Source organism: Lujinxingia sediminis, from assembly GCF_004005565.1.
Taxonomy (GTDB): Bacteria; Myxococcota_A; Bradymonadia; order Bradymonadales; family Bradymonadaceae; genus Lujinxingia; species Lujinxingia sediminis.
Map to the genome: position 1 here is coordinate 1,095,760 of NZ_SADD01000001.1, position 56,932 is coordinate 1,152,691.

Genomic DNA, 56,932 nt, shown 5'->3' on the forward strand with positions numbered 1-56,932 from the left:
CTCGGCAAAGGGAGCGCGGACTACCAGTCGATCCGCTGGCCCCTCACCCTCTCTCCCGATGAGACGGTGCTCTGAGCATGAGCGAACTCTTCGATATCAAGGGGAGCGTGGCGCTGGTCACCGGCGCCAGCCGGGGCATCGGACGCGCGTGTGTGCGTCTGCTCGCGGAGGCCGGTGCCATCGTCTACGCCTGCGCTCGCAGCGAAGAGGCGCTCCACGAACTCGCCGCCGAGACGGAAGGCGTGCGCGTCTGCGTACTCGACCTTCGCGATGAGGTGATGGTTGAGGAGCTTGCCTCCGAGATCATGGAGGCTCACGGGCGGCTGGATCTGCTGGTGAATAACGCCGGCGTACTCGGCCCGCGTGCCTCTCTCGACCAGACCAGCGCCGAGGCGTTGCGCGAGGTGCTGGAGGTTAATGTGGTCGGGGCGTTTAACGTGCTCAGCGCGAGCTATCCGGCGCTGCGCGCTGCGAGTTCGCCCAGGGTGATCAATCTCTCCTCAAGCGTCGGGCGAAAGGGGCGTGCGCAGTGGGGAGCCTATTCCATCTCGAAGTTCGGGGTGGAAGGGCTCAGCGAGATCGCTGCCGATGAGCTCGGCGAGGACGCGGTGGTGGTCACGTTGAACCCGGGAGGCACGGCAACTGACATGCGCGCAGAAGCCTACCCCGACGAAGACCCCGAGACGTTGCCCTCCGCCACCGACGTGGCGCAGACGATTGTGCTGCTCACCCGGCAGCTTCGCGCCGAGCATAGCGGAGGGCGCTTCAGCAGCCGCGCGCTCTTTGAGCTGGCGAAGACATCGCCCCGGGGCGCGGTGGAGCTTCCAGCCGATTGACGTTGAATGCGCTGCCGATGCGAACCATGAAGGCTCATCCGAGAGGGTGGGCCTTTTGTTTTGGGTTCGCGAAAGGTTCGTGAGGCTCTGGCGGGGGGGCATTGAATGCCAGCGCTAGCCCCCTTGAGGCTCTGACGAGGGGCATCCCATGCCAGCTTTAGCCCCCTTGAGGCCCCGGCGAGGGGCATCCCATGCCAGCTTTAGCCCCCTTGAGGCTCTGGCGAGGGGCATCCAATGCCAGCGCTAGCCCCCTTGAGGCTCTGGCGGGGGGCATTGAATGCCAGCGCTAGCCCCCTTGAGGCTCTGGCGGGGGGCATCCAATGCCAGCGCCAGGCCTCTTGAGGCTCTGGCGAGGGGCATCCCATGCCAGCTTTAGCCCCCTTGAGGCTCTGGCGAGGGGCATCCAATGCCAGCGCTAGCCCTCTTGAGGCCCCGGCGGGTGGCATCCAGTGCCAGCGCTAGCCCCCTTGAGGCTCTGGCGAGGGGCATTCAATGCCAGCGCCAGGCCCCTTGAGGCCCCGGCGGGTGGCATTCAATGCCAGCGCTAGCCCCCTTGAGGCTCTGACGAGGGGCATCCCATGCCACCCTTGTCCCTTCTTGATGCCTCGTTTGGGGTATGCAGGTGTGTCGAGCGCGCCCCGACACCCCGCAGGTCCTGGCGTTCCTGCTGGCGAGTCGAATGGAGACTCAGCCCACACCCGGTGGAATCAGGCGGCTACGGCGCGCACGGCGGCTCTGAATGAGCCCCTCGGTGGTGAAGACGACAAGCCCCAGCCAGATGAAGATGAATCCGACCAGACGGGTCAGGGTCAGGGGTTCGTGGAAGATAAAGACGCCGATGAGAAACTGGATGGTGGGCCCCAGGTACTGCATCACGCCGATCACCGTCAGGGAGAGGCGCCGCACCGCCGCAGCGAAGAAGAGCAGCGGCATCATCGTGGCGGCGCCGCCGCCGATGAGGAGAAGCTGCGTGCTCAACGAGCCGCTTAAGAGATGCCCCTCACCCTTCCACTCCCAGAAGAGCATAAAGCCCAGCGCGGGTAAGAAGAGCAGGGCGCTCTCCAGCGCCACCCCTTCAATCGCCCCCTGCCGGGCCTTTTTCTTGATCAGGCCATAGATCGCAAAGGACGAGGCCAGGCTCAGCGCGATGAGCGGGAGCTGGCCGTAAACCACCGTCAGGTAGACCACGCCAAAGGCGGCCAGGCCGATGGCCATCCACTGGCCGCGGCGCGGGCGCTCGCCAAGGATGAGTGCGCCGAGCACGACGTTAAAAAGCGGGTTGATGAAGTAGCCCAGGGCCGTCTCGACGATGTAGCCGGCGTTGACCCCCCAGATGTACATCCCCCAGTTAAAGGCCAGAAAGAGCGAGGCGGCCAGGTAGGTCAGGAGTGTGCGGGGCGTCAACTCCCGTAGCCAGGCCCAGCGCCCGCGCACGCCGAGGATGATTGCGACGAAGCCCAGCGACCACACCATGCGATGCGTGAGGATCTGCATGGCCGGGACGTGCTCAAGGTACTTCCAGTAGATGGGGAAGAACCCCCACATCAGATAGGCGCCCAGGGCAAAGCCCAGGCCGCTGCGAAACGTGCGTTCTTCGTTGGACATGGTCGTCGAGGGGGGAAGCGGGAGGGGAGCACAGGAGGTGCCCGAGGACGGCGCCGGGGATGGCTGCCAGGGGAGGGAGGGGGCGAATGCCCGTGGGCAACGCTTAGATGCGCAAGCCATGAGTTGGCAACAAAAAAATGCCCCGGCGACAGAGCTGTCGCCGGGGCATCGAGAGGTCAGAGGGTGAGCGCCTTAGCTCACGTTGCAGAAGACCTCGTAGTCGATGAAGCCGTTCCACTCGGCGTTTTCACCGCAGAGCGCGCACTCCGGGTCGCGGCGAAGTTTGAGCTCGCGGAACTGCGTCTTAAGCCCGTCGAAGGTCAAAAGGCGTCCGGCCAGCGGCTCGCCGATGCCCACGATGAGCTTAATGACTTCGATGGCCTGGAGCATGCCGATGACGCCCGGGATCACGCCGAGCACGCCGGCCTCCTGGCAGCTCGGGGCGAGCTCAGGGGGCGGGGGCTCCGGGTAGAGGCAGCGGTAGCAGGGGCCCTGGTGGGGAACAAATGAGGTGGCCTGGCCTTCAAAGCGGTAGACCGAACCGTGCACGTTGGGGATGCCCAGGCGCACGCAGGCATCGTTGACCAGGTAGCGGGTCGCGAAGTTATCGCCGCCGTCGACGACCACGTCGTAGCCCTCAAAGATGTCGAGGACGTTCTCGCTGCTCAGCCAGGTCTGGTGGGTGTGAATCTCGACGTCGGGGTTAAGCGCTTTCATGCGAGCTTTGGCCGACTCGACCTTGGGAGTGCCCACGGCCTCATCGGTATGCAGGATCTGGCGCTGGAGGTTGGAGCGATCGACGACGTCGCTGTCGATGATGCCGATGGTGCCCACGCCGGCTGCCGTCAGGTACATGGCCACCGGGCTGCCCAGCGCGCCCGCTCCGAGCAGGAGTACTTTCGCGTCGATGAGTTTGCGCTGCCCCTTCTCACCGATCTCGGGGATGACGAGGTGGCGGCTGTAGCGGGTGAGCTGCTCGGAGGTCATCGCTCTGGGGATATGCACCGGGTAGCCCGAGCGCTTCCAGGCGGTGAAGCCGCCGGCCATCGACTTGACGTCGGTGTAACCCAGCTCTTCAAGGGAGCGGGCGGCCAGAGCGGAGCGGTTGCCCCCGGCGCAGTAGAGCACGATCGGGGTATCGCGTTTGGGGACGGCCGTCTCGATCTTCAGGTCGAGCTGACCGCGGGGGATGAATTCGGCACCTTCGATATGTCCGTCGACAAACTCTTCGCGCTCGCGCACGTCGATGATGACGGTGGGGGCGTCGGAGGTTTGCAGGGCGCGAACCGCGTCGGTGTCGGTCTCGGTGATCGTTGCTTTTACGCGCTCAATGAGCTCGTTAATTGTAGCCACAATGAACTCCTGAAATGGCATGGGTCGTGGGGCGAGGCATCAATTTCCGGGAGATGAACACCGGGGCTCGCCAGGTTATTCATACTTCGTGGGTGTGGATTGTTCAACGCGTGGATTCTTCGTCGGAACCCCGGCGTTCCTCGCGTTCATCGAGGGCGTCGCGGAACTCCTCGATGTCATCTCGGGCGTCGTCGATGGCCACGCGCCCCTGGATTTGCGTCAGGGTATCGCGCAGCTGAGGGCGAAGGGGGCGAGGCAGGGTGGTCGCAAGGGCCTGCAGCTCTTCGACCAGCGCGGGATCTGCAAAGAATGCCAGCGCCTGCAAGGCTGCAATGCGCAGATCTTCGGGGGCGTCGTCATCGGCAACGAAGGCCAGGATGTTGGCTCGGGCCGCAGGCGTACGACGCGTCCCCATGGCGTTGAGCGCCTGCCTGCGAAGCTCGCCGGCCAGGGAGGGATCTTCGGTGAAGGTTGCCGCGACGGTGGGGTGCGTGCCACGGGCGATCGTGAGCAATTCGGCGTCGACATCGGGGTCATCGTGCATTCCGAGCATGCTCACCAGCTGACGCAGCACCGAGGCGCGCAGGCCGGGGATGGCCAGGGTCTGATCGATGGCCGCACGGGAGACGGGGCGGCGGTGGTGACGAAGCGCGCGCAGCGCCACCGGAACCCGCTCGCCATTGGGGTGCTCGACGAGCAGGCGCTCCAGGTAGGGGAGGGCGTCGGGGTGGGCGGAGGCGGCCAGGATATCAAGCCCGCGATGAAGGCCGGTATGCCAGCGCTCGCGCTCCACATAGTCGATGACCGAGGGGGTGGCGGGCTCGGCATCGTCTCGGGATCCGATGGCACCAACTGCCGCGATGCGCACGTCGGGGGAGGCGTCGTTGAGCGCACGCTCCAGGGCCTGACGGGCGTCCTCACCCGGGTAGAGCGTGAGCGCGCCGGCGGCCGCCGCGCGAATGAGGGGATCGGGATCATCGCTCAGAAGGCCGCCAAGGTGCTTCACCCCCTGTGGATGCAAAAAGGAGCCGAGGGCTTCAATGGCCCGGAGGCGGTGACGCCGCACCTGGCTTGTCTGGACCAGGTGCCACAGCGCGTCGACGTCATCGAGTTGGCCTGGCTCATCGCTCATATCGCGTCGGGCGATGAGGCCGATGGCGCTGAGGGCGTCTTCGGTCCTCGGGCTGTCGGGTGCGGTCTCGGCCGCCGCGACCAGGAGGGGGAGCATCACCACGCCGCCATTTGCGACGGCTCGTACGCGCTCATTGCGCAAGCGGTCGGGGCCCTGACCGAAGGCGCTGATGAGGCGCTCAAGTTGGCTCGGAGTGCCGAGCCTTCCGATCAGGCGCACCGCGTCGACGTATTTGCGTTCGGTGGGGTTGAGTTCGTCGAGAAGATCGAGCAGCGGATCGGCGGCGCGGCCGCCGTGGGAGGCGATCGCGCGCTGCGTGGATCGGTAGTCGGCGGCGTCGGTGCGTACCCGGCTAAGATGCGCCATCAACGTGGGGACGGCATCTTCGGCGGGCAGGGTGGCCAACATCGGCACGGCGCGGTCGCGCGCGGTGGCGTCATCGCTGCGCAGCACAGTGTCGACCGCGCTGACCGTTGCCGCCGGGATGCGAGAGGTCATCCGCGAGAGTTGGTCGCGGCGCGGGGCCTGGGGCTCGCGGACCACCTCCTCCACGATAAGGCGGGCCGTTTCATCTTCTGTGGGGGCGTCGACCGTCGAGGTCAGCGAGAGCTCGGAGATGGCAACCGAGTTCCCCAGGCGGCGGCGCTCTGCCTCCGGGGCGCGGGCCATCGCGCCAGGCTCGGAGGCCAGGATCATGGCTGAGAGGCAGCTTGTGTAGACGGGTTCGGGGAAGGTCACGCTCAGCCCGCCGGCTTCAAAGAGCGCGCTCTGTGAGACGTCGGGGAGCGTGACACGAAAGCGAAGACCGTCGCTCAGGCCGACGAGCAGCTCGGTGGGGCGCGCGTAGCTCTCGTAATGCTCGGCGGATCGGCCATGGCCGGGAAAGATGCGCAGGCCACGAATGGGCACGGCGGTGGTCACGGTGGCGCTGACATATTCGCCCTCTCCACCATCGCCACTGCCCTCGATCCAGGCCGTCTGGAGGTCGGTGTCTCCCAGAGAGATGGGGCGAGCGGGCAGCCCTCCGATCGGCGCCCCGCGAACGTCGCTGCTGGCCAGCGCCCAGCTGAAGATGTTGGTCGTCAAGGGGGCGTGGAAGGCCTGCTCGGGCAGTGATGCCTGAAGAACGATGGCTTCCTGAAGTTGAAGATCGATGCGATCGCCGGCGACAAAGCGGCCCTGGCCCGGGTCGAAGATCTCAAAGCCGCGGTCCTCTTCCTTTTGCAGGCCACAGAATTTCGTGCCGCGTGTGCCGTCCGCGCGCACCAGCGCCGTGGTGGTTGCGGAGGTGTCTGGGGCGACCTCCCTGAACCCCAGGGAGGCGCCGCCGTCGAGGCGCGTGAACTCGCCACGGCCGACCACCCCGCAGCTCCATCCCGTCGAGCTGTTGGCGCGGTCGATCCACATCGCGATCTGATAGACCGGAGGATCGAGCGGTCCGCTCTGATGGTCCGCGCGCGCCTCAAGAAGCAGCGCGTAGCCATGTTCGGTGAGTTTTCGGGTCTGGATTTGGAAGGTGTAAAAGTTCTGCCCGACCTCTTCGGGGAGGGTTGTGCGGCAGATGGCGGAGGTGCGTGCCGGGCCGCCGGCGAGCTCGACGTTCCAGATGCGCTCGTCGGCATCGGCACGTTTGTAGATGTTGAGCTGAAGTTCGGGGCGACGCCGCTCCAACGTCACCGTCTCACTGAAGTGCTCGATACGCTCCGGGGCGCTGAGCTGGGCGCTGACAGGCGACGCCGTCATCAGGAGCGATGCGGCGGCAAGAAGCCCGGAGGTGACCGGGATCCCACGCGACTTCAACAGGGAGTGGACGGGGGAGGGCGCGCCAGGGGGCGACATGAACATGAACGATCCAGGGCTTTGGGACGCGCGTTGGGGGCTGGCGATTTTTTGACACCCCGGCGGGGCGCTCTTACCGTCGGGACGGAGTTTGAATCACGCGTAATCAGGACGTCGAATGGACATCATCACCAAGAGTTCCCCCCGGGTCGTGCTTGCCAGCGGCTCACCGCGTCGCCTCGAGCTGATGCAGCGCCTGGGGTTTGAGCCGCTCGTCTATAAGAGCGACATCGAGGAGATACCCCGCGCCGGGGAGTCGCCGGAAGCATATACTCTGCGGCTCGCCAGGGAAAAGGGCGAGGCCGTGGCAGATGCGTTGGCCGACACCCCCGAGCTGCCCGGGTGGGTGCTCTCCGCAGACACGATCGTCACGCTCGACGGCGATGTACTGGAGAAGCCTGGCGATGAGGCCGACGCCTGCGCGATGCTCGCCCGACTTTCCGGTACCCGGCACGAGGTTATCACCGCCTACTGCTGGACCTGGCGGGCGCCGGGCCAGCCGGTCGAAGCGCGCATCTCAAAAGCGGTGGCGGTACGCGCCGACGTGTGGATGCGCGAGCTGAGCGAGGAGAACATCCGACGCTACGTCGCCAGTGGCGAGCCGATGGATAAGGCCGGAAGCTACGGCATTCAGGACCTCGGCAGCACCTTTGTGCGTCGGATTGAGGGCTCTTACTTCTGTGTGGTGGGACTGCCGGTCTGCGAGGTCGTGGAGACGCTCGAGGAACTCGGTGGACTGAAGGGGTTTCCGCTATGAGCGCATCATCTGGCATCGATCGTCACCGGTTGAAGTCGTGTCTGGATGAGGTGGAGGCACGCATTCAGGCTGCCTGCGCCCGCGCCGGACGCGAACGCGATGAGGTCACGCTGATCGCGGTCAGCAAGACCCACCCGATCGAGGCGATTGAGGCGTTGGCAGATCTCGGCGTGAGCGATTTTGGCGAATCGTATGTCCAGGAGTGGCAGGAGAAGGCCCGAGAACTCGAAGACAGCGTGCGCTGGCACTTCATCGGCGGGCTGCAGTCCAACAAGGCGCGCTTTGTTGCAGGCGACGTTGCGCTGATTCATTCGGTGGATCGCAAGAGCCTGGTTAACGCGCTCGCGCGTCGATCGGAGGCGCCTGTGAATGTGCTTCTGCAGGTCAACATCAGTGGCGAGCGGAGCAAAGGCGGGGTGGAGCCCGAGGAACTCAATGCCTTTTACGCCAGCGTGGTGGCCAGCCCGGAGCTACGGGTCTGCGGCGTGATGGGGATGGCCCCTTACGCCGATGACCCCGAAGACGCTCGCCAGTACTTTCGACGGCTTCGCGAGCTTTTTGATGGGCTCGTGGCCTACGCGCGAGAGCATGCCCCGCAGCGTGCTGACGAGATTCGTGAGATCTCGATGGGAATGTCGGGAGATTTTGAAGTGGCGATTGAGGAAGGCGCGACGCTGATTCGCGTGGGGAGCGCGCTCTTTGGAGAGAGACATTATGATGCATGAATCCGATGACACGCCTGAAATTACGCCATCTGCCGACACCGAGACGCGTGTGGTGCCCGCCCTTGCCGATGAGACGCCGAGCTTTGATGCGCGCCTGGATGACTACCTGGTGATCCTGCTGGGGTGCGGGAAGATGGGGCGCGCGCTGGCCGAGGGCTGGATCGACAGCGGCGCGCTCGACCCGCGGCGGCTTGTCTGCCTGGATGCCCATGAGAAGACAGCGCAGGATCTGGCCGATGATTTAGACGCGCGTGAGGCTATCCCGGAGATCGAACTCGATGAGAACGATCAACCCACGCGGCGTCCGCGCCTGTATGTCGTGGCCGTCAAACCCGGCGATGTGCGCGCGGTGCTGGAGTCGCGCCACGAGGAGTTTACCGACGAGGACACGATCATCTCGATCGCTGCCGGCGTAAAGATCGCGTCGATGCGCCGCTACGCCGGGCCACTTGCCGGGATGGCGCGCGCGATGCCCAACACCCCTGCGCTGGTCGGCGCCGGGGTGACCGGCGTGATGGGAGACGGCACTGTCGATATGGCGGCGGTGGGCGCGCTCTTTGAGGCGGTCGGGAAAGTCGTGCGCATCAAAGACGAAGATCATTTTCACGCACTCACGGCCATCAGCGGCAGCGGCCCGGCCTATATCTTTACCGCGGTGGAGGCGCTGGCCGACGGAGGCGTCTTTATGGGCCTGGACCGCAAGACCGCCATTGAGCTCGCCAGCGGGGTGATGGAGGGGGCCGCTCGCCTGGCCCAGGAGCGCAGCTACGTGCACACCGCGGAGCTCAAAGATCAGGTGGCCAGCCCGGGAGGTACGACCATCGCGGCGCTGGTCGCGTTGGAGGAGCATGGGTTTCGCCATGCTTTGATTCGCGCTGTGGAGGCCGCAGCCCGGCGAAGTGCCGAGTTGAGCGAAGAGGTCTCCGAACGCCGGATCGAAGAAGAAGGACCCATCGGGTAGAGCGTTTCGCTTGCAACACCCCACGGGAGCAGGGAAGCACCCACGTCAATGCCATGGATGAGGTAGAAGATGTTCAAGTTCAGCGCCGATGATATCGCCAATCAATCCTTTCAGTCGAAGTTTCGGGGCTACGATCCGGACCAGGTCCATGAGTTTCTGGAGGGTCTGGCCCGCGAATGGCGTCAGGTGCAAGATGCCGTGCGTCGGATGCAGGACGAACTCGACGAGCAGACCCGGGAGCTGCGCGACTACCGTCGACGTGAGCGCAGTCTGGTCGAGGCGCTGGAGATGGCCCGGCAGGTCGCCGAAGAGATTCGCCATCAGGCCGATCGCGACGCGGAACTGGTGCTGGCCGAGACCGAATTGAAGGCCGAGCGCATGCTCACCCGTGCCGAGCAGAAGGTGGGCCAGCTGCGCTCGGAGATGCTGGAGTTGCATCAGCATCGGGTGCGCTTTCAGAGCGAACTCAAACATATGGTCGAGAGCTATGGCGCGATGATCGCGCATTTTGAGCAGCGCGCCGAAGGCGTGGAGGTGCTCCCGCCGATTCCCGGCCACGCGCCCAGCCCGATCTCACCACGTGTCGAAGAGAGCGCTCAGGCAGCCGAGAGCGATGATGGCGAGGAGGTCGAAGACGACGCGCTTCTCGACGAGCGTCCGCGCCGCCACACCTCGCCAGGGATGATAGCTGGTTCCAGCACGTCGCATTGAGGGAAGAGGGGGGCGATAAGAGATCGTTTGGTGGTTGGGCTGATGTGCGTACCTCTTTGTGCGGCGCATCGTGCAATGATTGCGTGATGCGCGCCCACCCCCTGTGATCTTCGAGGTCGATGTGAAGTTGTTGCGCGCCACCCTTGTTGCGATCGTCGTTGTTGCATGCACGATCTTCAGTACGTCGGCCTGGTCGGAGGTGATGCCCGGGTTGGTCACACGGCCCGGCGCTGAGGTTGCGCTGACCTACTACTATCCCGAGCCCTTTGAGCCCGCCATCTCGCAGCTCGACGCGGAGGCCACCGCGGTGGTTGAGGCGCTGGAGCGTCGTCTGGGGCTTGATGCGCTTGAGGACGTCGAGGTCTACCTTTTGCGCGACATGAACACCTACTTTGAGTGGCAGGGGGTTGAGTACCGCCCCTCCAGCTGGGCGGTGGGGCTCTCGTTGAGCGACCGCTCCACCGTGCTGGTCAAGCACGGGGTGGGCTCGGCGGCGGAGCCGGTGGACATTCGCAAAACCTTTATCCATGAGCTTGCGCATGTGGCGGTGGACCGCGCCCGCGCCGGGCATCATGTGCCGCGGTGGTTCAACGAGGGCTTTGCGGTGCTGCACGCCGAGGAGTGGACGCCGGAGCGCAGCGACACGTTGACGCGGGCGGCATCGACCGGAAGCGTCATGGCCTTCTCGGCCCTGGATCGTTATTTCCCGCCGCATCATCAGTCAGTGTCGCTGGCCTACGCGCAGAGCTTCCACTTTGTACGCCACCTGGAGCAGCGCTTCGGGGAGAACTTCTTTGCCGAAGTGATGGCCCTGGTGCGCCAGGGAACGTCCTTTGACGAGGCGGTGCATGCGAGCAGCGGGAGCACGCTCAGCGCGCTGGAGACGCAGTGGAGGCAGGAGCTGGAGGAGGGTGCGTCGTTCTGGGCGATCTTGAGTGACGTCAACGCGCTATTTTTTGGCGCCTCCTTTCTTTTCCTTGTAGCGTTCGCGTTGCGCGTGATGCGAAAGCGCCGCCAGGCGCAAGCAATGGTCGACGATGACGACCCCGGGCCGTGGGATTACGACCCGTCGCTTTACCCCTTGCCTGGCCAGGATCGCTGAGATCGCGTCGCGCCGGCTGCCACGGATGGCAGCACACGCAGGCTTCGACACGAACGACGATTGTAGCCAGGAGCTAAGGATGGCTCAGAGCATCTCCGACGTATTCTCTCGCGCCCATGACAGCGACCGAACGCAGCGCCGGACCGCGCGTTTTGTCGCGCCGAAGTCCGACGAGGCGCCGCCGAGCGCGGCGCAAACCCCCACGCTGAACTTGAGCGCTGGCGAGGCCGAGGAGGCGCGCCGCGCCGCGTTTCGCCCGCGCGAGAGCGTGGCGCTTCGCCGCGATGTGCTCGAAGCGTTTGTGGCGGCCTCGCTGGCCGACCGCGCCCACGTTGAGGGGGATGACGTTGCGGTGGCGCGCCGCCACATCGAGGTGGCCCGTGCCTGTGAGGCGCTGGGCGATTTTGAGCGCGCGCTCCAGATGTTGCGCTGCGCGGGCCTCGACGCGGTGATGAGCTGGGAGGTCAGCCATCTGGTGCGCCGCCTGCGGCGCGCGCTGGGCGATGATGAGGCTGTGGTCCACGCGCTGGAGCGAGCACTCTCGCTTCGCGACCAACCCTCCTGGGCCCCCGTCTATATCGAACTGGAGCTCGCGACGACCCGCTGGATGCGCGGCGCAAGCCCCGACGATGTGCTGGCCGGATGCGAGCGTGCCGCAGACGAGCGCGAAGGTCGTGCCTGCCTCGACATCTTTACGGCGCTCTGGGCGCTCCATCTTCGCTGCGACGCGCTGCTGGAGCGTGGCGAGTACGAGGAGGCGCTCGCAGCACTGGAGAAGGCTGCGCGCCTGCCCGATCTCTCGGTGGACATCCGCCAGGCTCTGGAGGCTCGCCGGGCGGTGTGGCTGCATGTGTTTGGTCGCCACGATGAAGCCCGCGATCTGCTTAACGATCTGGCCAACCAGGGCCAACTTCCCGGCGATCTCGATGATCTGCTGGTCAGCCTGTGTTTTGAATCGGGTGAGGTCGGTCGGGCCTTCGGCGTGCTGCGCCGTTCGGCACGTCAGGAGCTGCGCCAGGGCGTGCACGCCGTGCCGCTGGCGATGTTGCACCTGACCGCCTCCGACCATCCTGCCGCCGCCCGCGACGTCCTGCGTCAGGGGACTGAGCGTGAGGACGACTGGACGCTCCTGCGCCTGCGTGAGCATCTTCTCGAAAGCGAGCCCGAAGCGCAGGGGGGCGGGGGCTCCGAACTGATTGACGTGCTCAACCGCCGTCTGGAGGGCCCGCTCTCGGCGAGTGAACGCGTTGGCACGCTGACGCGGCTGGGGCGCCTCTATGAGGTGGAGGCCGGGCTGGCCGAGGCGGCCGCCGAGGTCTACCGCGAAGCGCTGAGCTACGATCCTCGCCACGTGCCCGCGTTGCGCGCGCTGGGGCGCCTCTATACCCGGCGTGAGAACTGGCGCGGACTGGCCGACCTTTATGAGCGCGAGATCGCGTCGCTGGATGCCACCTCCACCGCCGGCGCCTGGCGACGGCACTTCCAACTTGCCGAAGTCTACGAGCATCGCCTGGAGCGCGATGAGCGCGCCCTGGAGCACTACCTTCTGGTGCTTGAGGTTCGCCCGAACTATCTGCCCGCGCTCAAGAGCGCCGCGCGCATTCTGAGTCGTCTGGAGCGATGGACGCAGCTCGCCGACCTTTTTCTGGGGTTGGTGGAGGTTGCGCCTTCGCGCCGCCAGAAGCTCTACCTGCTCGATAAGGTCGCCGAGGTGGCCGAGCAGCAGCTCAAAAACTATGAGGTCGCCATCGGTGCCTGGCTGGAGATTCTGGCACTCGATGAGAGCAATCCTCGCTGCTTTGCGGCGCTGGGGCGTCTCTACGCGCGCACCCATCGGTGGGAGGAGCTCATCGCGCTCAATGAGCGCGAAATTGCGCTGATCGATGACGCTGAAGAGGTCGCCGCAACCTGGCTTCGTAACGCCGAGGTGGCCGAGCAGCAGCTTGATGATGTGGTGCGCGCCGAGCGCTACTACCGCCGGGCTCTGGAGGTGCTTCCCGACTTTTTGCCCGCCCTCGAAGCGCTGGGGCGCATTTATATGCGGGGATCGCGCTGGGACGAGATCGTGCAGATGACCGGGCGAGAGCTTCATACCATCACTGATCCTCGCGCGGCGGCCCGTCAGCTGGGCGCGCTGGCCGAACTGCTTGAGACTCGCCTGGAGCGTCGCGATGAGGCTGTGGCCATCTATGAGCAGCTGCTGGCGATGCATCCGGCCGACAGTCACGTGTTCAATGCGCTGAGCCGGCTTTACCGCCAGAGCGGGGCGTGGACCTCGCTGGAAGCGCTTCTGCTCAACCGTCTGGCGTACTTCACCGGAGCGGCTGAGCTTGCTGCGGCCTGGGGCGAGCTGGCGATGATCGCGGAGTGGCGCCTCAACAGTGCGCAGGATGCCTGCGCGCGCTACCTGGAAGCCTTGCAGGTTGAGCCCACCAACACCCATTGGTTGGGCGGGGTGGCGCGCACCTGGAAGCGCGCCGGACATGCGCCGGAGGTGATTGCCGATCAGCTCGAAGACCTTCTGATGCACGCCACGGAGGCTACGCTTCGCGATCGCTACTTTATGGTGATCGCGCGTCTTCGTGAGCGCGCCGAAGTCTCACCCGATGCCAGCCGTGCCTACCGTGCGCATGGCGCGGCCGAGAGCCTGGAGAATCAGATCGTGCTGCGCGTCGCCATGGCCTGCGCCGCGGAGCGTGTCGAGCTGGCCCAGGCGCGGGTACGCCTGCCGCATCACCCGTTGCAGGCGCTGGTTGCGATGGGGCGCCACAATCTCAATGCCTGGGAGCGCGACGCGCTGGCCAGCGACGAGTTTGAACTCTTGCCTTCTGCGGCGCGCGCCTTTCTCAGCCAGGAGATTGAGCTGACGAGCGCGGCGACCTCTGCGGAACTCTCAGGGCTGAGCGCCGATCTTGTCGCGGTGCTCCAGGGCCAGGAAATCTTTGCACAGAGCCCCGCCGAGGACATGTCGCCGGCGGAGCAGCGTCTGCGCGCACTTCAGGCTCGACGACTTCAGGAGCACGCTCGCTACTTGAGTTGGACAACCCTGGAGGCCGACTCCCACACCAATCCCCTGGTGCGTGCCTCGCGCCGTCTGGAGATGGCCCGATACGCCTCGCGTCACGGGTTGGCCGGTGCTGCGGAGCTCTACACGTTGGCCTGTGAGGCGACGTTCCCGGAGCTGGTCGATACCGTAGGCGAAACTGATCTTCTGCTTGATGAGAGCGTTGATAGCTCGGAGGAGGGCGGGGCAAACATCGCTCTGCCGGCGGACTGCGCGCATGTCGAGGCGCTTTACACCGCGCTTCGAGAGACCTCGCGGTGGGACCTGCTGCGCCGCTGCCTGCAGGCCCATGTCGGACGCGAAGGATTGAGCCAGCCCCGTCGATTGGAGCTCTTTGAGGCGCTCGCCAGCCTCTGCGCCGATGAACTTGCGGATTACCCGGGCGCGCAGCGTGCGCTGACGACCTGCTGGCAGATCTCCGAGGATGCGACTTACCTGCGCTCTCTGGTCGAGCTGGCCCGGCGTTTTGAGAAGATCGACGACGCCATTGAGTTTCAACGCCGCCACTTTGAGTGCATCACCATGGATGACGAGCACGTCGTCGAGGAGCGCATTCAATCGGGCTATTGGCTGGGGCGTTTGCTGATGAGCGTCGGCGATGAGGCGCATCTGGAGCAGGCCATCGACTGTCTTGAAGACCTCGTGCACGACTACGAGGGGCTGGAGGCCTTGCATCGCGCCGAGCGCCTGCTGGCGCGTGCTCATCGTCAGGCGGGAAGTGGCCGCCGCGCCGCCGAACTCTACGAGCGCGTGCTCAAGTTCCAGGTCATCGGCGAGGAGCTGGATGACTGGCGCGCGTTGGTCGATGTGCGTCATCGTCTGCTCCAGGATGTGGTCGGTGCCTACACCTTGCAGTGGCAGATCGTACGGGCCTTCCCCGATTCACGCGCTGACCTCGACCTGCTCATCGACCTGGCGGCCGAAGCCGGGGAGGTCGCCGATTGTGTGGAGCAGCTCGCGCAACTCTCTCATGCGACAAGCTCGGCGGCGAAGATCGACCTTCTGGCCCGCGCGGCCGAAGCCGCCGATGAAGAGCTCGGGCACGTCGAAGAAGCCGCGCGCTACTTCGAGCGTCTCATCACACTGTGCGAGGCCGACGCCGAACGTTCGGCCTACTTCCGTCGCCGTCGTGCCTTCTGTCTGGCGCGTATGGCCGGCCGCGAAGCCCTGGCGATGAAGGCCTTCCGCGAACTTCTGGCGGAGGAGCCTTTTGAGCCGACCAACTACCGCGGTCTGGAGACGCTCTTTGAGCGCGCGCAGGCCCATGATCGACTGCGCCTGACCCGCCAGACGCTGCGAGCACTGGGCGCAAAGGTGGAGTTGAGTGAAGCGCGCACCAAGACCACCCCTTCGCGAGCGGTGGATGCCGAACTCGTGGAGCGCCATCTGATCGACGACGCGCTTCGGGGCGGTGTCTTCCAGGCGCTGCAGACGGCGGTGCCCCTGGCGGAGCGGGTGTTCTCGGAGACGTTGCCCCAGAAGAAAGCACTCGATGGCCAGCGTCTGCGTGCAGGCGATCACCCGGTCTATGACGCCATTGCCGACGGGTTTGCCGCTATCGGTGTGGTGAAGTTCCGCCTCATCGTGGGCGATAGCGGTCCGGAGCATCCGGTGGTCTTTGCCGAGAGCACCCCCACCGTGTGGCTCAATGAGACGTTGATTGATGGTCTCAGCGATGCGGGCCTGCGCTTTGTGGGGGGTTACTGCGCCGCGCTTGTCGTCAGCGACCTTGCCCCCCTGATGAGCCTTGATGGCCGCCAGGTATGGCATCTGATGGAGGGCGTCACCCTGCGTCAGCTCGGTCGTGGCTTCACCGATCGGGTGGATCTGCAGAGCCAGGAGCTGGGTGAGCAGGTCAGCGGTCCTTTCCACAGTCCGGCGCGCCGTCGCCTTGCTCAGGCGATCGAGGCGCATGAAGGGCTCGTCGAGCGGCTGGCCAGCGCTCATTGTGAGGCGTGGGGTCGCAATGTCGATGCCTTTGCCGCGCGCTTTGGTCTCTTGATCTGCGGGGATGTGGCCGCCGCCGTCGAGGCGATGCTTCGCCTGGAAGGTTGGGGCATGCCGCTCGAAGAGGTCGCCACCCAGAAGCGTATCCGTCACCACGACGGCGTCGGCGCGCTGGTTGCCTTTGCGCATGATGACGCCTTTTTGGAACTGCGCTACCGCCTGGGCCTTGCCGGTCGCCCCAGCACGCTGGAGGTCTGAGCGCGCGCGGAAGGTCCTACAGCTTCAACTCACTCGCCCCGGATTGCTCCGGGGCGTTTTTTTGTGAGAGGTTGGGTTGAAGTTTAGCCTTGCCTAAATCTTTTATGGGGTTAGATTAACTTCATAGGTGGGGGCAGCTAAATTTCGCCCCGGCGCACATGGTGTGCGCTTTCATGACCTGTGAGGCTTTTTATGATGACGTTGAACTCTCATGTTTTGCGCATGCTCCTCGCGTCGATTGTGGCTCTTGCTCTTCAAAGCGGTTGCGAGCGCGACACCGCGCCTCTCGACGAGCGCCCCCTGGTCGTGGCAACCACCACGATGCTCGAAGACCTCACGCGAGAACTCGCCGGTGAGGACGTTCGTGTGGTCGGACTGCTCTCTGCGGGGGCGGATCCGCATATCTACCAACCCCGTCCGGCCGACGCTCGCCAGATCGCCGGGAGTGATCTGGTGGTCATGAACGGACTCTTGCTCGAAGGCTGGATGGAGGGGCTGGTGCGACACGCCGGTGGCGAGCGTCCGATTCTCGTCGTCGGTGAGAGTCTTGAGACAGAGCGGCTGATGTCGGTAGACGGTGCGGTGGATCCGCACTTCTGGTTCGATGTGGCGCTGTGGCGAGAGGGGGGCGAAGACGTCGCTCAGGCGCTGCAAGAACTCTTTGAGGAGGGCGACGCGCGTCGCGCGGCCATTGCCTCACGTCACGCCGACTACGACGCGGAACTCGAAGCGCTCGATGCGTGGGTTCGCACTCAACTGGCGACTGTCCCCCGAGAGCAGCGGGTGCTCATCACCAGCCACGATGCTTTCGGCTATTTCGGGCGAGCGTACGAGCTGGACGTCGAAGCCATTCAGGGACTGAGCACCGAGCAGGAGGCCAGTCAGCGCGACGTCATTAATATGATCGAGGTGGTGCGCAAACGAAACGCCCCGGCGGTCTTTATGGAGTCTTCGGTGGCGCCCGGGCTTATTGAGCAGGTTGCTCGCGAGACGGGAGCTCGCATCAGCGGCCCGCTCTACTCCGACAGTCTCGGGCCAGAGCAGAGCGGGGCGCATACCTATGTCAAGATGGTGGAGTCGAACGTGCGGCTGATCACCGGGGCACTGGGCGGAAACCCGGAAGCCTTTAAACGTCGGGCGAAACGGACCTCCTCGAAGGATGCCCGGGAGGATGGCGCATGAGTTCTGAGGACGCGTTACGCATTCAAAATCTCAATCTTTCGTATGGCACCGAACGGGTCGTTGAGAACGTCAATTTAAGGCTGAAGCCCGGGAGCCTGGTCGGCATCGTCGGGCCCAATGGTGCAGGAAAGTCGACACTCATCAAGGCGATTGCCGGAGCCAAAGAGCCCGACAGTGGCACGATCGTCATCTGCGGTGAAAAGGGACGTCTCGGGAGAAAGAGCCTGACGTATGTGCCCCAGCGTGGCGAGGTCGACTGGGACTTTCCCATCACCGCCGAGGAGGTGGTGCGTCAGGGGCGTTTTGCGCATGTGGGCCTGCTTCGGCGCTTCGGCGGCGAGGACAACGCGGCTGTCGCCAACGCCCTGAATGCGGTGGCGATGACAGAGTTGAGGCATCGCCAGATTGGTGAACTCTCAGGCGGGCAGCAGCAGCGCGTCTTTCTCGCTAGAGCCCTGGCTCAGGGCGGAGAGGTGTTTCTGATGGATGAGCCTTTTGCCGGCGTCGATGCAGCCACAGAGAAAGCTATCGTGGAAGTGTTGCGGGCGTTACGTGATGCGGGAAAGACCGTGGTTGTCGTGCATCACGATCTGGTCACGGTGAGTGACTACTTCGACGATCTGGTGTTGCTAAACCGCACGATCATTGCCCAGGGACCGACTGCCGAGGTCTTCACTCCTGAGAACATGCGAGAGACCTATGGCGGCAACCTCGCGATCTTTGAGCGTCGCGATGTGATCGCAGCGGTGGAGTAGGGCGATGGAACCGGGCAGTACCGAGATCTTCTGGAGTCGCGCCACCGAGTTCTTTTCGTTGCAGTACGACTTCGCGCTCTATGCGTTGCTTGCGGCGGTGCTCGTCGGGGTGATCTGCGGGTTGGTGGGCACCTTTATGGTGCTGCGGGGCATGTCGCTTGTGGGTGATGCCGCCGGACACGCCACGCTGCCCGGGGTCGCCATCGCCTTTCTGCTCACGGGCACTAAGAGCGCGCCAGCGTTACTTCTGGGGGCGCTGATAAGCGCGGTGCTCGGCGCGATGACGATTACCTGGATAAGCCGGGGGCCGCGCGTGCGCGCCGATGCGGCAATCGGCATTGTGCTCTCGACGTTTTTTGGCCTGGGCATTGTGCTGCTCTCCTACATTCAGACCTCACCCACCGGGCAACAGGCCGGGCTCTCGGAGTATCTCTTTGGCAACGCTGCGGCAGTTACTCCGGCGCAGATCGGGGTGGTCGCCCTGGCTGGCGCACTGCTCGTCGTGCTTGTGGGGGTGTTCTATCGACCGCTCTCGCTGATGGTCTTTGATGAGCGCTTTGCTCAATCGCTGGGGTTGCCGACCCACTGGCTGGAGTTGGGGTTGATGTCCGCTCTGGCTATGGCTGTGGTCCTCTCCATTCAGGCGGTCGGGGTGATTCTGGTGGCGGCGATGTTGATCATCCCTCCCTCTGCGGCGCGCTTTCTCTCAAAGAAGCTCTCCGGGGTGATGATGGCTTCCGTGGCTATGGGGGGCGTCAGCGGAGCTCTGGGGGCGATGTTCTCCTACGTGTATGAGGGCGTGGCGACAGGCCCTGCGATGGTGCTGGTGGCGGTCTTTTTCTTCTCGCTGGCGCTGGTCTTCGGCCCGGTTGGAGGGGCCGTGCCCCGGGCGCTTCGCCGACGACATGCTCGCCGGAGTGCGTTGCTACGAGGTTCGCGATGAGCTTCTTTATGGAGCCCTGGCAGTGGGGCGACTGGATGTGGCGGGGCATGCTCACGCTGAATCTGGTGGCGATCACCTGCGCGGTGTTGGGCGTCTTTTTGTATCTCCGCCGTATGAGCCTTATTGCCGATGCGCTGGCCCACGTGGCGCTCCCGGGCATTGTGATGGCCTTTCTGGTCACGGGTTCTCTCGATGGAGCGTTGATGCTGGGAGGCGCTGCGCTGGTGGGGTTGTTTACGGCGGTGGCCATCGAGTGGATCAGTCGCCAGCCCTCGGTGCGCAGCGACGCGGCGATTGGCGTGGTCTTTACCGCGCTCTTCGCATTGGGCGTGATTTTGCTATCCACCCGGGTGCGCGACGCGCATATCGATACCCATTGCTTGCTCTACGGAGACGTGCTCGGTGTCAGTGATCGCGCGCTGAGCCTGGTGGCCTGGAGTACGCCGGTGGTTCTGGGACTGGTGGCGATCTTCTATCGCTGGCTGGCCGTGAGTAGCTTCGATGCGCGCTTTGCACTGGCGATGGGCGTGCCGGTAGCCGCCCTGAACTACGGTTTGATGAGTGCGGTGACGGTCACGGCCGTGGCGGGATTTGAAGCGGTCGGTGCGGTTCTGGTCATCGCGCTGATCATTGTTCCGGCTGCCACGGCACACCTGCTGGCTCGCAGCCTTAAGGCGATGCTGGCGATCAGCATCGGCCACGGGATCCTGGCCAGCTGGGCCGGTATGTACCTGGCCATCGGCCTCAATATCTCGGCAGCCGGAGCGGTGGTCGTCGCCGGAGGGGCACTCTACGCGCTGGCCTTTCTCTTCGCCCCGGAGCATGGTCGCTTCTGGCGCTGGCGGCGGCGCTCGCTGGCAACCGCCGGGCAGCGCCAGCCCTTGTCGCCATCGGGGTGATCTGTTAGACCCCGCTGGAAGTCAAACCCTCGCTCTGGATGATGCGTCGATGCCCACGATATCGGTCGAAAACTACCTCAAGGCCGTTTTTCATCTTCAGGGGGACACCGATGAGCGGGTCAAGACGAAGGCGCTGGCCGAACACCTGGACATCTCGCTGCCCTCGGTTACCGGGATGCTCAAGTCGCTGGCGGATGAAGGCCTGGTCGACTACGTGCCGTACCGCGGTGCATTGCTCTCCGAGGCCGGACGTCGGATGGCCCTGCGCGTGATCCGCAACCACCGTCTTATCGAGGTCTTTTTGATGAAGACGCTCGACTACAGCTGGGACGAGGTTCACGCGGAGGCGGAGCGCCTTGAGCATGCTGTCAGCGACACGCTTGTGGCGCGTATCGAACAGGCGCTGGGCTTTCCGCGCTTCGATCCGCACGGCGACCCCATTCCCAGCGCTGACGGGGAGATCCTGCGGCGCGATGTCATGCCGCTGAGTGCCGCGACCGCCGGCATGAGGGTGCGGGTGGAGCGCGTGCTCGATCAGACGCCGGAGGTCCTGCGTTATCTCGATCGTATCGGTCTACGCCCCGGGGGGCTTGTATACGTTAGAGAGGTGCTCAGTTTCGATGGCCAGATGTTTCTGACGCTCAATAACGAAGACGTCTCCGTCAGTGAGAGTCTCGCTGCGAAGATGCTGGTGACTGAAGTGAGTCCCACGTGAGTGAGGCGTATGCCCTGAGCGTTCGGGTCGAAGACGCGCCCGAGAAAGCGACGTTGCTCTACGACGCAGAGTGTGGTTTCTGCACGTACTGGGCGCGACGCTGGGCGATGAAGATCGGCGACGCGCTCCAGATTGTCGCGTTGCAGAGACGCGGCGGTCGTTTTGAGGCCATCGCTCAGCGTGATTTGCTCGAGGCGATTCACTTTGTTGATGTCGAAGGCCGCATCTGGCGTGGAGCTGCCGCGGTTTATAAGGCGGCGGCGTTGCGACCACGTTATCGTCTGCCCTGGTGGATGTACCGCTACGTGCCGGGCTTTCGACCGCTGAGTGAGTGGGGATACAGGCTGGTTGCGAATAACCGTTTAACGGTCTCCCGGTTGACGCGCTGGATGCGTCGCGAGCTTCCCGACGACGCCCCGAAGTAGTGCTCGACGGGGGTTGCAGTTGTAGACAGGCATGGGGGCGGTTTCTATAGTGCGCCGGGGGTTGGTACCACGGAAGGAACGGGGTCAATGTTTATGGTGTTTGAGATCGCGACACAGCCGCTTCGCGAGGCGGCACAGGGCGGAGCACCGGGGGTGCTCGATGGTAAGGCGGTGGCCGCAGCGCTGCTTGCTCAGGTCGAAGAAGCCACGGCTGCTCTGTCAGGTCGAGACATCGTTCCGACGCTCGCAGTCGTGCGCGTCGGCAATGATCTCGCCAGTGACATCTACGTGCGCCACAAGGAGCGCGCCTGCGCGAAGGTGGGCATCGCCTTTCGCCACGAGCATCTTCCGGCTACGGCGACACAGGCCGAGGTGCTGGCGTCGCTGCGTCGTCTCAACGCTGACGAGCGCGTGCACGGTATTTTGCTACAGCTGCCACTTCCCGGGGATATGAATGGTGCCGATCTGCTCACGGCGATCGACCCGCAGAAAGACGTCGACGGCTTTCATCCGTTAAACCTTGGCGGATTGATGAGCGGCCACGCCGTGCTGGAGCCTTGCACTCCGCGCGGGGTCATGACGCTTCTGGCAGCTTCCGGCGTGGAGCTTACCGGAAAGCGGGCTGTGGTGATTGGCCGCAGCGTGATCGTCGGTCGGCCGATGTCGTTGATGTTGGCTCGTGCCAACGCGACCGTCACCCTCTGCCATCGTCATACCCGTGATCTTGCTGAGATTGTCTCGCAGGCTGAGGTGCTGGTTGTGGCCACCGGCGTGGCCGGGCTGGTTCACGGTGAGTGGGTGCGACCCGGGGCGGTCGTGATCGATGTGGGGATCAGCCGCGTAGATGGCAAACTTCGCGGCGATGTCGATTTTGAAGGCGCGCGTCAGCGCGCGGCCGCCATCACTCCTGTTCCCCGCGGTGTGGGGCCGATGACTGTCGCTACCTTGATGGAAAACGTGGTGCGCGCGGTCTGTGTGCGCCACGGCTTGCTCTTTCGAAACGGTGAGCTCATTGATGCTGCCTCGGCAGGCGTTCGCTTCGACTCCGGCGAGGGGCTTGCTCCCTGGCGGGCTCGCCCCATCGCGCCACGCTGAACGTCTGCAACCTCACGAGACTCGTACAACGCCAACCCTCACCGGGGTGAGTGGTGTGCCCCGATACGGATGCACATGATGTCTGATTCGCTACACCGAGTCCCTCTTCACGACCGTCATAGTACGCTCGGAGGGCGCATGGTGCCTTTTGCTGGCTTTGAGATGCCCGTGCAATACAAGGGCATCAAAGACGAGCACCTGGCAGTGCGCTCGGCCGCCGGTCTCTTCGACGTCAGCCATATGGGCGAGGTCGAGGTTCGCGGCCCGGATGCCATCGAGGCGGTTGATGCGCTGGTGACCAACGACGTCCGCGGCCTCGTCGATGGCCAGGCGCTCTATACGGTGATGTGCGCTCCAGACGGCGGCATTGTCGATGACCTGATCGTCTACAGGATTGCCGAAGATCATGTGTTCATCTGCGTAAACGCCGCAAATCGCGCTAAAGATGTTGCGTTTATGCGGGAGTATCTCCCGAAACTCAACGCGACGCTGGAGGACACCTCCGAGAACTACATCCAACTCGCACTCCAGGGCCCGAAAGCCGAGGCTTTACTCAAGCCCCTGGTCGAAGATGCGGATCTCGCTGAGCTGAAGTTCTTTCGTTGTGCCTGGATGCGCGTGGCCGGTGTCAGCGCACTGGTAGCACGCACAGGCTACACGGGCGAAGATGGCTTTGAACTCTACATCCCCGACGAGGGTGGGGCGAAGGTCTTCGACGCGCTCGTGGAGAGCTATCTCCCCGATGAACTCGCCATGTGTGGACTCGGCGCACGCGATACACTTCGCCTGGAGGCTCGCCTTCCTCTCTACGGTCAGGACCTCAGCGAAGAGATCAACCCGCTGGAAGCGGGGTTGAGCTGGGTCGTGAAGCTCAATTCCGGCTACGACTTCGTCGGGAAGGCCGCGCTGGAGGCGATTAAGGCGCAGGGAGTGAAACGACGCCTTCGGGGCTTTCAACTGGAGGGACGAGGGGTGCTGAGACCGGGGTATGCGATCCTGGTCGATGGCAGGCCTGTGGGGGAACTTACCAGCGGCGGATATGCACCGACGCTTGATGCCAGCATAGGGCTGGGATACATCGACGTGGAGCACACCGACGTTGAGCGCGCCGAGGTTGAGATTCGCGGTCGTCGCCTTCCGGTCCAGGTCTCCAAAAAGCCATTTTACAGCCGTCCGCGCTAAGCCCACCCCACATTCGCGAGAGATGCTCGCGTTGAGGAGCCGTCATGCAACTTCCCGATTCCTACCGCTACTCCAAAGACCACGAATGGGTCAGCGACCAGGGCGATGGCACTGTGTTGGTGGGCATTACCCACTATGCGCAGGACGCGCTGGGCGACATCGTCTTTGTCGAACTGCCCGAAGTCGGTGCTGCCCTCAACGCCGACGATGATTTTGGCGTGGTTGAGAGCGTCAAGACCGTCTCCGACGTCTATGCGCCCGTCTCCGGCGAGGTGGTCGCCATTAACGACGCACTCGAAGACGCCCCGGAGTTGGTAAATGAGAGCCCCTATCAAGAGGGCTGGATCGTGCGCATAAAGCTGAGCGATCCGGCTGAGGTCAACGCGCTGATGGATGCCGCAGGTTATGAGGCGTTCCTTAATGATGGCGAGTCCTGATCATGCGCTACATTCCGCATACCGAAGATGATATCGCCCGGATGCTTGAGGCCATCGGTGTTGAGAGCATCGATGCACTCTTTGAGCGCATTCCTCAAGAGCTGCGCGACCGCGCGCGCGAGCTGAGCTTGCCAGCGCCGATGAGTGAGATCGCGCTCAACCAGCACCTGGGTGCGCTGGCCGCTCGCAATCAGAGCTCGGACCCGTCGACGATCTCGTTGTTAGGGGCAGGGTGTTACGATCACGTGGTGCCGCAGGCGATCAATCAGCTTCTGTTGCGTGCTGAGTTTCTGACCTCGTACACGCCATACCAGCCTGAGATCAGTCAGGGCACGACCAAGACCATCTTTGAATTTCAGTCGATGGTCTCCGAAGTGCTCGACATGCCGATTGCCAACGCCTCGATGTACGATGGCGCGCATGCCACTGCAGAAGCCGCGCTGATGGCCCAGCGGATCAGCCGTCGTGAGCATGTCTTCGTAGCCCGTAATGTCCACCCGGAGTACCGGGAGGTCATCGAGACGTACCTGCGCTATCAAGACGGGGTCTACCACGAGTTTGATGTCGATCCCGCTACGGGGCGCATCGATCTCGACGACCTTAAGGCCCGCGTGGAAGATCCCAGACGCGTGGCCTGTGTGATCTTCCAGACGCCGAACTTCCTCGGCGTTCTCGAGGATCCGCGGGAGCTCGTGGCATGGGCTGAAGAGCATAAGATTCTGACGGTAGCGGCGTTCAATGAGCCGCACGCGTTCGCGTTGGCGAAACCGCCGGGCAGCCACGGGGTTGATATCTGCGCCGGGGAGGGAATGGGGCTGGGTGTGGGGCTTAGCTACGGCGGACCGGCGCTCGGTATCTTCGCCGCCCGCGAGAAGCATCTTCGGGCGATGCCCGGACGCCTTGCCGGCCAGACCGTCGACTCGCAGGGACGCGAGGGCTACGTGCTCACGCTCTCGACCCGTGAGCAGCATATTCGTCGCGCACGTGCCACCAGCAACATCTGCACAAACCAGGGGTTGATGGCGCTCGCTGCGGCGATCTACCTGAGTTTGATGGGGCGCGAAGGGTTTAAAGAGCTCGCCAGCCTCAATATGGCTCGGGCCCGGCACGCGCTGCGCGCGTATGAAGAGCGAGGCCTGGGGCGACGGGTCTACTCGGGACGTTTTTTCAACGAGTTTGTCGTGGAGTTGGACGCGCCGGCTCGCGAGGTCATCGATGCCTGTCTCGATAAGGGCATCGCGCCGGGATTCGACCTGGGATGTGTGCGACCTGAGTGGAGTCGGCATATGCTGGTTGCGTGCACCGAGATGACCACCGCCGAGGGGGTGGACCGCGCCCTGGATGCGGTGGCCGCTGCGCTTTAAATCTCCACGAAGCCAGGTCAGAACGAACCGGACGCACCAGAGACTTGCGGGGGGGAGAATTGCGCTTAGCATTGCCCGCTCAGTCCAACATTTTCTATCAGGAGCCCCATGTACATCTACGACGATGCGGGCCTGTTTGACGTTGAGGCAGGTCTCTCCCCCGACTTTGATGCCCTGTGGTCGGATCGCTGTCAGGACGCGATCACCAGCCTTCGACGTCGTATCTCCAGCGGTGAACTGGGCTTCGCGTCGCTTCCCGAACGCGACCCGATCGAGATCATAACCTGGGCTGAGGGGCGACGTGCGGAGGGCTGGACCGATCAGATTGTCATCGGCATTGGCGGCTCAAGCCTGGGCACACGTGCGGTGCTCGAGGCGATGGGGCCTGCGTGGCGGGCAGCAGTCCGTACGCATTTTGCCGAGAATCTTGATCCGGTTACCTTGCACGCGATCCTTGAACAGGTGGATCTTCAGAAGACCTTGCTGGTGGTGGTCACCAAGAGTGGCTCGACGATTGAAACGATGAGTCAGCTCTGGATCCTCTATGACGCGCTCGTCAAAACTGTTGGGCGGGCTCAGGCGGACCGGCAGGTTATCGCCATCACGGATCCGCAGAAGGGCTCGTTGCGAGCGCTGGCCCGGGAGCGAGGTTGGGAGAGTTTCGAGGTGCCTGCGAATGTCGGGGGGCGCTTCAGTGTCCTCAGTCCGGTCTCCCTCGTCCCGCTGGCGCTGGCTGGCTACGACGTCGACGGTTTGCTCGGTGGTGCGCGCCGGTGCCTGGACGGGGGTGACGAGGCATGGATGGGGCTGGCACGCATCGCGGCGCAACACGTTGCCCTGGGCGATCAGGGTTACGGTCAGTTGGTGATGATGGCCTACGGCGACCGCCTCAATGCGCTGATCGACTGGTTTCGCCAGCTCTGGGCAGAGAGCCTCGGAAAGGCGCGTGATCGTCGCGGTGCGCGCGTGAATACGGGCATCACGCCGATCAAAGCCATCGGTGCGATCGACCAGCATAGCCAGGTGCAACTCTATATGGAGGGGCCCAACGACAAACAGATCGTCTTTGTGGAGACTCGCTCCCATAGCATCGATCTGACGATTCCAGCCTCACCACCGTTGCCAGCTCCCCTGAGTCATCTTCAGGGGCGTAGCCTTTCCGAGATTCTCCAGGCGGAGGCCCAGGGCACGCGGGCAGCTCTTGCTCGAGCAGGCCGTCCCACGGCCTGCTGGAGGCTGGAGTCCACGGGCGCAGCCAGCGTTGGGGGCTTTCTGGCGGCCTGGATGTTCATCACTGCGCTCGCTGGAGAGCTGCTGGATATCGACGCCTTCGACCAGCCGGGGGTCGAGCTCGGCAAGAAGATCGCGCACGGCCTTCTGGGTCATCCAGAGCACGGAGCCCTCGCCGGTGAGACCGTACCTCCTCCCGGTGATGACGCTTCCGACTCCTGGACGGCCCGCCGCTGAAGGGAGTGGTGTTGGCTTTGCATTCAAGGGGCGACTTTGCTTTAATCATCCCGGAAGAATCCCGCTGACTCCCTGAGTTTGACCGGAGGTGGGTGCACCTCATAGGGTGCGCTTCACCTGGTTAGCTCAATGTAGCAAGTCGCGCCCCGTGTAAGAGGCGCTGTTGCCAACCTCGGTGGAAACCGCCTCGGCGGATTCGGAGACGAAGAAGGCGAATATGGGTAAGGACAGCACCGTCGTCACCGTCATCAGTCAGATCCCCAAGTCGGGATCGTCGATGCGCGATGCCTGCCTGGTGGTTATCAACGGGGGGGACCTCGGAAAGAAGTATGGCCTCGCCCAGCCTTCGACCGTCATTGGCCGTTCAAGCAAGGTTGATATTCAGATCGATGAAGACTCGATCTCGCGAAATCATGCCGTCATTAATAACCTGGGCAATGAGATCGTGGTGCGTGACCTGGAGTCCACCAACGGGACCTATGTCAACGATCGGCCTGTCCGAGAGCATCGCCTGATGGACGGTGACCAGGTCAAGATTGGACGCACGATCTTCAAGTTTCTTTCCGGCAGTAATATTGAGGCGGCGTATCACGACGAGATTTATCGCCTTACGACGACCGATGGGCTTACGCAGGTCTACAACAAGCGCTACTTCCTCAAGGAAACCGAGCGTGAGTTGAGTCGGTGCATTCGCTACCAACGGGAGCTCTCGCTGGTGATGATCGATATCGATCATTTCAAACCTGTAAACGACACCTATGGACACCTCGCCGGCGATCATATCCTCAAACAGGTGGCGCAGAGGATTGTAAGGTCGATCCGGCGCGATGACATTTTCGCGCGCTACGGGGGAGAGGAGTTCATCCTTCTGCTGCCGGAGATTGAGAAAGCCCGTGCGATTCAACTCGCGGAGAAGGTGCGCGTGTTGATCGGCGATGAGCCTTTCACATTCGATAACGTCGACATCCCGATTACGCTCTCCATGGGGGTGGCTGATTTGCGCGAGTATCTGGCGCGCTTTGCGACGCCCCAGGAACTCGATATGAGCGCCGACGTTAACGCCTTTGCGTTCATCAAGATCGCCGACGAGCGGCTCTACAAAGCGAAGGAGAGCGGGCGTAATCGCGTCGTTGGTCAATAACTACGCCCGAGTGGCGCCACCGCGATCAGATAGGCCCTCGAACCCGAAATATCGACACACGCAGAAGAGGCCGGCAGTGTATGAACTGCCGGCCTCTTCTGCGTGTACGGGGGATTCGCCGAGCCGCTGTTAGCTCAGTCGGTGGAATTTAATCAGGTTGGTCTCGGTGCCGTGGCCTGCCGGTGAGCCCATCACGACGATGATCTCGTCGCCCTTTTTCGCGCCGCGCTCGCGGCGCATCAAATCTTCGGCGCGCTGGAGCATCAGGTCGGTACTCTGAGACATCTCCAGAAGATAGGGCTCCACGCCCCAGTAGAGGGCCATCTGGCGGTAGACCTGCTCTGATGGCGTGCAGGCGATGATCGTGTTGGAGGGGCGGTAGGTCATCATCAGTCGCGCGGTCGCCCCCGAGGTGGTCAAGACCACCAGGCCGGAGACGTTAAGCTCGTCGGCAGCGATCGCTGCCGCGCGAGCCACAGCGTTGGGAAAGGTCTTGAGGTGGCTGATCGAGCGAGGCTCGGGGAGGGAATGGAAGCGCGGCGAGCGCTCCACCTCTTCGATGATCGAGCTCATCATGCGCACCGCTTCGATCGGGTAGCGCCCGGCAGCGGTCTCACCAGAGAGCATCACCGCGTCGGTACCGTCGAGGATGGCGTTAGCCACATCGGAGGCTTCCGCGCGGGTGGGGCGGAAGTTCTCGGTCATCGACTCGAGCATCTGGGTGGCGGTGATGGTGAGGCGACCCTGCTCATTGGCGCGGGCGATGCACATCTTCTGTAGCATCGGGACTTTCTGCGGAGGCATCTCTACCCCCAGGTCGCCGCGGGCAATCATGATGCCGTCGGAGACAGCGATGATGTCGTCGATCTCCGCGATGGCCTGGGGCTTTTCAATCTTGGAGATGATCTTGATCGACTCCGCCGCGCTCTCGGGCATCCTCGAACGCAGCTGGTGAATATCGAGAGCAGAGCGCACAAAGCTCAGGGCGACGTAGTCAACACCGAGCTCCATGCCGAACTCCAGATCTTCGCGATCCTTCTCGGTCATGCTGGGAGCGGAAACGGCGGCTGTGGGCAGGTTGATGCCCTTGTTGTTCTTGAGCGTGCCTGCGACCTCTACCAGCGTGCGGACATCGGGGCCCTGAACATCGACGACGCGCAGACGAATCAGGCCGTCGTCCAAGAGCAGGATGTCGCCCGGGCGCACGTCGCGATGAAGATCTTTGTAGGTGGTGGAGACGCGCTCCTGGTCGCCGACAATGTCGTCGACTGTGATCACGAACTCATCGCCACGCGCTAACTCAACGGAGCCGTTCTCAAAGGTGCCCACGCGGATCTTCGGGCCCTGGAGGTCTTGTAGAATGGCCACCGGTCGACGCAGCTCTCGGGAGAGCTCACGCACCATGGTGTAGGTGGCGCGGTGGTCGTCGTGGGAGCCGTGGGAGAAGTTGAGCCGGGCGACGTTCATCCCGGCTTTGATCATCTCGGTGAGGACCTCCGGGGAGTTGGAGGCGGGGCCGAGAGTACAGACAATTTTGGCGTGGCGCATGGTCACCGCAATGGTTCAAAGAGCATGGAAGACGACGCGTTCAGGAGTCCAGGCACACCGAGGCGTTCTCGATGGTGCCCACGATCTGACGCGTTGCACAGATGATACGAAGGTTGTTGCCGGTGGGGTCGAGGGGGCAAACGCCCTCGGAGCAGCGGGGCTGACACCACTGCTCACCGCCAATGCCGATGCACTCGCTGCCTTCGGGGCAGCCGCCAGCCTCGCAGCTGCGCGTGCAGTAGCCGATGAAGTTATCGCTGGAGTCGGAGAAGTAGTCCAGTCGACAGGTCTCCGAGGCGCATTCGCTATCCGAGGCGCAGCGCGCGCCGATGGACTTCAGGGAGTCGGGGACGCAGGCGCTGGCCCAGGCGATTGCGCCATCGACCTCGGTGCGCACCGACACGCAGCGCATATCTGCGCGAGCGCAGCTGACCTGACAGCGCTCCAGGCAATGGGGGTTTTGTTGATGGTCGATACCGTCGACGTTCCAGCAGGTCTCGTTATCACCACAGGTATCGCTCTGGCAGGTGCTGGTGCAGTAGGAGGTGCCGCCTACGGTGAGACAGCTCCCGCCGGCGCATTCTGAATCGGCGGAGCACGCCGCGCCGTTGGCCAGACCACTGCGACATTCGCCGCCGGCGCAGACCTGGCCTCCGGTGCACGTGTCGGTGCGGTAGGCCAGGCCGGTGGCGCGACAGGTGAGTTGGGTTTGAGCGTCGACGCAGCGCGATTCGCCCGGGGTGCAGATCGGGTCAGGTTCACAGACACCCGCGCTGCAGGAGGAGCCTTCCTCACATGGTGCGGGGTCGTAGGCGGTACCCGATTCGTTGCATACCTCGCGCTCGCCACCGACGCCACATCGCGCGGTGCCAGCACAACAAACAGGGCAGGGGTCGGGCGCGGTGTCGACATCATCAGTGTCGTTGCTCGCGTCTGGAGAGGTGTCGTCGGCAGCATCACTCTCTGAGACGTCTGCTCCGGTGTCCGCCTCAACGATCGGAGCGTCGACGTTGGAGCATGCGGCAAGCAAAGAGACCACAATCAGGTAGAGCAGCGTCAGAAGTGCCCGGCGCGCAGCGCCACAGGCAGGTCGGTTGCGCGCGCGATCGAGATGCATCGAGACTCCACAGGTTGGGCCGGCCACCACCGGGCACGGGGCAAAAGTCAGCATGAGAAACCGCGCTCAGACTAGGTTCTTGCCGCGTTGAATGCAACCGGGTTCGGGGCCGGGCGACCCGCGCGAGTCCTCAGCCCTGTGCGGAGTTGGAGGGCGAGTCGCCTGTGGACGAGAGCGCGTTCTCAAGTTCGGTTGCCAGGGCTTCGGTGTGGGCGCGGAGCTCACGAAGTTCCCTTCGACGAGACTCCAGCACCGACTGTCCGTAGAGCCAGCCTCCTGCTGCGCAGATCAGGGCGGCGGGCAGTCGCCCGCGCAGCCAGTCGGAGCCGCCGGACATCAGTCCAACCTGGGCGCCGATGACGGCGAGCTGATTGGCGGTGCTGGCGTTGGAGCTACTCAACTCCAGCTGGGCCCGCAGCCCTCCCAGGCGCGCACGTGCCGCGCGAAGCTCGCCGCGTCGCATATGCGCTTCGACTCGGATCAGCTCGCGGGAAAGGCCGCCGAGTTCGGATTCCAGTTGTTGCAGTGGGCCTTGAAAATTGGGCATGTCATCCTCAATCGAGTGCTAAGCAAGGGGGGCATGATGGGCGCCAAATCTTGCGATGTCGGCCGCGAAGTCAAGCTCCCACCCTCGCTTAGTCGGAGATTTCGAAGGGCACCCGGACCGCCTGGGCCACCGCGAGCGGGTCGCCGGTATCGAGTTGTTGAGCGCGGCCCTCGGAGTCAAATGCGCGTACGGTAAGCGTGTGTGAGCCCGGGCTCAGGCCTTCGATGTTGGCGCTCCAGCGGACCCAGACGTTGGGGAGCGGCCAGCTTTCATCGTCCTGCGCAGCGTCGGCCATTAAGGCCTGGAGCGCCGGTGGAAGGCTCTGACGCACTTCCCCGGCATCATCGCCGAGAAGATCGGCCTGGCGTTCGGGGCCATCGTCGACGCTGAATCGAACCTCAGTGATCGCCGCGTCTCCGCTGACGGCCACACCTTCAATCGTAATGTCGGGACCATCAAGCGTGGCGTTGCGCCCGGCCAGGGTGATGGTGTGGTTGGCCAGGGCCATTTTGCCCGGAGCGTCGATGCTCGCCACGCCTCTGAAACGGACGGTCTCGTAGACGCCAAAGGCCTCGTCGCTGGCGGTGAAGTCCAGTCGATCCAGCCACTTCATGTTTTTGTAGCCCCACATCTCCGGGATGATCAGGCGCACCGGTCCGCCTCGAAGTCGGCTCAGCGGCTCGCCATTGAGTTCATAGGCGAGCATGACAGGAAGTTGGCCTTCGGCATTGAGGCGACTCAGGGGAATGTTGCTGGTGAAACCATCTGCGCCGAAGGTGCGAATCTTTACGGCCTCCGCCGGGATGTCGATCGCCTCGAGCGCCGCAGTCAGCGGTACCCCTGTAAAAAGACCATTGGCGATCAGGCTGGTGAGCAAAGGGCCGAGATTAAGGCTGAAAACGCAGCGCAGGGTCTTCCAGTAGGTGAGTTCCTGACCTTGTGCGCCTAACTCACGAAGTTGCTGGTAGTTGAGTTCGCCGAGGCGCTGATCTCCGGCGGTGATCGCCAGCCGCCAATCGTCGGCAGCGATGTTCGGGGCGTCTTCTTTGGCGATGGAGTTGCCGCTTTGCCAGAACCAGACCCCGTCGTCTTGGGGCGTGAGAAATGAGGTGTCGCCACCTGTGCCAAAGGTCTCCACATCGACGAACTCACAGCCGCTCGTAAAGCGCAACGCAAGCAGCGCAGCAGAGCCTGTGGCGAGCGTTTTCAGGAACTCACGGCGGTTGAAACGCGTCATAGGGGCTCCATCAGGGGGCGAATTCGTAGGCAACGCCGAGAATAAGGTCGGTGCTCTGGACGGTGTTGACCCCCCAGGGGGTGAGCATCAGGTCGAGGCTGAGCTGTACTCCGCCGGGGATGCTTGCAATCACGCTGGGGCCGACCTTCAGATAGCTCTGGGTAAGGGGGGTGAGGTTGAAGATGTCGAGCGCTTCCGGAGGCCCCAGGCCAATCACCGATTGCGCCACACCACGAACCCAGACCGCATCATGCGGGGCCCAGCCAACTTCGGCCATGATCGGGATCTCGTCGTACATGTTCACGCGGTCGCCGCCTGCAGCCTGGCGATCGCCGCGCAGGCGGTAACCCACGCTCATCGAGGCATAGAAGGGGCGAGGCCAGAGGCTGGCACCGAGCGAGAGTCCGAACTCGTGTTCGCGGACGCCGTTTCCCAGGGTGGGAACCATCGGGTCGGGATCGGCGGTGTAGCCGGTTGGGGACTTCGTCGCCCCGTAAGCGGAGAGGACCACCGGCGCCTCGATGATACTTGCTCGCGCGCCCAGCCAGACATCCCCCAGGCCACTGACGCGAGCGCGTTGGAGGTCACTCTCCAGCGTCAGTGATTGAAACGCGGCACTGCCATAGAGGGTCACGCGCGGCAAGAGGCCGTATTCGGCGTAGCCGAAGACAGCCGTGGAGGCGAAGGTGCCGGCGACGTCGTCGCTGAGAAGTTGGAAGGTCTCGCCGGTTTCTTTGTACTGTTGATCGGCGCGGGCGTGGCCCAGGCTCAGTTTGGCGTAGAAGCCGCGGTCGGGTTGGGTCCAGGCCCCGGCGAATGCCGTGGTAGCTGGCATGAGCAGCGTGAACGCCAGGGTCATTGCGATCGAGGGGATCACGAGCCGAGGGTGGATGTTGCGCATGCGCATACTCGGAAGTGGGTCATCAAAGACAGCCCTGAAACACTGAGGGCAATCAGCTTAACCGCTGTGATCTGGCGATACCAGTGGCGATGGGCCTCGAGCGCTCAGCGTTGCCCGCGCAGCTGTTGCAAGACCACACTGATAGCCACAATGACGTTCCCTGGTGCCAGTACGACAAGAAGGTAAGGCAGGACCCCGCCGATGGCCATGAGCATTGCGACGAAGACGATAAAGTCTTTGCGAAACGCGTAATGCAGAAGCGCGAGCGCACGCTTCAGGGGGGACGGTGAGGCTTCTTCGGCCTTAAAGCTCCACTCGAAGGCCAGAAGATCGCCGCGGCCACGAGCGATGAGCCAGCGGTAATACACGATCATACTGGCGAGTTTGCCCGCGCCGGCGGCCAGGCCTAGATAAAGCCAGATGTCGGGGCCAGGTGTGGCCAGTCCGAAGTCGAGCGTACGCCAGGCCCCCACTCCCAGGCCGATATAAAGCAGCAGGTCGGAGAGGTCATCGCTGACCGTGTCGAGCCATTCGCCCAATACGCTGAATTCGTATCGGACCCTGGCGAGCTCGCCGTCGACTCCGTCGATGACCGAATTGAGCTGGTAGAGGATGCCAGCAACGAGAAACGCGGCATAACCTCCGACACCGGCGGCCAGCGCAGCGGCGATCCCCAGTGAAAAGGTCACCACCGAGATGTGGTTGGGGCCGATCGGTGTGGCGACGAGCGCGCGGCTCATGCTCAGGCTGAGATGGCGGTTGAGGTAGCGCGAGACGACGCCGTCTTGAGGTTTGCGGCAATCGTTGAAGAGGGCGTCTTCAGCGCGCGCGATATCCGCGGGGCTGCTCAGGCGAAGCGACCAGCCCTCGGTGGTTCGAGCGTCGGAAGACGAGGGCGTCGCTCCGCGGAGCGCTGACCAGTCACTCTTCCAGTCTCGAACCGATGACGATGCGATGCCGTAGAGCTGGTGTTCTGCAAGGCCGAGTTGCTCGCCGCTTCGGCCAGCCTTACAACGCTCGACCGCGCGCTGCACCACGGCGCGTTGAAAGACGCGGTCAGCTGGCAGGGCTAAAACGCAGCCTGGCTTGAGATCGCGGAGCAGTTCCGAAACCTGCTCGGAGTCGACGATGTGGACTTCTCCGCGCCGCCGGGTGGCAGAGGACAGGGCGTCGCTCAGAAAGGAAGCCGACCAGCGGGCGTCGCTTACGATGACGACCGTAGAGACGCCGCTGACCAGGCACATTCGGGCGATGCGGTCGATCAGGGAAAGCCCGGCAATCTCCAGGTCAGGGGGGAGGTCGTCGGGCAGGATTCCCGGGTCGGTAATAGCAATGGTGGTCATAACAGGCAGCTCAGCGCGCCGTCTCGGCATAAAGTCGCTGGGTGAGCTCACGCTCCTCGGAGCTCTCACAGACGAACTCCAGCCCGTAGGCGCGACGTCCAGCGACCTCTGTGCGGCGGCGGATAAGGGCGCGCAGCGCGAACTTCTCAACCTCCGGGCCGCCGATGACGGTCACCGTCAGATCGACTTCGGTGCCGTCGGCGATGGTCGATTCGGTTTTGACCAGGCATCCGTTGAGGCTGACGTTGACAACCTGACCGAAGATCTCGCGGGGGCCACCGCTCCAGGTCATCGTGGCGATGGCGCGGGTGGCGTGGCGGCGGATGCGGGTGTTCGGGCCGGGTTCAAAGATCGGTGCGCCGGGGCCGGAGCGAAGCTCAGTCGTGGCAGGGGCGTCGATGTTCAGGGGGGATGCGCTCATAATGACCTCCGTGTCTGAAAAGCGTGGGTCGACCGATCCGTGGTCGTCGTCGCGCTGGGGGGCACAACCCTGTGCCGATGCGACGGGCGCAGGTTAACCCGGGAGATCGGGGGCGCAACTATTTTTCTGACGTGCTTTCATCAGCCTGCAGGCGAAGGTCGCCGGCGGGCAATCGCAGCACATAGCCCTTCGGATCTTCATCCAGGTAGTCGGCGATGCCGTGGTACACTGAGCGCTTAAAACGTGCCTCGAAAAGCCCCTCTTTGATAGATGCGTAGAGCCGTCCTCCTTCGGCATAGCGCAGCGTATCGGCCGAAAGTTCCTCCTCGGTACCATCGCTCAGCCGGATACAAGGGGGGATGGCCTTCCAGTCGGCGCGCTCCACGAAAAAGCCCGTATCCTCGACGACGATCGGGTAGGTGAAACGTCCGATTTCGAGCACCCAGGTCCCGCCCTGGGTGCGGTTGACACTTCGGCTAAAGAGATCGACGACGCGCTGATTTTCAAAACGAAGGCCTTCGTGCAGCCAGGTGCCGTTGGCGTCGAGTCGAATCTCCTGAAGTGTACCGCCCTGACGCAGGAAGTCCTGGACCACCGCAGGGAGCGTGGGATCGATATCGTGAATCGACGCCGAGGCGTCGTCGTTGTGCTCAGCCATGGCGTTCCTCCACGACAACCGGACGGCTGCGTTCGAATGCAAAGATCGATCGCGTCATGGGTGCGTCGCTGGTTTCAAACACGTCATCGGTAGCAGCGCGTAGCTGATCCAGATTTCCTTCACCGGACTCGTGAATCACCAGAAGGTGGTCGGGAGTGGGAAGCGAAAATCGCAGTCCGGAGCCGACCTGCGCGTAGAAGGCATCGGCGTAGACCATTGCTCTCGCTGCGTCGTGACCGTCGCCGGCGTGCAGGCGTCGCACGTGCAGGTAGTCTTCGAACTGGCGCGATTGCAGCTCGCGGGTGCGATGAAAGAGCATGCTGCGTGCTCCGGCGAAGACCCGGTCGGCGGTCGCGCCCCAGCGCTCGAATTGATCCGTGGTGAGCACCCGCAGTCCCGGACTGATGCGGATGACGTAGGCGCAGACCACCTCGTCGCTCACAGGCTGAACCCAGGCAGGGTGGCCATGGACGGCCTCAACCCCCATCGCGAACGTGGGCGGCTGATAGATGGGCATCAACGCGCCGGCGCTCTCCACAAAACTCCACTCGGAGGCCTTCGAGTGGCGGGGCTCAAGAAGAGCGTGTTCCACGCCGCTGACAAAGCCGCTGATGAGCGGTTTGATGCGGTCCTCGTGGCTCTCCGCGATCTGCTCAAGGAGTGCCCCCGGGTCGACGTTCGCTTTACGTGCGGAGGGGCCGCGGCCCATCGCGACGTTAAAGGTGCCTGCGACCTCGGAGGGGTGCAGGTTGGCGAGGCGCAGGCTTTCGGCGATGTAGGCCAGATGGTCGTTCATAGAAGGTCAGCGTTGAGGGAAAGGGAAGCGAGCGAGTAGGGAAACGGACGGTCGGGCGAAACGATAAACACCTGTACAGCGGGTCAACGCTCCTCGGAGATCCGGCGTGCGTCAGCGCTCAAGCAGTAACTCCGCGGGATCTGCCAGGTGCTGGCCCGGCCAGGACCAGTCCCCGGGATCCAACAGGACCGTGTCGCGCTCCAGCTGCCAGCGCGCATCCGTCAGGGGAAAGGGGTGGCTGTTAAAGTGTTCGTTTAGGTTTTTTGAAAGTAGTGCTTTTGCTTTTTGCCGTTCATCCTCCCCTGGAGGGTCGGGGCGAACGATCAGCACATGGTCGCGGGTGGGCGTGGCGATAAAGCCCCGGTCCTGGGCGCTGTCAAAGTCCAGTTCCGGCATGACCAGCGCACGAGACGCTCCGAAACCTTCCGTCGTAGAGAGGGTGCGTAGGCGTACGCCTTCGACATCTTTCGATGTGGTTCCGCGAACCTTATAGGAGTTGTAGAAGAGCGCGGTGCGGGCGTTCTCCCACCGTGTCGCCTCGTCGGTGTCGCTCTCGTCCAGACGGGCACGTGTCATCACGTCGATACGCAGACCGGTCTCATGGACGATCACCTCTTCCAGGTGGCCACCGGAGTCCAGGGTTGGGCGCCAGAGCGCCACTTCCTGGCCGACGCTCTCGAACCAGCGGCGCGTCCACCGGGGGACCAGGTGCAGCAGGTGTTCGCCGTAGAAGGTCGGTGCCTCATGGTAGCGCTGAACCGAAGTGCGGCGAAATCGAGGCTCTTTTTTGGGCGCATCGCGTCGAGCATGCTCCACGTCCAGCCCCAGTCGAATGCCATAAAGGGCCCAGGCTGCCGTAGCGCGCTCAGGGGCGGATTCCGGTGCGGGCAGGGCAGCCGCGTCCACACGCACGCTGAGGCCTCGGCGCTCTACCACCCGGGTATCACCTTCGTGTCGCAGGCCGAGCCCCAGTGCGTGGGCGAGCGCTTCATTGGAAAACTCGGATTGCGTCACCCGGCCTGCTCCTCAACCTGCTGACGAAAGACTTCAGAGCGGAAGGGGCGAAAGCCCGACTCGTGGCTCTCAAAGAGGTGTGTTTCGATCTCGGCCAGCGCGCCGTCTTCGATGGTATAGATGTTGAACTTCCCGGCCATCACCGGGTCGCCGCCCTCCATCGAGGTGCTGCCCGCTTCGCAGACGAAGGTCGTGCCAGGCTCACCCAGCTTGGGCACCTGAAGCACGGAGAGGTAGTGGTTATGGCCGTGGAGGACCAGGTCGACGTTCTTCTGGCGCAGCGTCGTAAGCACCTCGTCGGCGTTGAGCAGACGGCGGTTGAAGCTAAAGCGGTGGTGCTCGTCGGCCATCAGCGGATGATGGACCACCACAACCTTAAAGCGGGACTTGAGCCTTTCGTCGTCGAGCATGCGGGCGGCCTGTTCCAGCTCATCTTCAGCGACCTTGCCGGTGGCGAAGAGCCAGGGGGTGGCCAGGCCGCTGTTCAGGCCCACGAAGGCCACATCCTGACGGATATGGCAGAAGGGGTAACCTCGCTTGAGCTGATATTCGGGAAGGTCGCTCTTCAGGAAATCCTTAAAGTGACGCTCGAACCTTCCTTCGCGGGCCGCGCCCGGCGTGTAGTAGTCGTGGTTTCCGGGCACGACGCTCACGCGGGTGGAGGCCGACTCGATGCTGCGGATGATCTCGGCCGCAGCCGCGAACTCCGAATCCAGAGCCAGGTTGGTCAGATCGCCGCTGATGACGATGTGATCCACATCCAGAGAGTCCAGCGCCTCAAGCGCCCGCTCCACGACGACCGAGGAGTGGGCTTTGGAGCGATTGAGCAGCAGGTTCAGGCCGCCAATCATCCGCTTGTTGAGGTACTCCCAGGGGCGGACGTCGGAGATTGCGAGAATATGAAGATCGGAGATGTGGCCAATGCGCATGGCGCGGCTCCTGGCGTTGAGCGGTTGGGCGCTCAACGACCGAAGCCGGAGCGCGTCAAGGGGTGCCGCCCTGAGCTTCAACGAGCTCGATGGTGCGGCTGGCGACGTTGTTGGCGCGGTTAACATCCCCGAACTCATCCAGAGGGTCAACGACCACGTGCAGGTAGCCGGTGCCAGGGGTGTAGCCTGCGGGCAATGCCACCTGGCCGGTGACATCCAACGTCTGTCCGGGGGCGACATCGCTGAGAGCGAACTCGCCGAGGAAGATGTCTTGCCCCTGGTCCCGAATCGCCGAGGTGCCCAGAAAGACTTCGTAGGTGGGCGCCGCCGCGGTGTCGCCGCCGGCGTTGGTAAGATCGAAGCCGTAGCGCACCACGTCCCCCTCCTGGTAGGAGCCCGGACCTATCGTGAGGTTGGTGGCGCTGAGATCGATGCCCGGAAGGTCTTCGGCCTCCAGGGTGTAAGTGACGCGTCGCTCGCTTCCGCCCACAGAAATCTCAACAAAGTAGCGTCCGGAAACCGGTGGCACGTAGTTGATAAGCTCGGCGCGCGGCAATCCCGGTGCGCTCTCATCCAGATCGTCGGGGGTGCGGTTGGGGCGGTAGATCTGCATGCGCAGGATTCCCGGCTGTGCCGCCGGTTCCAGATTGGCCCGCAACGTCACCGGTTGCCCGGCGGCGAGTTCGACGTGGTAGACGTCGACATCACCGACCGGACAGCGATCAAGGGCGGCCGGAGCGTCCAGCGCTGCGCGCAGGCTTGTGGCGTTGTCGAGGTCGTTATTGGGTTCAAAGTCCCCGTCGCAGCGTAGCGCCGGATCAACTTCGCGCACATCCAGATCGAGCGTGTAGGTCGTAGACGCGTCAGGATCGATGGGAACAAGGGAGACGCGCAGGTAGTAGCATTGTGCCCCGTTAACGTAGTCAACGCCGACCTGCTCCTCGTCCACGCCGCTTCGCGCGGACGTGTCGATGACGCTGCGATCCGCGGCGAAGAGGCGTAGATCCAGATCTCCCTGGCTGTTGAGGAAGTTGATGGTCGCGTCGAATTGCTGCCCGTCCGCCACACAGATCTCGTAGTAGTCGCTCTGCCCGGCGCAGGCCAGAAGGTTGCTGAAGCTGCCCTCGGTCAGGGAGGCTGCTTCGTCAAAGGAGGTGTTTGGTGAGAAGGGATCGAAGCATCGCGTGAAGACCTCAAAGGAGGTGCTGAACGCAGTATTGTTGCCGACGCGGGATTCATTGAGCGAGCCCGCCGGGTCGAGCGTCAGTGCCAGGTGATAGGTGCCATCGGCGAGGCCTGCACTTAGCTCCACCGGGAGGGTTAGTTGCCGGCTGGAGCCGGACTCGATCGACGCGATGGGGAAGTTACCCAGAGTGATGTCGCCTTCGCCACCGAGCTCACGGGAGGATGTCAGAACGACGCGCGCCTCAAAGCCGCCGGTGGCCACCGCACCGATGTTCACAATCTCGGCGCTCAGGTCGATGGTCGCGCCTGCCGACCAGGTGGTCTGTGGGGGCAACTCCAGCGCACGCGGCAGCACATCGACATCGGAAGCCAGGTCCAGCACCTGGACATCGAGCTCGTAGTAGTTTTGATCCCCGGCGCTCCGCCCGCAGACCGAGTAGGGATACACCCGGCTCGCCGGCGCCAGAAAGACCGCAACCTGCTGTTCATCCGCGGTTGCTGTGCGGGCGAGCTGTTCCGAGCGGTTGGGGGCAAAGAGGGTGGTCTGAAGCGCGCCGCGGTCACTGTCAAAACGGGTCGTGACGATCAACGTCTGCCCGGCACTCACCTGAGTCTCATAGAAGTCGCAGGTGTTGGGCACGCAGACCGCCGCATCCAGCGTACCTGCCGAGGTGTTCACGGCATCAAAGACCTGATGGTTGGGGCTGTTGGCGTCTTCGGTGCACGTGCAGAAGGGGCCTTCGACGGCAAGTGGGTTGGTGCCGGTGCGGCGGTTGTTGGTGACGTTCGCCTCGGGCAGGAGCCCGCCGGTATCGACGGCAAGGCCAAAGCTCTGCTGCGCGATGAAGTCTGCGCATTGGGCTTCGACTTCAAACGTAAGCTCCTCGCATTCGCCGGGGTTGATGTTGGGAATTTCAAAGGTCTCAACAGGATCGGCACCGAAGTTCACCGACGTTCCCGCCGAGCGAAAGAGCGCGCCGGCGGTCGCGCCGGAGGCGTTGGAGCCGTCGACACAGATTTCGGCGCGCACGGTGATAAGGTCGCCCTGCGTGGCGGAGGAGGGGACGGTGAGTGAGGCGACGAAGAGATCGATGTCGGCCTCATCAGTGATATTTACCGCGTCGAGTTGAAGTGCTGTGTTGTTGGAGCGGAAGGGTTCCTCAATGGCACCCAGCGGGTCACAAACCACATAGGGGAAGTAGACCCCGGGGCGCACGAGCATCGGCACGTTGACGGTACGCTCGACCTCGCGGGTAGCGCCGCTGGCCAGCGCCGCGACATTGATGTTGGTGATGCGCGAGTCGTTGTCGACGTTTGGTCTGGCCTCAAGTCCCAGGTACACGCCGCAGAAGAAACTTCCCACATCCAGGGTGCCCTCGTTGGCAATGGTCGCGCTGACCTCCAGGTTGCCACCGAGGTAGGTGCTCGCCGGGGTGACCGCGAAGTTGCGCACCGCGATGTCCGGGCCGTCGACGAGCTGGTCGGAGACGATGATGGGCGTCTCCAGAGCCAGCTCGTTGTTGTCGAGCGTGCTTTCCTGCACGTCGCCGTCCTCGGAGAAGGCCTCAACGAAAAGGTAGACCTCCAGCTCGCTCTCCGGTTCAGGGATAATCTCCTCGGCCAGAACAAAGGCCTCGGGGCCGATGACGCGGGACGCCTGCGCGGGAATCCCTATCGGAGCGCTCTCATGAAGGAGAATGGCCGAAGCATCGCGCACAGGGCTTCCCACCTGCAGGTAGGTTCGATGCACGACGTTAAAGACGTCTTCGCCGCCGCGATTCTCCAGTACAAAGCCGCGGGTCAGGCGGTTCAGTGTGGGAAAGGCGCGGTCCGGGCTGACCACGAGATCCGAGAGGCTGATGTCGGCCAGGCCAGCGTCGAAGTTCTCTACACGCAGCGGGGTCAGGCTCACGGCGATGTTGTCGTCGAGGTCGGTATCAGCAAGTTCCCCGTCTGGAGCCAGGACCACCGCGACAAAGTAGGAGCCGGAAGCCACGTCCGGCACGGTCGCAGAGAAGCCCACATTGCGGGTAGCGCCGCCCCCGAGCACCTCGCCATCGTCGGTGGTGGCCTCGACGAGCGTCTCGCCAAGCACGGTGAGGCTGGCGAGCTCTGCGCGTGAGATCTGCGCGGTGGTCGAGAGGTACGCACGGACCGGCACATCCGTAAGCACCGGGGACGCGGTGCGGTTAATTACGTCAAATGAAATGGTGGCAACTTCGCCCGTCCGCACGTTGGTCGGGCGCGCGCTCACGGCCTCTACACCCACATTGATCGGGTCGTAGACCCGATAGATGACCGTCTCGCGATCGGCACGGCTGCCTTCAAAGAGCGCTTCCACCTCAATGGTATACTCGCCAACCGAGGTATAGCGGTGGCTTGCCGAGCCCTCGACACCGACCCCGCTGAGCGTGGCTCCGTCACCGAAGTTGACCCGCCAGCTAAACCCGTCGTCGCTGCGGCCCTCCGCCGGTGCGATGGAAAACGCCAGCCGAACCTCCACATCGGGATAGCCTGCCGCCGGGCGAAGCTCATCGATCGTCACCTCCCCGGCGCCGCTGCTGTCGGGGTCATCGCCGCAGCCCACGCCGGACACGAACATCAGCGTCGCGAGTAAGGCAATCGCCGCAGCGGAGAAGAATGAGAGAGCAGGGGTGCGCATGGGCATAAGTTACATCGGGGAAGAGGGAGCTTTACTGTCGTTCGGGTGAAGCGCGACGGAAGAGGGTGGGTCGATCTTCGGGACCATACCACTCCCCGGGGGGAGGGCGCACTCGCGCTTCTCAATGGCGAGTCATCCTGCGAAATGCGCACGCGCATTTCAAGGTAAGGCGGCTGAGGGGGGGGCGAAGGTAGAGCGTGCATCCTTAAAGACGTGTAAACGCCGGCAGGCCCGGGGCGAAGCTCCTTGACGAAGTTTTGAGCGCTGGTCTAGCTTACATCGACGTTTCATCCCCCCCGCGACACTCCCCATCCGAAGGCGGAACAATCCCGCGATAGTGAGTTCGGATGACCATTCTGAAAGAGAAGCAGGAGGAAGGCTCTTGTCGACGAATAATAACAAGCCAGATCTTTCGGATTTGAAGGCGCGGCTGGGGTTGAAGCCCGCTGCAAAACCCGGTGCATCAACGCCTGCGGGTGCCGATAGCGCGAGCAGTTCGGGCGCACGCTCGACGATTCCCCGTCCGGGCGCCGCATCGTCGGCGACGTCGTCGGGCAGTGATGCTGCGGTGGCGGCGCCCTCGCGTCCCGTGACGCGTCCGAACCCCGCCGTGGCGGCAGCGCAGCCTGTTCAGTCCCAGCCCTCGCAACCTGCTCAGGCCGCTCCGGCTCCGGTGCGAGCGGCGGGGCCGCCGGCGGCCGCCGCCGGCCCGCCTCCCACGGCAATGGTGCCCCCGCCCAAAGCCAAGCCGGAGCCGCGGCCCAGGCCAGTTCCCATGAGTGAGAAGGAGCTCGCCGAAATCGATGCTGCGGCCTCATCGATGGAGGGTGGAGGTATCTTCTCCAAAAACGCCATCATCGTAATGGTGGTCCTGGCTCTTCTGGGGGCCTTCTTCGGCTTCTTTGCCGCACAGGGGCAGAACAGCCGGCAGATCGAAGTCGCCCGCATCGAAGATGCAAAGGCGCTTCAAGAGTCGATCGACCCGGCGTTGGCAACCTTTAGCGAGATGGCTGAGACGATCGCTGGTCTTTCGCCCTCCAAGGTAGACTTTGAAGCGGCCGACTCCCTGGCGTCCAGGCAGTTTGTGGTCTCCGGGGAAGTTCTCTCCAGCAATCGCCTCCTGCTGGGGCGTGACGTGATTCATCCGCTGACCGCTTATATGGCGGAATCTGCCGTGCTGGGTGAGCTTCTTGCTGAGCATAAGAGGCTGACGACGGTGGTCGATAAGGCGGAGATCGAGCGACTGCTCTCCGAGAACGAAGTTCTGGAGGAAGACCTGATCGCGGTGGTCTTCGATTACCGTCATCTCTTCACTCAGGGCGGAAACGACGCCTATCGCCCGCGCCCGGGCCGCCTGGTGACGCTCAAAAATCTTGAGCGCGATGGTGAAGGAATGCTTGAAGCGAGCATGTTGAATTCCGAGCGCACCCAGAAGGTCGAGATGCAATCGCTGGTGCCGCTGGAGCGTGGCGAGATTCTCAAGACCGCTGGCGACAACGCGCTGCAGCGCTATGAGCGTCGCGTCAATGAGATCAAAGAACGCGCTGAAAAGCTCAAGCAACGCGTGAATCCGTTGAGTGAGTCGCTCGGAGCGCTGGCTTCGGCGTCCGAGCCTCCTCTGCTTAGCTTGTGAGAAGGAGGCGCTGAGCGCTAAGGTTCCCACCCACACCGGCGTCTCCGGTGTGGGTTTTTTCGTCTCAGGCAGGAACTTTTTTCAAGGTAGGGAGTCGCGTCGATGGTCAACACCCTGGTCCAGTTGTTTGAAGAGCAGGTGCAGCGCTCCAGCGTGCGCGTCGCCATGCGTTTTTATGACGATCAGGCGTGGACGACGCGTACCTGGCGGGACTGGTGGGAGCGCTCCGAGCGCATCGCCGCGGGGTTGATGGCGTTGGGGGTTGAGGCGGGCGATTCAGTAGCATTGATCGCTTCAACGCGACCGGCCTGGGTCGAAGCCGATATGGGCATCATGATGGCTGGCGCGGCGACTGTTGCGTTGCATCCGGCGGTCAGTGAGGCCGGGATCGCGGCGGCGCTGACTGGCTGTAAGCCGGGCGTCGTCATCGTAGAAGACCCCGTGCAGATGGCTCGACTTGTGGCGATGCCGCAGGCGTTAACATCGGTCCGGGCGGTCGTTTACATCGATGCCGACGTGATGGTGAAGCGACGCGGAGGTGGGGCGGGGGAGTTGATGCGCGTCGATGCCTTTCAACTTCCCGAGCATATCGTGCGTCTCTCGCTGGATGAGCTCGGGCAGCAGGGGCGTCGACGGTTGACGGATGATTCACGCTTTGTGGGCTCACGACGCCGCCAGATCACCCCGGAGATGAGCGCGGCGGTGGTGTTTACCGCCGGAACGCGTGCTGAGCCGCGGGCGGTTACACTTACGCACCATAACCTTGTGGCTCAGGTTGAGGCGATGTCCGCCTTGCGTCTGTTTAGTTTTGACGACGTGCAGCTGCTCTTTTTGCCCCTGGCGCACGTCTTCGCCCGGGTGCTGTATCTGGCGGGGGTGGGCTCCGGGATGACGGTGGCGTTTGGGCGAGGGGCGCGTCATCTTCTGGATGACCTCTCCGAGGTGCGTCCCACGTTGCTGGCCAGCGTGCCCTGGGTCTATGAGCAGCTCCAGGCTGAGATTATCTCCCGGGTGGAGGAGCGCGGGTTGCGCGCGCAGCTGATGCCACTTGCGCTCGAAGTTGGAAAAACCGTGCGCCGGCGCATGCTGGGCGGGCAGCCTGCCTCTCGGCTCCTGCGCTTTGAACATGCATTCTTTTCTAAAGTATTACTTGAGGATGTCCGGGAGCGCCTGGGCGGTCGCATGCGCTTTCTGATCAGCGGAGGCGCGCCTCTGCGACCGGAGATCACCGAGTTCTTCTTCTCGACCGGAGTTCAGCTTCTCGAAGGTTACGGACTGACGGAGGCCTCGGGCGCGGTGGCGTTTAACCTTCCAGACGGTGTTCGAATCGGGAGCGTGGGGCGTGCTCTGCCCGGGGTTGATGTGACCCTGGCCGACGATGGGGAAGTGCTCGTGCGAGGCGACACGATCGCGCACGAGCTGGCAGAGGGGGAGGGCGCCGGTCAGGTCGACGCGCGCGGTTGGTTGCATACCGGCGACATCGGACGATTTGATCGCGAGGGGTTTCTCTTTGTGGTCGATCGCAAGCGGGAGGTGGTGGTGACTTCAACCGGACGGCACATCGCTCCGGGGCCGCTGGAGAGTGCGCTGGAGGAGTTTGATCTGATTGCCCACGCGGTGCTCGTGGGCGAGGGGTTGCCTTTTGTTTCAGCCCTGGTGGCGCTGAACCCGGATCGCCTCCTGGCGTTTGTACAGGCTCAGGGGCTGGACTACCGCGCTTCGGTCCGTGAGTTGACTACTCATCCGACGGTGCACCAGGCGTTGATGGGGCATCTTGATGGCGTGAACCGGCGCCACACCGTCGCCGAGCGCATTCGCCGGCTGGCGGTGATTCCCGAATTTCTTTCGGTGGCAGACCAGACCCTGACGGCTTCGGGGGAGGTGCGTCGCCCGGTGGTGCTTGAGCGCTATCAGGCGCTTGTCGACTCGCTCTATGCGGATCGGCGCACAAGTGCTGGCAGCGCTGCAGGAAAAAATTGACGGCACACCACCGTGTCCTACCGTGGAGCACGTGACATCGCCGGTGGCCATGATGGCGCACCGAAGTTAACGCGTTCGAATTATGGAGGATTCGATGAATCGCATCAGCGGCACCATCCGACGTCAGCCCAGCTTCCGTCCCTCGTTTGCTGGCGTGCGCCGCCACCCTCGCTGCGAGCTTCAGACTCGCGTCTTCGTGCAGGACGCCGACGGGTGGGAGATTCCCCTGGAGAGCCTGGACTTTTGTCCGACCGGGATGTTCGTGCGATCGAATTTTCTTTTTGAGCCCGGGCAGGTGCACACCCTGATCTTTGAGGGGCCGGGCGGTGAGTCGACTTACGCGGTGCGTGCACGCGTGGTGCGCGCGGAGACCGGTGCGGAGTTTGGCGATCGCCTCCCGGCCGATTTCGTGCCGGGGATGGCCTATGAGTTTATCGACGTCGCCCCACGGGTACGTCAGCGTCTCTTCGGGCTGGCGGCGATGTGCGGCGTGAGAGTCTGAAGATGATGGACTTCGCCAAATTCCATGGCCTTGGAAATGACTTCATTGTCGTGGCGCAGCGCGCTGAGGCCTGGACTCCTGCCCGGGTTCGCGCCATCTGCGATCGTCACCTGGGCGTGGGCGCCGACGGGGTGTTGCTCCTGGAGCAATGGGGCGAAGATCGCCTGCGCATGATCGTCTTCAACCAGGACGGCAGCCGTCCGCAGATGTGCGGAAACGGTGTGCGATGTGCCGCGGCGTATGCGCAACACCACTGGGACATGGGCGGCAGGCTCATCGTCGAGAGCGACGCAGGTCCGCGGGCCTGCGAGATCACCCCTGGCGAACACCCCGGCAGTTGGGAGGTCAACGTGGCGATGGGGCCCGCGCGCATTGGCGAGCGCCACGCGCTGGAGGTCGAGGGCCACACCTTCGCGTACACGCCGGTGGATATGGGAAACCCCCACGCGGTGATTTTCAACTTTCCCGGCGACAGGCTCGTTGACCTCGCCGGAGAGGCGGCAAATGCCGGCCACCCCGACTTCGCCGAGGGCGTCAACCTGGAGTTCGTCGAGGCACGGGGTGACGAATGGCGCACGAGCGTGTATGAGCGGGGCGTTGGCCGGACCCGCGCCTGCGGCACCGGGGCTTGCGCTGTCGCCGCTGCGATCTGGGACCGGGGTCTGGCCCCTCCCGACACGCCGGTGGTCGTCGCATTGCCGGGCGGTCGGCTCACGATCGAAACACGCCAGGGCCAGATCTGGATGCAAGGTCCGGCTCAGAAGGTTTTTACAGGGACGTACCCGAATCTCAGGAGTAATGAAGATGCGTAAGCTCACGCTGGCCTGTGCCGCGATCGCCACCGTGTATTTGACCGGATGCCAGGAATCGGTCGTTGTCGCCTCCAACGGCGCGGCGATGTTCGTCGCCTCCGCGCTGCTCTGGTCGACGGTGCGCCTGAGCAAACACACCGACTCCAACAAGGATTAAGCATGAAGTGGTCCGAGGTCTTCGAGCCGGGGCTCTCCACCGACGAACTCTTTCTTAAACGGTTGCCGGCGATGCAGAAGACACGCCAGCAGGAGTTTCGGGAGTTCTCCAGCGCGACGATTATCCTGAGCGTCCTCTTTGACGACGTGGACCAGCGCTTCACGCTCACCTTTGATAACGATGGCCTGGAGGTCATCGATGAGGAGGCGATCGACTTCCCGATGGCAAGTGCCCGAGGTCGTCTCAGCGACTGGCAACGCGCGCTCCCCTGGATTCAGGAGCTGGTGATCCCGGCCGATGCTCAGGTCGCCCGCTACCGCGGCAAAGTGCACCTCACCCCCGAGGTGGTCGAGCGCTTCGAGCGCTTCGATGGTGTCTTCGATGTCACGGTTACCGATCTTCCCGATGGCCGCCCGCTGACATTTTCGATCATCCTCAACGACTACGAAGCTCCCGAAGAGGTGCGTGTTGTGCGCGCCTCGGTGGGCTGGCCTCTTCTTCAGGATGTGGCCCACGGGCGCATCGACCCGGTGCAGGGCGCGCGCCAGCTCTCGGTCGCCGGCGAGGTGGGGCTGGCGCTGGAGATCGGCGCCTTCATTATGCGGGAACTCGGGCTCTAGAGCCTTGCGCACCCGCGTTAAGGTCGATACACAGGGAAGGCAGACGTGCCCCCCTCCAAACCCCCTCCGGCGACTCCCAGCCCAGCGACCCCCCTATGATTCTTCAGCCCCGCGATGTCGGTTGGATTGAAGTCATCTGCGGACCGATGTTCTCCGGTAAGACCGAAGAGCTGATCCGACGGCTCAAGCGTGCGAGCTACGCTCGCCAGAGTGTGCAGATCTTCAAGCCGGCCATCGACGACCGCTACGATGAGAGCGCGATCGTCAGCCACAGTCAAATCTCGCTGCCCAGTGTGGCCGTCAAAAACCTCGATGAGCTTCGTCACGCGCTCGACCCTCAGGTCGATGTCGTGGGCATCGATGAGGTGCAGTTCTTCGATGAGCGCGTGATCGACTTCTGCGAGGAGCTTGCCGATGGCGGCCGTCGCGTGGTGGTCGCCGGGCTCGATCAGGACTACCGCGGCCAACCCTTTGGTCCGATGCCGGGATTGCTCTCGGTGGCCGAATACATCACCAAACTGATGTCGATCTGCATGCGTTGCGGCAACCCCGCTCATCGCAGCTATCGCCTCTCTGAAGATCCCCAACAGGTGCTGGTGGGGACCGCCCAACAGTACGAAGCCCGCTGCCGGCGCTGCTTCACCGAGGGATACCCCTCGCAGAGCGCCGCGGCGTCCAAGCCCGCAGAACACCAACGTATGGAACCCCGAGGTCGTCGATGAAAGCTCCCAAGCGCAAACTCAAAGTCCTTATCTCCGAGGAGGAGATTCAGAAGCGCTGCCGCGAGCTCGCCGCGCAGATCAACGAGGACTTCGCCGGAGACTCGGTGCACGTCATCGGCGTGCTCAAGGGCTCGTTTATGTTTCTCTCCGACCTGGTCAAGCATCTGACCATCGATGTCTCAATCGATTTTCTGGGGCTCTCCAGTTACGGTTCAAGCCAGGAAACGAGCGGGGTGGTGCGTATGACCTCCGATCTGGCGTTGCCCATTAAGGGGCGCAACGTCATCATCGTTGAAGATATCATCGATACCGGCCTGACCATGAAGTATCTGGTGGAGAACCTGCGCACGCGCATGCCCGCTGATCTCAAGGTGTGTACGCTCTTGTCGAAACCCTCCAATACCCGCGAAGATGTGCCCCTGGATTATGTGGGCTTTACCATCGGGGATGAGTTCGTGATCGGCTATGGGCTCGACGATGCTGAATTTTCGCGCAACATCCCCTACATTGGGGTCGTTGATTTCGATTCGCAGGATTAAACCAGCCCCCTCACCTTGAGAGGACGAGGGCGCGCTCTGAGGAGAGATGCAATGTCGAAACGAGCTATGGGACACTCGAAGACCGGGACGCTACTTGCCATGGTGGGCGCGGCGACGATCTCGCTGGGCGCGCTCGCTGGATGTGAGGCGCCGGATTGGGAGAACCCCGATTACGTCGCGAAGATGCTCAAAGATGGCGAGTCGGCAGAGAAGTCGCTCGCGCTGGAGAACCTGCGTAAGTTCCCGGAAGATCGCTACAGCGAGGTCGCTCCGGCGCTTGTTGAGATCTACATGGCCGGGGAGCGCGACGCCAAAGATGCGATGAGCTACCTGGTGCAGTGGCGGGTGTCGGAGGCGGTCGACGCCTACATCAAAGAGATGGAAACCGATGCGGCCGGCTACGCCGGTGCGGCCGCCGAGGCGCTGGGTATTCTCGATCATCGCGCGGCAGTCCCGAAGATGATCGCCGCGCTGCAGGCCACCGACAACAACGAGCGCAAGCAGGGCATTCTGCGCGGGATGGCGCGGATGTCGGACCCGCAGATGGTCGCTCCGATGGTGGAGCTGCTCAAGCTCGACGCCGACAACTTCCCGATCGCATTGCACGCTTACGCCTGCGAGATCCTGGGTAACATCGGTCAGGAGAACCCCGGCGCGGTCAACGAAGAGGCACGGGATATGGTGGTGCTCGGGATGTTCTTGAGCAACAACACCAACCAGAACACCAACCGCGAGTGTGGCCTTGCCGCCCAGCAGATTGGCCCGACGATGGTGCCGCACCTGGTGAAGACCTTTAACGGTGAGCACCAGGCGGTGAATCAACTCCTGCTCAAGTACAACCAGGGACCGGACTACGCGTTCCCGGCCAACCAGGCCAAGCTGGTGAGCGCGATCCGTCTGGGGTCGATGCGCGCGCCGGAGGCGGTTGAACTCTTTATGGCCGATCTCAAGAGCGAGAAGAGCGCGCCGGAAGCGCTCTCCGGCCGCCAGTCGGTGAGCTGGCGCCTGAAGGAGGGCAACGCCACCGATGAGATGATTCTCGCGCTCGGTGATCTGGGCAACCCCCAGGCCCGCGAGTTGCTTGAGGGCATCGTCGGCGTCGAGTTCGTCAATGATGAGTGGGACGAGATCACCGACGGGCTCATCGAGCTGCAGCTTCGCCAGGATGCGGCCACTGCGCTGGCTCGCCTGGGCGATCGCGCCGCACTTCCCGCGCTGATGGAGATGGCGAAGAAGGGCGTGATTGTGGATCTGGAGAAGCGCTTCGTGATGCTCGCGCAGAACGGGCAGCCGGGCAAAGAAGAGGAGCGCTACCAGTTCAACTGGATGGTCGCTCAGGCCTACGCGATGCTCGCCGAAGCGGAGCAGCGGGAGACCTACCAGGGGCTGATCGACGCCACGGATGAGGGTGGGCTTAAGGAAAAATACAAGAGCTTCCTTCCGGCCTTCGACGTGGCTGCTGAGTGTGGTGGTGCCGGTGATGCGGCTGCCCAGGCCGCTTGCTACGGCACGAAGGTCGAAGACGAGAATGAAATCGTGCGCGCCAAGGCTGCCTACGAGTTGAGCCGTCTTCCCGCCGAGGTGGCGTCGCCCGTGGTCGCCGAGGCGCTCTCCACGCAGAATCTGGAGACGCGGGAGCTTTTGACCTTTGCCGGCTACCGGGTCGCGACGCCCGCGCTGGCCGAGGCCGTCGGCACACTTCTCGAAGAGGAGAAGGGGCGTAGCAATGACGCCGCACGCCGCGATCGCAACCGTCTGAAGCTCCTGCACGCCTACGCTTTGCGTTCGTCGCAAGGGAGCGCCCAGGCTGCGGAATAAGGGGTTTCATGAGCCTGTCACCTCGCCCGAGCGTGGCGCTCCTTGAGGGGAACGCCACGCTGGCACGCATCATCAGCGAGACGCTTCGAGCCAGTGCGCTTGAGGTCGTCACGCTCAGCGGTCCGCCGCCGGGCGCCGAAGGCGCCCGGCTTGTGATCGTCGACGTGGACAGCGCCGGGGTGGATGCCCGGCGCTGGCTGCATTTTTGCGAGGAGCGCCAGCTGCCCGTGCTGGTGTGTGGGGTGGCCAGCTCGCGTGCCCATTTTGCGCAGTATCCCTGGCTTGGGCGTCCCTTTACCACCCGGCAGCTCGAGCGCGTCTGTGAAGAGCTTTTGCGCGAGGGCGGGCCTTCGCGCCGCTCACACTCGGTGCCCGGTGCTATTGAGGTTCGCGATCCGGTGACGGTGGAGATGGAGGGCGAGGACGCCTCCGACCTCGAGGTGGAGCTGGGGCTGAGTCCGGGAACTCTGGGGGGGCATGTTTTTGACGACGACGATCTTCTGGAGATGATCGACGTCGACACCACCGGATCCATGATCCTGGAGATTGAGGATCTGCCCGGAGGGCTGGGTCAGGGCGGTGTTTTGGTGGGAGGGGCCCGGCGCGAATCGCTGGACGCGGCTCGGCTGGAGGCGGAGCGCTCGCGGAGCGCGGAGGTCGACGTAACGATCGATGAGGTGATCAGCCCCTCGACTTTCCCGGAAGTTCCGGCTGGTGTTGAGGTTCCGAGCTACGGTGGGGATGCCACAGCCATCTCGGTGGTTGCCCCTACCCACCAGGTCGATCGGGTCACTTTACACCAGGTCGCTCATCTGCTCGCTGAGCATTGGGAGCGCGTGGGTCTGAGCGCCCGCTCTACCGACCGGGCGGAGCGCCTGGAGCGTCTGCTGGCTGCGATGCTCGACGGGGGAATCGACCGGGTGGCGGAGGAGCTCAGGAGGGTGCCCAATGCACGAGGGTTCTCCGGGCAGCTCGAAACGCTTTCGGTCGTCGATCTGCTGCATACCCTGCGTGAACGCCGACTTCGAGGACGACTGGAGGTGAGTCTGCCCGGTCGCAGCTTCGTGCTTTACGTCGATGGTAATCTGCTCCATGAGATCGAGTCGCTTGGCGAGAGCACCGATGGGGTGCTCCTTGAGGTGTTGCGTGCCGAGGGGGCGGTTGATGAGGTTATCTACCAACGACTCTCCCATGATCTGCGGACCGGGCAGTTCTACGATGGGCCACTGGAGATGTTCTTGCGCAGCGAGCAGATCGTCGATGATCTGCGGCTGCTTGATGCCCGTAAAAGTCGAGCCAGACGTCTTCTCCGTGAGATCTGCGGCGGGCGACGCGGCGGCTTTGCCTTTATCGAAGTCGCCCGTGACTCGAGCTTTGCCTGGCCAACCCGCGGACTCGATCTGAAGATCGACACCTTGCTTCTCGAGATCATGCGCGAGGTGTCGATGGATACCGGTCATTCTGAGGCGACCGCGCGGACCCGCCTGGTGCTTGACGCCGGACGGGCTGCCAGCGTCGATCCTCTGGCGCTCACCAGCGATGAGCGTCAACTGCTCAACTTCTTTGAAGAGGGGCAAACGCTGGGAGAGGCTCGCGCGCATCTGGCAACCACCGGAGAGGAGTCGGTCGACCGGGTCGTTCAGCGGCTAAAGCGTATGGAGCTTCTCAAGCGTAAATCCAGCGCCGGGGAAGTTATCGTGAGGCAGCCCACCGGGCCCCATGAGCGTCCTACGGCGGTGAGTAACTGGGAGATCGACATTCCCGACCTCGATCGCACCCACCACATTGAGATGGGCACCGCCGAGAGCGCTGATGAGGAAGAGACCCATCAAGAGCGCGGTTTCCTGGCTGGCGCTCCGTTCGAGGACGACGCCGGCATGAGCTGGGATCAGGAACTCGACTCGATCTTCCGTCGGGCCGCTGACACCGCCGAGTTTGATACGCAGGGACGAGATGATGACGACACGAAGTAAGCTGCGTTTTGCCGCGCTGTGCGTGGCCTCCATGGCCGCATGTTACAGCGGCTGTCAGGCCGAAGAACCGGGGCCGGAGGAGGTCTTTCGGGGCTTTGTTGAAAACATCTGGCGCGGCCAGGATGCGCTGGCCCTGGAGGCCGTCCTTCCGGCGACGCGTGCGCGTCTTCTGGAGCCACTCGACGACGTCGACGAGCAGGTGGGGGAGGGGCACGGATTGACGCCTGTCGACATGCTGATCGTGACGCGTCTGGATAACCCTCATGAGCTCAAAGAGGTTGAGATCGTTGGCGAGCATCCCGATGCGCCCCAGGAGGGCACCCGCGTGGAACTCGCCCTTCGCATGCTCGACGATCGTCAGGGCAACGCGACGATGGTCTATCAGGGCGGTCGCTGGTACGTTGATTTGCCCCTGGATCAGGTGGACACCAGGCAGGTGCTCGTGCCCCTGCACCTCGAAAAAGAAGGGCCACAGGCGATGCCCGAAGAGCAGCCTGAGGCCAGGGAAGACACCGAGCACTCCGAGTAAGAAGGGAAGGTTGAGCGATGAGTGAGTCTTCGAATAAGCCACCGCGCGTTCCCCCGCCGCTTACGCCGGCCGGGCGTAAACCCTCTGCGTCTGGCGCGCGACCTCCCGGACCGCCCCCCAGGCCCGCGGTTCGGCGTCAGGCTCCCGGTGTTCGCGGGAGCACCCAGGCGCCCGAGGCCGCTACGCTGAAGACAGGCGATGCGGTTGGCGGGCGCTTTGTGGTGGAGCGCTACCTGGGCAGCTCCGGCGGCGGCGTCAGTTACCTGTGCAACGATCGGCAGACGCAGTCGTCGGTGGTTGTGAAGGTGCTGGAGATGCCTTTCCCGGGTGACGACGCCTTTGCCAGGCTCAGCGCCGATGTGCGTCTGGCGGGCAGCATTGAGCATCGCAACCTCACCGGCGCCGTGGGTATGGGACGCACCCAGAGTGGCGAGATTTTTATCGCGATGGAGTTCGTGGAGGGCTCTACGCTCTCGCAACTTGTGGCGCAGAGACGCGAAGAGGGGCGCACGCTGAGTATTCGCGACACCTTCACGGTGCTCGCGCATGTCTGCAGCGCGCTCTCGGCGGTGCATGAGCGCAAGACCAGCCACGGCGTGCTCACGCCCTACAACGTCTATGTCAACAAGCAGGGCGTGGTGAAGGTGGGGAACCTGGCCTTCGGGCGTATGGTCAGCACCTTCCTTCACGGACGCGGTGAGGGGGCCTTCCACGACAGTATCTATGTGGCGCCGGAGGTGGCCGAGTCTCCGGCGAACCTGAGCGCGGCCGCCGACCTCTACAGCCTGGGCATGATCGCTGCCGAACTGCTCAATCCCACCGGGCTTCCCAGCGATCGCAAGCAGGCCCATGAGATGGCCCTCGACGGGCTGGCCAAATACCCGCCAGCGCTCTTCAGCCTCGTCTCGGCCTGTCTCTCCGGAGATCGACGTCAGCGCCCGGCCTCAGCGCAGCATTTCCGCGATGAGCTTGAGGAGATCGCTCGAGACGCCGGTGCACGCCTGAGCGGCGTGGCGCCTCCCGGCGCGCTGCCGGTGGAGCCGGCTGTGGTTGAGAGCGAGGAGGGCGACAGCCTCTTTGATCTCTTCGATGTGGGCGATATCGCCCCGCCGCCGGCCGATGAGGCCGAAGCGGAGCGCTATCTGGTGCAGAAGAGCGGCCTGGATTACGGCCCCTTCACCGAAATTAAGATCCTTGAGCAGCTTCGCGCCGATGAGATCGACGAGAACTCGCTGGTGCTCGATCGTTTTACCCAGCAGCGCTGTCGGCTTATTGAGATGGAGGCGTTTAGCGCCGAGGTCAAGGCGTACATCCCCGAACGCGAGGAGCGCCGGCGGCGCGAGGCCGAGGCCCGGGCCGAGCTTCAGCGCAAGGTCAAGAAGGGCGGGCTCGCCGCCCTGGTGGTGTCCATTGTGGCTGGCCTGGTGGTGTTGGCAGCGATGGGCTGGTTCTGGCTGCAGCAGCCGGACCCGGAGCCGATGCCGCTGGAACAGGCATTTGCCTCACTGGACTACACCTTCTTGCCTCCTCCCTCGGAATTTCAGGCGGTCGCGGTGGACTCCGATCTTTTGCAGAGCATCTTCAATCCTCGTGCAAGCCAGGAGGAGATCGCGCGTACGCTCAAGAAAGTGCGGGGCGCCGGAGGCAAGCGGGCATCCGCCGGGGGCTCGGCTGCCGGAGCGTCGGGGCCGCGTGAGGCCGATGTTGATATGGCCAATTTCTCAGGCTCCGCCAAGCACCTGAGCGACCAGGAAATCAACCGCGTCATTATGAGCGACTTCAACGCGATGACCGATTGCATTCGCTCCGAGCTTAACCGAAACAGCTCCTTTAAGGGGCTGACCGTGCAGTTCTTTATCCGTCCCTCCGGCACCACCGGGGGCGTGCAGATCAAGGAGAGCAAGTACCAGAGTCGCGAGGTCGGCCAGTGCATGATCCAGCGCTTCCGCGCGATGAAGTTCCCGGAGCACGGTGCCATCTCCAATCGCGGTGTGGAGTTCCCGCTCTACGTGCAATGAGCGGGCAGGTGGCATCATGACGACACGCGAGCGCCCGAGCTTTGATCCGGGTGAATACACCGGCCTGATTGTCGTGCCTCGCGTCGAGCTCGCGCTCGACGGCGAGGCGGCAACGCTGCATCTGGGGCGTGCGCTCGGGCGTGGGTTGCACGAGCGTGGTGAGGGGTTTCTGGGGCTTGTGGGCGACCTCGGCGCGGGCAAGACGACCTTGATCAAGGGGCTGGCCGAAGGCATGAGCATCGCTCCCGACGAAGTCTCAAGTCCCACCTATGCACTGGTTCAGGAGTACGGACGCGATGCGGAACTCGTGCATATGGATCTCTACCGGCTTGAGCATGTCGATGATCTTGAGTCCCTGGCCTACTGGGACTACATCGACCGCCCCGAGACGTTGGTCTGCGTGGAGTGGCTCGATCGCATCCCCCATGCCTGGCCCGGGCAGGGCGTGATCGTGGAGCTTGGGCACCGGGGCGAAGGCCGCCAGGCCCGCATCTTTGCCAGTGAAGCGTTTGGATCGCTGGTCGATCGCGTCGGCTCCAAATTCGACGATATCACCTGAAGGATTTCCCCCATGAGCGCGACCCCCAACGACACCCCGACCCCCCAGGCGGAGGTGGTGCTGCCGGTGCCTGCCCGACGTAAGATCGAGGCCCGCCTTCGCACCCGCTACCACGCCTACCTTCGCCCCGGTGAGCGCATCGCGCTGGAGGTGGAGGAAGAAGACGACTTTGTATTTGGCCGTCTCAAACTTACCAGCGCCGATAAGCGTTTTGCCCTGGAGCTTGAAGGCGCAGCCATCATTCAAGACCAGGACGCAGCTTTTATCGCGGCGACCTCGCCACGCGATCGTTTGCTGGCCGTGATCGAATTTCTGGCCGATCAGCTCAACGACTACTTCCGGGTGCAACGCAACCAGCGTTTTCATCTGGACTGGCGTAAACACCCGTGCAGCGGGCTTACGGTGCGTTTCCGCGGCATTGAGCGCTCACCCGAGTTGGAAGCGCGGGCCGATCGCCTTCTGGGAGAGACGTCGGAGGAGTTTTGAGTCAGCGACCGGATGAGCCTCAACCGGGTGCCGCACCCGGGGTCCTGGCAGCGCTGATCTTCTACGGCGGGATGCTGGGCGTGGCCTGGCTCCTGGGCGTGGTGTGGCTGGACTTAAATCTGCTGGTCTGGCCTGAGAAGGTGCAGGGAACCACCGCGATGCACGCTGTACTGGGCGCGGGAGTGGGGCTGGGAGCCGTCGTCGCATCGCGTCTTGTGGAGCGGTACACCACCTGGGGTCGTAAGCTCGGAGCTGGGTTCGGGGCTATGCTGGGGGCAATGTCCCCGGGGCAGATTCAAGTTCTGGCGTTGACCAGCGGCGTAGCCGAAGA

49 protein-coding genes and 1 pseudogene (2 of these 50 running past the window's edge) are annotated in these 56,932 nt (G+C 63.6%); 35 read left to right on the plus strand and 15 right to left on the minus strand.

What is annotated here, in order from left to right; genetic code table 11:
* Nucleotides 1-75, plus strand: partial view of a hypothetical protein gene (locus EA187_RS04490; protein WP_115602714.1) — the 3' portion only. The gene continues 540 nt to the left of window position 1, outside the view; only the last 75 of its 615 coding nucleotides appear in the window; the start codon falls outside the window, past its left edge; its stop codon occupies nt 73-75.
* Between the two features lie 2 nt (nt 76-77).
* A complete protein-coding gene (locus tag EA187_RS04495; RefSeq protein WP_115602713.1) occupies nt 78-836 on the plus strand; it encodes an SDR family oxidoreductase in 759 nt (252 codons plus the stop codon).
* A gap of 687 nt (nt 837-1,523) precedes the next feature.
* On the opposite strand, the gene rarD is transcribed toward EA187_RS04495, so the two are convergent.
* The 3 genes from rarD to EA187_RS04510 form a co-directional block, all read right to left on the minus strand.
* Nucleotides 1,524-2,441: an EamA family transporter RarD gene (gene rarD, locus EA187_RS04500; RefSeq protein WP_115602712.1), complete on the minus strand. Its 918-nt coding sequence runs from the start codon at nt 2,439-2,441 to the stop codon at nt 1,524-1,526.
* Nucleotides 2,442-2,633: 192 nt separating this feature from the next.
* On the minus strand, nt 2,634-3,797 hold the full coding sequence (gene moeB, locus EA187_RS04505; protein WP_430687891.1) for a molybdopterin-synthase adenylyltransferase MoeB: 1,164 nt from the start codon (nt 3,795-3,797) through the stop codon (nt 2,634-2,636).
* 100 nt (nt 3,798-3,897) lie between these two features.
* Nucleotides 3,898-6,771, minus strand: coding sequence for a HEAT repeat domain-containing protein (locus tag EA187_RS04510; RefSeq protein ID WP_127779303.1), 2,874 nt, complete (start codon nt 6,769-6,771; stop codon nt 3,898-3,900).
* Between the two features lie 112 nt (nt 6,772-6,883).
* On the opposite strand from EA187_RS04510, the gene EA187_RS04515 reads away from it, so the two are divergent.
* The 18 genes and pseudogenes from EA187_RS04515 to EA187_RS04600 all read left to right on the plus strand — a co-directional run bounded on the left by EA187_RS04515 (nt 6,884) and on the right by EA187_RS04600 (nt 27,895).
* Entirely contained in the window at nt 6,884-7,522 is a 639-nt protein-coding gene (locus EA187_RS04515; protein ID WP_127779304.1) for a Maf family protein, read from the plus strand.
* Entirely contained in the window at nt 7,519-8,247 is a 729-nt protein-coding gene (locus tag EA187_RS04520; protein ID WP_127779305.1) for a YggS family pyridoxal phosphate-dependent enzyme, read from the plus strand. The genes EA187_RS04515 and EA187_RS04520 overlap by 4 nt, the downstream gene beginning before the upstream one ends.
* Nucleotides 8,237-9,208: a pyrroline-5-carboxylate reductase gene (gene proC, locus EA187_RS04525; RefSeq protein WP_115602707.1), complete on the plus strand. Its 972-nt coding sequence runs from the start codon at nt 8,237-8,239 to the stop codon at nt 9,206-9,208. The genes EA187_RS04520 and proC overlap by 11 nt, the downstream gene beginning before the upstream one ends.
* Nucleotides 9,209-9,277: 69 nt before the next feature.
* Nucleotides 9,278-9,919 (plus strand): DivIVA domain-containing protein, encoded by a 642-nt coding sequence (locus tag EA187_RS04530; RefSeq protein ID WP_115602706.1) that lies wholly within the window; start codon nt 9,278-9,280, stop codon nt 9,917-9,919.
* 121 nt (nt 9,920-10,040) lie between these two features.
* Nucleotides 10,041-11,021 carry a peptidase MA family metallohydrolase gene (locus tag EA187_RS04535; protein WP_127779306.1) on the plus strand — a complete coding sequence of 327 codons (981 nt, stop codon included), beginning with the start codon at nt 10,041-10,043 and terminating at the stop codon, nt 11,019-11,021.
* 79 nt (nt 11,022-11,100) lie between these two features.
* Complete coding sequence (locus EA187_RS04540) at nt 11,101-16,290, plus strand: tetratricopeptide repeat protein (protein WP_164855983.1); 5,190 nt, start codon at nt 11,101-11,103, stop codon at nt 16,288-16,290.
* 192 nt (nt 16,291-16,482) lie between these two features.
* Nucleotides 16,483-17,472: a metal ABC transporter substrate-binding protein gene (locus EA187_RS04545; protein WP_127779308.1), complete on the plus strand. Its 990-nt coding sequence runs from the start codon at nt 16,483-16,485 to the stop codon at nt 17,470-17,472.
* The gene (locus EA187_RS04550) at nt 17,469-18,227 is read left to right on the plus strand and encodes a metal ABC transporter ATP-binding protein (RefSeq protein WP_127779309.1); all 759 of its coding nucleotides are present in this window, start codon (nt 17,469-17,471) and stop codon (nt 18,225-18,227) included. The genes EA187_RS04545 and EA187_RS04550 overlap by 4 nt, the downstream gene beginning before the upstream one ends.
* Before the next feature lie 4 nt (nt 18,228-18,231).
* The gene (locus tag EA187_RS04555; protein ID WP_127779310.1) at nt 18,232-19,170 is read left to right on the plus strand and encodes a metal ABC transporter permease; all 939 of its coding nucleotides are present in this window, start codon (nt 18,232-18,234) and stop codon (nt 19,168-19,170) included.
* On the plus strand, nt 19,167-20,069 hold the full coding sequence (locus EA187_RS04560) for a metal ABC transporter permease (RefSeq protein WP_127779311.1): 903 nt from the start codon (nt 19,167-19,169) through the stop codon (nt 20,067-20,069). Before EA187_RS04555 ends, EA187_RS04560 begins: the two co-directional genes overlap by 4 nt.
* A 49-nt stretch (nt 20,070-20,118) precedes the next feature.
* Entirely contained in the window at nt 20,119-20,784 is a 666-nt protein-coding gene (locus EA187_RS04565) for a metal-dependent transcriptional regulator (RefSeq protein ID WP_164855984.1), read from the plus strand.
* The gene (locus EA187_RS04570; RefSeq protein WP_115602698.1) at nt 20,781-21,209 is read left to right on the plus strand and encodes a thiol-disulfide oxidoreductase DCC family protein; all 429 of its coding nucleotides are present in this window, start codon (nt 20,781-20,783) and stop codon (nt 21,207-21,209) included. Before EA187_RS04565 ends, EA187_RS04570 begins: the two co-directional genes overlap by 4 nt.
* 93 nt (nt 21,210-21,302) lie before the next feature.
* Nucleotides 21,303-22,196 (plus strand): annotated as a pseudogene (locus EA187_RS04575) (bifunctional 5,10-methylenetetrahydrofolate dehydrogenase/5,10-methenyltetrahydrofolate cyclohydrolase); the annotation flags it as partial.
* Between the two features lie 186 nt (nt 22,197-22,382).
* Nucleotides 22,383-23,486, plus strand: a complete 1,104-nt coding sequence (gene gcvT / locus EA187_RS04580) for a glycine cleavage system aminomethyltransferase GcvT (protein ID WP_127779313.1) — start codon at nt 22,383-22,385, stop codon at nt 23,484-23,486.
* A 44-nt stretch (nt 23,487-23,530) separates the two neighbouring features.
* Nucleotides 23,531-23,923 (plus strand): glycine cleavage system protein GcvH, encoded by a 393-nt coding sequence (gene gcvH, locus EA187_RS04585; protein ID WP_127779314.1) that lies wholly within the window; start codon nt 23,531-23,533, stop codon nt 23,921-23,923.
* Nucleotides 23,924-23,925: 2 nt separating this feature from the next.
* On the plus strand, nt 23,926-25,287 hold the full coding sequence (gene gcvPA, locus EA187_RS04590; protein WP_127779315.1) for an aminomethyl-transferring glycine dehydrogenase subunit GcvPA: 1,362 nt from the start codon (nt 23,926-23,928) through the stop codon (nt 25,285-25,287).
* Between the two features lie 108 nt (nt 25,288-25,395).
* Nucleotides 25,396-26,754 carry a glucose-6-phosphate isomerase gene (locus tag EA187_RS04595; RefSeq protein ID WP_127779316.1) on the plus strand — a complete coding sequence of 453 codons (1,359 nt, stop codon included), beginning with the start codon at nt 25,396-25,398 and terminating at the stop codon, nt 26,752-26,754.
* Nucleotides 26,755-26,971: 217 nt separating this feature from the next.
* Nucleotides 26,972-27,895 carry a GGDEF domain-containing protein gene (locus EA187_RS04600; protein ID WP_127779504.1) on the plus strand — a complete coding sequence of 308 codons (924 nt, stop codon included), beginning with the start codon at nt 26,972-26,974 and terminating at the stop codon, nt 27,893-27,895.
* 129 nt (nt 27,896-28,024) lie between these two features.
* Here EA187_RS04600 and pyk read toward each other — a convergent pair whose 3' ends face one another.
* From pyk to EA187_RS04660, 12 genes are all read right to left on the minus strand, one after another.
* The gene (gene pyk / locus EA187_RS04605) at nt 28,025-29,443 is read right to left on the minus strand and encodes a pyruvate kinase (RefSeq protein WP_127779317.1); all 1,419 of its coding nucleotides are present in this window, start codon (nt 29,441-29,443) and stop codon (nt 28,025-28,027) included.
* Nucleotides 29,444-29,483: 40 nt separating this feature from the next.
* Entirely contained in the window at nt 29,484-30,560 is a 1,077-nt protein-coding gene (locus EA187_RS04610; protein WP_127779318.1) for a hypothetical protein, read from the minus strand.
* A gap of 130 nt (nt 30,561-30,690) precedes the next feature.
* Nucleotides 30,691-31,107, minus strand: coding sequence for a hypothetical protein (locus EA187_RS04615; RefSeq protein WP_127779319.1), 417 nt, complete (start codon nt 31,105-31,107; stop codon nt 30,691-30,693).
* 88 nt (nt 31,108-31,195) lie between these two features.
* Nucleotides 31,196-32,344, minus strand: a complete 1,149-nt coding sequence (locus tag EA187_RS04620; RefSeq protein ID WP_127779320.1) for a molybdopterin-dependent oxidoreductase — start codon at nt 32,342-32,344, stop codon at nt 31,196-31,198.
* 10 nt (nt 32,345-32,354) lie between these two features.
* Complete coding sequence (locus EA187_RS04625; RefSeq protein WP_127779321.1) at nt 32,355-33,245, minus strand: hypothetical protein; 891 nt, start codon at nt 33,243-33,245, stop codon at nt 32,355-32,357.
* Between the two features lie 104 nt (nt 33,246-33,349).
* On the minus strand, nt 33,350-34,588 hold the full coding sequence (locus EA187_RS04630) for a CDP-alcohol phosphatidyltransferase family protein (protein ID WP_164855986.1): 1,239 nt from the start codon (nt 34,586-34,588) through the stop codon (nt 33,350-33,352).
* A gap of 10 nt (nt 34,589-34,598) precedes the next feature.
* On the minus strand, nt 34,599-35,009 hold the full coding sequence (locus EA187_RS04635; protein ID WP_115602686.1) for a PilZ domain-containing protein: 411 nt from the start codon (nt 35,007-35,009) through the stop codon (nt 34,599-34,601).
* A 118-nt stretch (nt 35,010-35,127) separates the two neighbouring features.
* Entirely contained in the window at nt 35,128-35,667 is a 540-nt protein-coding gene (locus EA187_RS04640) for a DUF1285 domain-containing protein (protein ID WP_127779323.1), read from the minus strand.
* Entirely contained in the window at nt 35,660-36,463 is an 804-nt protein-coding gene (locus tag EA187_RS04645) for a hypothetical protein (RefSeq protein ID WP_127779324.1), read from the minus strand. Before EA187_RS04645 ends, EA187_RS04640 begins: the two co-directional genes overlap by 8 nt.
* Before the next feature lie 111 nt (nt 36,464-36,574).
* Complete coding sequence (locus EA187_RS04650) at nt 36,575-37,477, minus strand: hypothetical protein (RefSeq protein WP_127779325.1); 903 nt, start codon at nt 37,475-37,477, stop codon at nt 36,575-36,577.
* Complete coding sequence (locus tag EA187_RS04655; RefSeq protein ID WP_164855988.1) at nt 37,474-38,406, minus strand: metallophosphoesterase family protein; 933 nt, start codon at nt 38,404-38,406, stop codon at nt 37,474-37,476. Before EA187_RS04655 ends, EA187_RS04650 begins: the two co-directional genes overlap by 4 nt.
* A 55-nt stretch (nt 38,407-38,461) precedes the next feature.
* A complete protein-coding gene (locus EA187_RS04660; RefSeq protein WP_127779327.1) occupies nt 38,462-42,259 on the minus strand; it encodes a CARDB domain-containing protein in 3,798 nt (1,265 codons plus the stop codon).
* A 376-nt stretch (nt 42,260-42,635) separates the two neighbouring features.
* On the opposite strand from EA187_RS04660, the gene EA187_RS04665 reads away from it, so the two are divergent.
* The 15 genes from EA187_RS04665 to EA187_RS04730 form a co-directional block, all read left to right on the plus strand.
* Nucleotides 42,636-43,886, plus strand: coding sequence for a hypothetical protein (locus tag EA187_RS04665; protein WP_127779328.1), 1,251 nt, complete (start codon nt 42,636-42,638; stop codon nt 43,884-43,886).
* A gap of 102 nt (nt 43,887-43,988) precedes the next feature.
* Complete coding sequence (locus EA187_RS04670) at nt 43,989-45,866, plus strand: AMP-dependent synthetase/ligase (RefSeq protein ID WP_127779329.1); 1,878 nt, start codon at nt 43,989-43,991, stop codon at nt 45,864-45,866.
* A 94-nt stretch (nt 45,867-45,960) separates the two neighbouring features.
* Nucleotides 45,961-46,368, plus strand: coding sequence for a PilZ domain-containing protein (locus EA187_RS04675; RefSeq protein ID WP_115602678.1), 408 nt, complete (start codon nt 45,961-45,963; stop codon nt 46,366-46,368).
* 2 nt (nt 46,369-46,370) lie between these two features.
* On the plus strand, nt 46,371-47,180 hold the full coding sequence (dapF, locus tag EA187_RS04680) for a diaminopimelate epimerase (RefSeq protein ID WP_127779330.1): 810 nt from the start codon (nt 46,371-46,373) through the stop codon (nt 47,178-47,180).
* Nucleotides 47,173-47,337 (plus strand): hypothetical protein, encoded by a 165-nt coding sequence (locus tag EA187_RS20295; protein WP_164855990.1) that lies wholly within the window; start codon nt 47,173-47,175, stop codon nt 47,335-47,337. Before dapF ends, EA187_RS20295 begins: the two co-directional genes overlap by 8 nt.
* Before the next feature lie 2 nt (nt 47,338-47,339).
* Nucleotides 47,340-47,957: a hypothetical protein gene (locus EA187_RS04685; protein WP_127779331.1), complete on the plus strand. Its 618-nt coding sequence runs from the start codon at nt 47,340-47,342 to the stop codon at nt 47,955-47,957.
* A gap of 95 nt (nt 47,958-48,052) precedes the next feature.
* Nucleotides 48,053-48,679 (plus strand): thymidine kinase, encoded by a 627-nt coding sequence (locus EA187_RS04690; protein WP_115602675.1) that lies wholly within the window; start codon nt 48,053-48,055, stop codon nt 48,677-48,679.
* Nucleotides 48,676-49,218 carry a hypoxanthine phosphoribosyltransferase gene (gene hpt / locus EA187_RS04695; RefSeq protein WP_115602674.1) on the plus strand — a complete coding sequence of 181 codons (543 nt, stop codon included), beginning with the start codon at nt 48,676-48,678 and terminating at the stop codon, nt 49,216-49,218. Before EA187_RS04690 ends, hpt begins: the two co-directional genes overlap by 4 nt.
* A gap of 51 nt (nt 49,219-49,269) precedes the next feature.
* Nucleotides 49,270-51,036: a HEAT repeat domain-containing protein gene (locus EA187_RS04700; protein WP_115602673.1), complete on the plus strand. Its 1,767-nt coding sequence runs from the start codon at nt 49,270-49,272 to the stop codon at nt 51,034-51,036.
* A gap of 8 nt (nt 51,037-51,044) precedes the next feature.
* Nucleotides 51,045-53,009: a DUF4388 domain-containing protein gene (locus tag EA187_RS04705; protein WP_127779332.1), complete on the plus strand. Its 1,965-nt coding sequence runs from the start codon at nt 51,045-51,047 to the stop codon at nt 53,007-53,009.
* Nucleotides 52,993-53,538, plus strand: coding sequence for a hypothetical protein (locus EA187_RS04710; protein ID WP_127779333.1), 546 nt, complete (start codon nt 52,993-52,995; stop codon nt 53,536-53,538). The genes EA187_RS04705 and EA187_RS04710 overlap by 17 nt, the downstream gene beginning before the upstream one ends.
* A gap of 17 nt (nt 53,539-53,555) precedes the next feature.
* Nucleotides 53,556-55,556, plus strand: a complete 2,001-nt coding sequence (locus tag EA187_RS04715) for a protein kinase domain-containing protein (protein ID WP_127779334.1) — start codon at nt 53,556-53,558, stop codon at nt 55,554-55,556.
* Nucleotides 55,557-55,572: 16 nt separating this feature from the next.
* Complete coding sequence (tsaE, locus tag EA187_RS04720; RefSeq protein WP_127779335.1) at nt 55,573-56,115, plus strand: tRNA (adenosine(37)-N6)-threonylcarbamoyltransferase complex ATPase subunit type 1 TsaE; 543 nt, start codon at nt 55,573-55,575, stop codon at nt 56,113-56,115.
* A 12-nt stretch (nt 56,116-56,127) separates the two neighbouring features.
* Complete coding sequence (locus EA187_RS04725) at nt 56,128-56,601, plus strand: hypothetical protein (RefSeq protein ID WP_115602668.1); 474 nt, start codon at nt 56,128-56,130, stop codon at nt 56,599-56,601.
* A protein-coding gene (locus EA187_RS04730; protein ID WP_127779336.1) for a CPBP family intramembrane glutamic endopeptidase crosses the window boundary here: on the plus strand, nt 56,598-56,932 show its 5' portion. 316 nt of this gene lie beyond the right edge of the window; only the first 335 of its 651 coding nucleotides appear in the window; the start codon lies at nt 56,598-56,600; the stop codon falls past the right edge of the window. Before EA187_RS04725 ends, EA187_RS04730 begins: the two co-directional genes overlap by 4 nt.

What these genes read in the sequence shown, in the direction of transcription:
- EA187_RS04495 (WP_115602713.1), top strand. Translation starts at nt 78, where the DNA reads ATGAGCGAACTCTTCGATATCAAGGGGAGCGTGGCGCTGGTCACCGGC.
- rarD (WP_115602712.1), bottom strand. Translation starts at nt 2,441, where the DNA reads ATGTCCAACGAAGAACGCACGTTTCGCAGCGGCCTGGGCTTTGCCCTG.
- EA187_RS04510 (WP_127779303.1), bottom strand. Translation starts at nt 6,771, where the DNA reads ATGTTCATGTCGCCCCCTGGCGCGCCCTCCCCCGTCCACTCCCTGTTG.
- EA187_RS04515 (WP_127779304.1), top strand. Translation starts at nt 6,884, where the DNA reads ATGGACATCATCACCAAGAGTTCCCCCCGGGTCGTGCTTGCCAGCGGC.
- EA187_RS04520 (WP_127779305.1), top strand. Translation starts at nt 7,519, where the DNA reads ATGAGCGCATCATCTGGCATCGATCGTCACCGGTTGAAGTCGTGTCTG.
- proC (WP_115602707.1), top strand. Translation starts at nt 8,237, where the DNA reads ATGATGCATGAATCCGATGACACGCCTGAAATTACGCCATCTGCCGAC.
- EA187_RS04530 (WP_115602706.1), top strand. Translation starts at nt 9,278, where the DNA reads ATGTTCAAGTTCAGCGCCGATGATATCGCCAATCAATCCTTTCAGTCG.
- EA187_RS04540 (WP_164855983.1), top strand. Translation starts at nt 11,101, where the DNA reads ATGGCTCAGAGCATCTCCGACGTATTCTCTCGCGCCCATGACAGCGAC.
- EA187_RS04545 (WP_127779308.1), top strand. Translation starts at nt 16,483, where the DNA reads ATGATGACGTTGAACTCTCATGTTTTGCGCATGCTCCTCGCGTCGATT.
- EA187_RS04550 (WP_127779309.1), top strand. Translation starts at nt 17,469, where the DNA reads ATGAGTTCTGAGGACGCGTTACGCATTCAAAATCTCAATCTTTCGTAT.
- EA187_RS04555 (WP_127779310.1), top strand. Translation starts at nt 18,232, where the DNA reads ATGGAACCGGGCAGTACCGAGATCTTCTGGAGTCGCGCCACCGAGTTC.
- EA187_RS04560 (WP_127779311.1), top strand. Translation starts at nt 19,167, where the DNA reads ATGAGCTTCTTTATGGAGCCCTGGCAGTGGGGCGACTGGATGTGGCGG.
- EA187_RS04565 (WP_164855984.1), top strand. Translation starts at nt 20,119, where the DNA reads ATGCCCACGATATCGGTCGAAAACTACCTCAAGGCCGTTTTTCATCTT.
- gcvT (WP_127779313.1), top strand. Translation starts at nt 22,383, where the DNA reads ATGTCTGATTCGCTACACCGAGTCCCTCTTCACGACCGTCATAGTACG.
- gcvH (WP_127779314.1), top strand. Translation starts at nt 23,531, where the DNA reads ATGCAACTTCCCGATTCCTACCGCTACTCCAAAGACCACGAATGGGTC.
- gcvPA (WP_127779315.1), top strand. Translation starts at nt 23,926, where the DNA reads ATGCGCTACATTCCGCATACCGAAGATGATATCGCCCGGATGCTTGAG.
- EA187_RS04595 (WP_127779316.1), top strand. Translation starts at nt 25,396, where the DNA reads ATGTACATCTACGACGATGCGGGCCTGTTTGACGTTGAGGCAGGTCTC.
- EA187_RS04600 (WP_127779504.1), top strand. Translation starts at nt 26,972, where the DNA reads ATGGGTAAGGACAGCACCGTCGTCACCGTCATCAGTCAGATCCCCAAG.
- pyk (WP_127779317.1), bottom strand. Translation starts at nt 29,443, where the DNA reads ATGCGCCACGCCAAAATTGTCTGTACTCTCGGCCCCGCCTCCAACTCC.
- EA187_RS04610 (WP_127779318.1), bottom strand. Translation starts at nt 30,560, where the DNA reads ATGCATCTCGATCGCGCGCGCAACCGACCTGCCTGTGGCGCTGCGCGC.
- EA187_RS04615 (WP_127779319.1), bottom strand. Translation starts at nt 31,107, where the DNA reads ATGCCCAATTTTCAAGGCCCACTGCAACAACTGGAATCCGAACTCGGC.
- EA187_RS04620 (WP_127779320.1), bottom strand. Translation starts at nt 32,344, where the DNA reads ATGACGCGTTTCAACCGCCGTGAGTTCCTGAAAACGCTCGCCACAGGC.
- EA187_RS04625 (WP_127779321.1), bottom strand. Translation starts at nt 33,245, where the DNA reads ATGCGCAACATCCACCCTCGGCTCGTGATCCCCTCGATCGCAATGACC.
- EA187_RS04630 (WP_164855986.1), bottom strand. Translation starts at nt 34,588, where the DNA reads ATGACCACCATTGCTATTACCGACCCGGGAATCCTGCCCGACGACCTC.
- EA187_RS04635 (WP_115602686.1), bottom strand. Translation starts at nt 35,009, where the DNA reads ATGAGCGCATCCCCCCTGAACATCGACGCCCCTGCCACGACTGAGCTT.
- EA187_RS04640 (WP_127779323.1), bottom strand. Translation starts at nt 35,667, where the DNA reads ATGGCTGAGCACAACGACGACGCCTCGGCGTCGATTCACGATATCGAT.
- EA187_RS04645 (WP_127779324.1), bottom strand. Translation starts at nt 36,463, where the DNA reads ATGAACGACCATCTGGCCTACATCGCCGAAAGCCTGCGCCTCGCCAAC.
- EA187_RS04655 (WP_164855988.1), bottom strand. Translation starts at nt 38,406, where the DNA reads ATGCGCATTGGCCACATCTCCGATCTTCATATTCTCGCAATCTCCGAC.
- EA187_RS04660 (WP_127779327.1), bottom strand. Translation starts at nt 42,259, where the DNA reads ATGCCCATGCGCACCCCTGCTCTCTCATTCTTCTCCGCTGCGGCGATT.
- EA187_RS04670 (WP_127779329.1), top strand. Translation starts at nt 43,989, where the DNA reads ATGGTCAACACCCTGGTCCAGTTGTTTGAAGAGCAGGTGCAGCGCTCC.
- EA187_RS04675 (WP_115602678.1), top strand. Translation starts at nt 45,961, where the DNA reads ATGAATCGCATCAGCGGCACCATCCGACGTCAGCCCAGCTTCCGTCCC.
- dapF (WP_127779330.1), top strand. Translation starts at nt 46,371, where the DNA reads ATGATGGACTTCGCCAAATTCCATGGCCTTGGAAATGACTTCATTGTC.
- EA187_RS20295 (WP_164855990.1), top strand. Translation starts at nt 47,173, where the DNA reads ATGCGTAAGCTCACGCTGGCCTGTGCCGCGATCGCCACCGTGTATTTG.
- EA187_RS04685 (WP_127779331.1), top strand. Translation starts at nt 47,340, where the DNA reads ATGAAGTGGTCCGAGGTCTTCGAGCCGGGGCTCTCCACCGACGAACTC.
- EA187_RS04690 (WP_115602675.1), top strand. Translation starts at nt 48,053, where the DNA reads ATGATTCTTCAGCCCCGCGATGTCGGTTGGATTGAAGTCATCTGCGGA.
- hpt (WP_115602674.1), top strand. Translation starts at nt 48,676, where the DNA reads ATGAAAGCTCCCAAGCGCAAACTCAAAGTCCTTATCTCCGAGGAGGAG.
- EA187_RS04700 (WP_115602673.1), top strand. Translation starts at nt 49,270, where the DNA reads ATGTCGAAACGAGCTATGGGACACTCGAAGACCGGGACGCTACTTGCC.
- EA187_RS04705 (WP_127779332.1), top strand. Translation starts at nt 51,045, where the DNA reads ATGAGCCTGTCACCTCGCCCGAGCGTGGCGCTCCTTGAGGGGAACGCC.
- EA187_RS04710 (WP_127779333.1), top strand. Translation starts at nt 52,993, where the DNA reads ATGACGACACGAAGTAAGCTGCGTTTTGCCGCGCTGTGCGTGGCCTCC.
- EA187_RS04715 (WP_127779334.1), top strand. Translation starts at nt 53,556, where the DNA reads ATGAGTGAGTCTTCGAATAAGCCACCGCGCGTTCCCCCGCCGCTTACG.
- tsaE (WP_127779335.1), top strand. Translation starts at nt 55,573, where the DNA reads ATGACGACACGCGAGCGCCCGAGCTTTGATCCGGGTGAATACACCGGC.
- EA187_RS04725 (WP_115602668.1), top strand. Translation starts at nt 56,128, where the DNA reads ATGAGCGCGACCCCCAACGACACCCCGACCCCCCAGGCGGAGGTGGTG.